The organism is Methylobacterium sp. D48H, from assembly GCF_053345715.1.
In genome coordinates this window covers 55,093-109,297 of sequence record NZ_JBKFAP010000004.1, presented here as the reverse complement: position 1 = coordinate 109,297, position 54,205 = coordinate 55,093, and the positions used below count along the sequence as shown (strand labels likewise).

Annotated in this window: 58 protein-coding genes and 1 pseudogene (2 of these 59 running past the window's edge); 32 read left to right on the top strand and 27 right to left on the bottom strand. The window is 72.0% G+C overall.

Annotated elements, in window-relative coordinates; all coding sequences use genetic code 11:
• Positions 1 to 460 carry the final stretch of a hydantoinase/carbamoylase family amidase gene (locus ACLBX8_RS10890; RefSeq protein WP_447715091.1) on the top strand. It extends 836 nt beyond the left edge of the window, so only the last 460 of its 1,296 coding nucleotides appear in the window; its start codon lies beyond the left edge, outside the window; the stop codon is at positions 458 to 460.
• On the opposite strand, the gene ACLBX8_RS10885 is transcribed toward ACLBX8_RS10890, so the two are convergent.
• The gene (locus ACLBX8_RS10885) at positions 435 to 1,127 is read right to left on the bottom strand and encodes a winged helix-turn-helix transcriptional regulator (protein WP_447715090.1); all 693 of its coding nucleotides are present in this window, start codon (positions 1,125 to 1,127) and stop codon (positions 435 to 437) included. The two genes, ACLBX8_RS10890 and ACLBX8_RS10885, sit on opposite strands and share 26 nt — an antisense overlap.
• A gap of 99 nt (positions 1,128 to 1,226) precedes the next feature.
• Between ACLBX8_RS10885 and ACLBX8_RS10880 the strand changes: the two genes are divergently transcribed.
• From ACLBX8_RS10880 to ACLBX8_RS10860, 5 genes are all read left to right on the top strand, one after another.
• Positions 1,227 to 2,018, top strand: coding sequence for a VOC family protein (locus ACLBX8_RS10880; protein WP_447699305.1), 792 nt, complete (start codon positions 1,227 to 1,229; stop codon positions 2,016 to 2,018).
• Positions 2,019 to 2,031: 13 nt separating this feature from the next.
• Positions 2,032 to 2,532 (top strand): VOC family protein, encoded by a 501-nt coding sequence (locus tag ACLBX8_RS10875; RefSeq protein WP_447699306.1) that lies wholly within the window; start codon positions 2,032 to 2,034, stop codon positions 2,530 to 2,532.
• The gene (locus ACLBX8_RS10870; protein WP_100251714.1) at positions 2,525 to 3,190 is read left to right on the top strand and encodes a dihydrofolate reductase family protein; all 666 of its coding nucleotides are present in this window, start codon (positions 2,525 to 2,527) and stop codon (positions 3,188 to 3,190) included. The genes ACLBX8_RS10875 and ACLBX8_RS10870 overlap by 8 nt, the downstream gene beginning before the upstream one ends.
• Positions 3,191 to 3,468: 278 nt before the next feature.
• Complete coding sequence (locus tag ACLBX8_RS10865; protein ID WP_447699307.1) at positions 3,469 to 4,005, top strand: glyoxalase superfamily protein; 537 nt, start codon at positions 3,469 to 3,471, stop codon at positions 4,003 to 4,005.
• 52 nt (positions 4,006 to 4,057) lie between these two features.
• The gene (locus tag ACLBX8_RS10860) at positions 4,058 to 4,396 is read left to right on the top strand and encodes an MmcQ/YjbR family DNA-binding protein (protein WP_447699308.1); all 339 of its coding nucleotides are present in this window, start codon (positions 4,058 to 4,060) and stop codon (positions 4,394 to 4,396) included.
• A gap of 49 nt (positions 4,397 to 4,445) precedes the next feature.
• On the opposite strand, the gene ACLBX8_RS10855 is transcribed toward ACLBX8_RS10860, so the two are convergent.
• From ACLBX8_RS10855 to ACLBX8_RS10845, 3 genes are all read right to left on the bottom strand, one after another.
• On the bottom strand, positions 4,446 to 4,925 hold the full coding sequence (locus tag ACLBX8_RS10855) for a YidB family protein (protein ID WP_447699309.1): 480 nt from the start codon (positions 4,923 to 4,925) through the stop codon (positions 4,446 to 4,448).
• Positions 4,926 to 5,051: 126 nt separating this feature from the next.
• Complete coding sequence (locus ACLBX8_RS10850) at positions 5,052 to 5,441, bottom strand: nuclear transport factor 2 family protein (protein ID WP_447699310.1); 390 nt, start codon at positions 5,439 to 5,441, stop codon at positions 5,052 to 5,054.
• A gap of 173 nt (positions 5,442 to 5,614) precedes the next feature.
• Complete coding sequence (locus tag ACLBX8_RS10845) at positions 5,615 to 6,631, bottom strand: LLM class flavin-dependent oxidoreductase (RefSeq protein WP_447715089.1); 1,017 nt, start codon at positions 6,629 to 6,631, stop codon at positions 5,615 to 5,617.
• Between the two features lie 261 nt (positions 6,632 to 6,892).
• On the opposite strand from ACLBX8_RS10845, the gene ACLBX8_RS10840 reads away from it, so the two are divergent.
• Positions 6,893 to 8,179 carry a hydantoinase/carbamoylase family amidase gene (locus tag ACLBX8_RS10840; protein WP_447715088.1) on the top strand — a complete coding sequence of 429 codons (1,287 nt, stop codon included), beginning with the start codon at positions 6,893 to 6,895 and terminating at the stop codon, positions 8,177 to 8,179.
• Between the two features lie 192 nt (positions 8,180 to 8,371).
• Here the strand turns inward: ACLBX8_RS10840 and ACLBX8_RS10835 are convergent, their stop codons facing one another.
• From ACLBX8_RS10835 to ACLBX8_RS10825, 3 genes are all read right to left on the bottom strand, one after another.
• On the bottom strand, positions 8,372 to 8,803 hold the full coding sequence (locus ACLBX8_RS10835; RefSeq protein ID WP_447715087.1) for a hypothetical protein: 432 nt from the start codon (positions 8,801 to 8,803) through the stop codon (positions 8,372 to 8,374).
• Between the two features lie 141 nt (positions 8,804 to 8,944).
• Positions 8,945 to 9,148 carry a hypothetical protein gene (locus tag ACLBX8_RS10830; protein ID WP_447715086.1) on the bottom strand — a complete coding sequence of 68 codons (204 nt, stop codon included), beginning with the start codon at positions 9,146 to 9,148 and terminating at the stop codon, positions 8,945 to 8,947.
• Positions 9,149 to 9,220: 72 nt separating this feature from the next.
• Positions 9,221 to 9,382 carry a glycosyltransferase gene (locus ACLBX8_RS10825; RefSeq protein WP_447715130.1) on the bottom strand — a complete coding sequence of 54 codons (162 nt, stop codon included), beginning with the start codon at positions 9,380 to 9,382 and terminating at the stop codon, positions 9,221 to 9,223.
• Between ACLBX8_RS10825 and ACLBX8_RS10820 the strand changes: the two genes are divergently transcribed.
• On the top strand, positions 9,308 to 9,979 hold the full coding sequence (locus ACLBX8_RS10820; protein ID WP_447715085.1) for an acyltransferase family protein: 672 nt from the start codon (positions 9,308 to 9,310) through the stop codon (positions 9,977 to 9,979). The genes ACLBX8_RS10825 and ACLBX8_RS10820 overlap by 75 nt on opposite strands.
• Before the next feature lie 3 nt (positions 9,980 to 9,982).
• Positions 9,983 to 10,600, top strand: coding sequence for an acyltransferase family protein (locus ACLBX8_RS10815; protein WP_447715129.1), 618 nt, complete (start codon positions 9,983 to 9,985; stop codon positions 10,598 to 10,600).
• 121 nt (positions 10,601 to 10,721) lie between these two features.
• On the opposite strand, the gene ACLBX8_RS10810 is transcribed toward ACLBX8_RS10815, so the two are convergent.
• From ACLBX8_RS10810 to ACLBX8_RS10790, 5 genes are all read right to left on the bottom strand, one after another.
• The gene (locus ACLBX8_RS10810) at positions 10,722 to 11,888 is read right to left on the bottom strand and encodes a M24 family metallopeptidase (RefSeq protein ID WP_447715084.1); all 1,167 of its coding nucleotides are present in this window, start codon (positions 11,886 to 11,888) and stop codon (positions 10,722 to 10,724) included.
• Between the two features lie 48 nt (positions 11,889 to 11,936).
• Positions 11,937 to 12,617 carry a GntR family transcriptional regulator gene (locus tag ACLBX8_RS10805; protein WP_447715083.1) on the bottom strand — a complete coding sequence of 227 codons (681 nt, stop codon included), beginning with the start codon at positions 12,615 to 12,617 and terminating at the stop codon, positions 11,937 to 11,939.
• A 67-nt stretch (positions 12,618 to 12,684) separates the two neighbouring features.
• Positions 12,685 to 13,494, bottom strand: a complete 810-nt coding sequence (locus ACLBX8_RS10800; RefSeq protein WP_447715082.1) for a transporter substrate-binding domain-containing protein — start codon at positions 13,492 to 13,494, stop codon at positions 12,685 to 12,687.
• Positions 13,495 to 13,560: 66 nt separating this feature from the next.
• The gene (locus ACLBX8_RS10795) at positions 13,561 to 14,244 is read right to left on the bottom strand and encodes an amino acid ABC transporter permease (RefSeq protein ID WP_447715081.1); all 684 of its coding nucleotides are present in this window, start codon (positions 14,242 to 14,244) and stop codon (positions 13,561 to 13,563) included.
• Positions 14,245 to 14,278: 34 nt separating this feature from the next.
• Positions 14,279 to 15,085, bottom strand: a complete 807-nt coding sequence (locus tag ACLBX8_RS10790; RefSeq protein ID WP_447715080.1) for an amino acid ABC transporter ATP-binding protein — start codon at positions 15,083 to 15,085, stop codon at positions 14,279 to 14,281.
• Between the two features lie 323 nt (positions 15,086 to 15,408).
• Here ACLBX8_RS10790 and ACLBX8_RS10785 point away from each other — a divergent pair, with 323 nt between their 5' ends.
• The 5 genes from ACLBX8_RS10785 to ACLBX8_RS10765 are packed head-to-tail and all read left to right on the top strand — an operon-like array spanning position 15,409 to position 19,682.
• Complete coding sequence (locus ACLBX8_RS10785; RefSeq protein ID WP_447715079.1) at positions 15,409 to 16,665, top strand: Zn-dependent hydrolase; 1,257 nt, start codon at positions 15,409 to 15,411, stop codon at positions 16,663 to 16,665.
• Positions 16,666 to 16,691: 26 nt separating this feature from the next.
• On the top strand, positions 16,692 to 17,465 hold the full coding sequence (locus ACLBX8_RS10780) for a LamB/YcsF family protein (RefSeq protein ID WP_091978608.1): 774 nt from the start codon (positions 16,692 to 16,694) through the stop codon (positions 17,463 to 17,465).
• Entirely contained in the window at positions 17,458 to 18,192 is a 735-nt protein-coding gene (gene pxpB, locus ACLBX8_RS10775; RefSeq protein WP_447699318.1) for a 5-oxoprolinase subunit PxpB, read from the top strand. Before ACLBX8_RS10780 ends, pxpB begins: the two co-directional genes overlap by 8 nt.
• Entirely contained in the window at positions 18,185 to 19,219 is a 1,035-nt protein-coding gene (locus ACLBX8_RS10770) for a 5-oxoprolinase subunit C family protein (RefSeq protein WP_447699319.1), read from the top strand. Before pxpB ends, ACLBX8_RS10770 begins: the two co-directional genes overlap by 8 nt.
• Positions 19,220 to 19,268: 49 nt before the next feature.
• Positions 19,269 to 19,682 (top strand): VOC family protein, encoded by a 414-nt coding sequence (locus tag ACLBX8_RS10765; protein ID WP_020094484.1) that lies wholly within the window; start codon positions 19,269 to 19,271, stop codon positions 19,680 to 19,682.
• Between the two features lie 49 nt (positions 19,683 to 19,731).
• On the opposite strand, the gene ACLBX8_RS10760 is transcribed toward ACLBX8_RS10765, so the two are convergent.
• From ACLBX8_RS10760 to ACLBX8_RS10715, 10 genes are all read right to left on the bottom strand, one after another.
• Complete coding sequence (locus tag ACLBX8_RS10760; protein WP_447699320.1) at positions 19,732 to 21,327, bottom strand: ABC transporter substrate-binding protein; 1,596 nt, start codon at positions 21,325 to 21,327, stop codon at positions 19,732 to 19,734.
• 130 nt (positions 21,328 to 21,457) lie between these two features.
• Complete coding sequence (locus ACLBX8_RS10755; RefSeq protein WP_447682258.1) at positions 21,458 to 22,981, bottom strand: class I adenylate-forming enzyme family protein; 1,524 nt, start codon at positions 22,979 to 22,981, stop codon at positions 21,458 to 21,460.
• Positions 22,978 to 23,790, bottom strand: a complete 813-nt coding sequence (locus ACLBX8_RS10750) for a VOC family protein (RefSeq protein ID WP_447699321.1) — start codon at positions 23,788 to 23,790, stop codon at positions 22,978 to 22,980. The genes ACLBX8_RS10755 and ACLBX8_RS10750 overlap by 4 nt, the downstream gene beginning before the upstream one ends.
• Positions 23,787 to 24,206 carry a PaaI family thioesterase gene (locus tag ACLBX8_RS10745; protein WP_447699322.1) on the bottom strand — a complete coding sequence of 140 codons (420 nt, stop codon included), beginning with the start codon at positions 24,204 to 24,206 and terminating at the stop codon, positions 23,787 to 23,789. The genes ACLBX8_RS10750 and ACLBX8_RS10745 overlap by 4 nt, the downstream gene beginning before the upstream one ends.
• A 26-nt stretch (positions 24,207 to 24,232) precedes the next feature.
• Positions 24,233 to 25,249, bottom strand: a complete 1,017-nt coding sequence (locus ACLBX8_RS10740) for a zinc-binding dehydrogenase (RefSeq protein ID WP_447699323.1) — start codon at positions 25,247 to 25,249, stop codon at positions 24,233 to 24,235.
• Between the two features lie 31 nt (positions 25,250 to 25,280).
• Positions 25,281 to 26,261, bottom strand: coding sequence for an ABC transporter substrate-binding protein (locus ACLBX8_RS10735; protein WP_447699324.1), 981 nt, complete (start codon positions 26,259 to 26,261; stop codon positions 25,281 to 25,283).
• A 64-nt stretch (positions 26,262 to 26,325) separates the two neighbouring features.
• Positions 26,326 to 27,141, bottom strand: coding sequence for an ABC transporter permease (locus ACLBX8_RS10730; protein WP_020094477.1), 816 nt, complete (start codon positions 27,139 to 27,141; stop codon positions 26,326 to 26,328).
• Entirely contained in the window at positions 27,132 to 27,902 is a 771-nt protein-coding gene (locus tag ACLBX8_RS10725) for an ABC transporter ATP-binding protein (RefSeq protein WP_447699325.1), read from the bottom strand. The genes ACLBX8_RS10730 and ACLBX8_RS10725 overlap by 10 nt, the downstream gene beginning before the upstream one ends.
• Positions 27,899 to 28,663: a GntR family transcriptional regulator gene (locus ACLBX8_RS10720; protein ID WP_447699326.1), complete on the bottom strand. Its 765-nt coding sequence runs from the start codon at positions 28,661 to 28,663 to the stop codon at positions 27,899 to 27,901. The genes ACLBX8_RS10725 and ACLBX8_RS10720 overlap by 4 nt, the downstream gene beginning before the upstream one ends.
• A 365-nt stretch (positions 28,664 to 29,028) precedes the next feature.
• Positions 29,029 to 29,592, bottom strand: a complete 564-nt coding sequence (locus ACLBX8_RS10715) for a MarR family winged helix-turn-helix transcriptional regulator (protein ID WP_447699327.1) — start codon at positions 29,590 to 29,592, stop codon at positions 29,029 to 29,031.
• A gap of 121 nt (positions 29,593 to 29,713) precedes the next feature.
• Here ACLBX8_RS10715 and ACLBX8_RS10710 point away from each other — a divergent pair, with 121 nt between their 5' ends.
• From ACLBX8_RS10710 to ACLBX8_RS10650, 13 genes are all read left to right on the top strand, one after another.
• Positions 29,714 to 30,997, top strand: a complete 1,284-nt coding sequence (locus ACLBX8_RS10710; protein WP_447699328.1) for an amidohydrolase/deacetylase family metallohydrolase — start codon at positions 29,714 to 29,716, stop codon at positions 30,995 to 30,997.
• 10 nt (positions 30,998 to 31,007) lie between these two features.
• Positions 31,008 to 31,877: an alpha/beta hydrolase gene (locus tag ACLBX8_RS10705; RefSeq protein ID WP_447699329.1), complete on the top strand. Its 870-nt coding sequence runs from the start codon at positions 31,008 to 31,010 to the stop codon at positions 31,875 to 31,877.
• Positions 31,874 to 34,228, top strand: coding sequence for a xanthine dehydrogenase family protein molybdopterin-binding subunit (locus tag ACLBX8_RS10700; protein ID WP_447715078.1), 2,355 nt, complete (start codon positions 31,874 to 31,876; stop codon positions 34,226 to 34,228). Before ACLBX8_RS10705 ends, ACLBX8_RS10700 begins: the two co-directional genes overlap by 4 nt.
• Positions 34,225 to 35,097, top strand: coding sequence for an FAD binding domain-containing protein (locus tag ACLBX8_RS10695; protein WP_447715077.1), 873 nt, complete (start codon positions 34,225 to 34,227; stop codon positions 35,095 to 35,097). The genes ACLBX8_RS10700 and ACLBX8_RS10695 overlap by 4 nt, the downstream gene beginning before the upstream one ends.
• On the top strand, positions 35,094 to 36,299 hold the full coding sequence (locus tag ACLBX8_RS10690; protein ID WP_447699332.1) for a xanthine dehydrogenase family Fe-S subunit: 1,206 nt from the start codon (positions 35,094 to 35,096) through the stop codon (positions 36,297 to 36,299). Before ACLBX8_RS10695 ends, ACLBX8_RS10690 begins: the two co-directional genes overlap by 4 nt.
• A gap of 34 nt (positions 36,300 to 36,333) precedes the next feature.
• Positions 36,334 to 37,482, top strand: coding sequence for an ABC transporter substrate-binding protein (locus ACLBX8_RS10685; protein ID WP_447699333.1), 1,149 nt, complete (start codon positions 36,334 to 36,336; stop codon positions 37,480 to 37,482).
• 82 nt (positions 37,483 to 37,564) lie between these two features.
• Positions 37,565 to 38,437, top strand: coding sequence for a branched-chain amino acid ABC transporter permease (locus tag ACLBX8_RS10680; protein WP_103985106.1), 873 nt, complete (start codon positions 37,565 to 37,567; stop codon positions 38,435 to 38,437).
• On the top strand, positions 38,434 to 39,468 hold the full coding sequence (locus ACLBX8_RS10675; protein ID WP_447699334.1) for a branched-chain amino acid ABC transporter permease: 1,035 nt from the start codon (positions 38,434 to 38,436) through the stop codon (positions 39,466 to 39,468). The genes ACLBX8_RS10680 and ACLBX8_RS10675 overlap by 4 nt, the downstream gene beginning before the upstream one ends.
• Positions 39,465 to 40,283 (top strand): ABC transporter ATP-binding protein, encoded by an 819-nt coding sequence (locus tag ACLBX8_RS10670; protein ID WP_447699335.1) that lies wholly within the window; start codon positions 39,465 to 39,467, stop codon positions 40,281 to 40,283. Before ACLBX8_RS10675 ends, ACLBX8_RS10670 begins: the two co-directional genes overlap by 4 nt.
• Positions 40,276 to 40,980, top strand: a complete 705-nt coding sequence (locus ACLBX8_RS10665; RefSeq protein WP_132368740.1) for an ABC transporter ATP-binding protein — start codon at positions 40,276 to 40,278, stop codon at positions 40,978 to 40,980. The genes ACLBX8_RS10670 and ACLBX8_RS10665 overlap by 8 nt, the downstream gene beginning before the upstream one ends.
• Positions 40,973 to 41,371 carry a Rieske (2Fe-2S) protein gene (locus tag ACLBX8_RS10660; RefSeq protein ID WP_056527071.1) on the top strand — a complete coding sequence of 133 codons (399 nt, stop codon included), beginning with the start codon at positions 40,973 to 40,975 and terminating at the stop codon, positions 41,369 to 41,371. Before ACLBX8_RS10665 ends, ACLBX8_RS10660 begins: the two co-directional genes overlap by 8 nt.
• A 680-nt stretch (positions 41,372 to 42,051) precedes the next feature.
• Complete coding sequence (locus ACLBX8_RS10655) at positions 42,052 to 42,648, top strand: response regulator (protein WP_056527077.1); 597 nt, start codon at positions 42,052 to 42,054, stop codon at positions 42,646 to 42,648.
• Complete coding sequence (locus ACLBX8_RS10650; RefSeq protein ID WP_447715076.1) at positions 42,645 to 44,486, top strand: ATP-binding response regulator; 1,842 nt, start codon at positions 42,645 to 42,647, stop codon at positions 44,484 to 44,486. The genes ACLBX8_RS10655 and ACLBX8_RS10650 overlap by 4 nt, the downstream gene beginning before the upstream one ends.
• 81 nt (positions 44,487 to 44,567) lie before the next feature.
• On the opposite strand, the gene ACLBX8_RS10645 is transcribed toward ACLBX8_RS10650, so the two are convergent.
• Positions 44,568 to 45,011 carry a PACE efflux transporter gene (locus ACLBX8_RS10645; RefSeq protein ID WP_020094459.1) on the bottom strand — a complete coding sequence of 148 codons (444 nt, stop codon included), beginning with the start codon at positions 45,009 to 45,011 and terminating at the stop codon, positions 44,568 to 44,570.
• 89 nt (positions 45,012 to 45,100) lie between these two features.
• Between ACLBX8_RS10645 and ACLBX8_RS10640 the strand changes: the two genes are divergently transcribed.
• Both ACLBX8_RS10640 and ACLBX8_RS10635 read left to right on the top strand, forming a co-directional pair.
• Entirely contained in the window at positions 45,101 to 46,000 is a 900-nt protein-coding gene (locus ACLBX8_RS10640; RefSeq protein ID WP_447715075.1) for a LysR family transcriptional regulator, read from the top strand.
• A gap of 167 nt (positions 46,001 to 46,167) precedes the next feature.
• Entirely contained in the window at positions 46,168 to 47,070 is a 903-nt protein-coding gene (locus ACLBX8_RS10635) for a LysR family transcriptional regulator (protein WP_447699337.1), read from the top strand.
• Positions 47,071 to 47,251: 181 nt separating this feature from the next.
• On the opposite strand, the gene ACLBX8_RS10630 is transcribed toward ACLBX8_RS10635, so the two are convergent.
• From ACLBX8_RS10630 to ACLBX8_RS10615, 4 genes are all read right to left on the bottom strand, one after another.
• Positions 47,252 to 47,944: a helix-turn-helix domain-containing protein gene (locus tag ACLBX8_RS10630; protein WP_447715074.1), complete on the bottom strand. Its 693-nt coding sequence runs from the start codon at positions 47,942 to 47,944 to the stop codon at positions 47,252 to 47,254.
• A 156-nt stretch (positions 47,945 to 48,100) separates the two neighbouring features.
• Entirely contained in the window at positions 48,101 to 48,439 is a 339-nt protein-coding gene (locus ACLBX8_RS10625) for an SPW repeat domain-containing protein (RefSeq protein WP_447682237.1), read from the bottom strand.
• Positions 48,440 to 48,550: 111 nt separating this feature from the next.
• Positions 48,551 to 48,781 carry a hypothetical protein gene (locus ACLBX8_RS10620; RefSeq protein WP_447715073.1) on the bottom strand — a complete coding sequence of 77 codons (231 nt, stop codon included), beginning with the start codon at positions 48,779 to 48,781 and terminating at the stop codon, positions 48,551 to 48,553.
• A gap of 2 nt (positions 48,782 to 48,783) precedes the next feature.
• Entirely contained in the window at positions 48,784 to 50,457 is a 1,674-nt protein-coding gene (locus ACLBX8_RS10615) for a methyl-accepting chemotaxis protein (protein ID WP_447715072.1), read from the bottom strand.
• Positions 50,458 to 50,866: 409 nt separating this feature from the next.
• Between ACLBX8_RS10615 and ACLBX8_RS10610 the strand changes: the two genes are divergently transcribed.
• The 3 genes and pseudogenes from ACLBX8_RS10610 to ACLBX8_RS10600 form a co-directional block, all read left to right on the top strand.
• Positions 50,867 to 51,289: a response regulator transcription factor gene (locus ACLBX8_RS10610; RefSeq protein ID WP_447699340.1), complete on the top strand. Its 423-nt coding sequence runs from the start codon at positions 50,867 to 50,869 to the stop codon at positions 51,287 to 51,289.
• A gap of 249 nt (positions 51,290 to 51,538) precedes the next feature.
• Positions 51,539 to 52,669 (top strand): annotated as a pseudogene (gene puuE / locus ACLBX8_RS10605) (allantoinase PuuE); the annotation flags it as partial.
• 211 nt (positions 52,670 to 52,880) lie between these two features.
• On the top strand, positions 52,881 to 54,205 hold the 5' portion of the coding sequence (locus ACLBX8_RS10600) for an NCS1 family nucleobase:cation symporter-1 (RefSeq protein WP_020094451.1). The gene runs 172 nt beyond the window's last position; 1,325 of the gene's 1,497 nt are visible here — the first part of the coding sequence; the start codon lies at positions 52,881 to 52,883; its stop codon lies beyond the right edge, outside the window.

The following is a 54,205-nucleotide window of genomic DNA, read 5'->3' as shown; positions in this document are numbered from 1 at the left end:
CGCGGGGTCGGCGACACTGGGCGTCCGCGTCGATTCCGCCGACGACGGCGCGCGGCGCGCGGCCGTGGCGGAACTCGCCGCGGCCCTCGAGGCGGTCGCGGCGCGGCGCTGGCTGGGGATCACCGTCGAGCGCAGCGTCGATCCCGATGCCACCCGGTGCGATCCCGGTCTGGTCCGCCTGTTCGAGGAGGCCGTCGAGGCCGCGGGACACCGCGCCGTGCGGCTGGCGCAGGGCGTGACCACCGACGCGTCCCACATGGCCCTGCTCGGACCGATCGGCCTCGCGCTGATCCGCTGTCGGGGCGGCGTCGGCTGGGGGGCGGCGGGGACCGTCGACCCGGCCGACGTCGCGGTCGGCCTCGACGTGCTCGCCGGCGTTGTCGGCGCGCTCGCGGGCGGCGCGCCCTCCCCGCGCGAGCCGCGGGACGGGCACCTCAGCCCGCCTTGGCCGGCAGGGTGAAGAGGTCGATGAAGGACCGCGCCAGGTCGGCGGGGCCCGCGACGGCGAGCGTCCCGCCGGCGCCGTCCCGGTCCAGTGGCGCCTTGCCGTAGACCGTGCGGCGCATCGCCATCGTGTCGCCGGTGAAGGCGAGGTCGGGCGCCTCGGCGACGCCCCGCCGCACGTGGATCCCGCCGCCGGCCACCGTCGCGACGAAGTCCTCGCCGGGGAAGTGGAAAGCGACCGTCGCCGACAGCGCCGACGCCCGCCCGCGGTCGACCAGGGCCTCGAGCGACATCATGGCCGACGCCCCCGACATGAACAGGCTCGGATCGTGCCGCGGCGAGCGGGCGGCCCAGCGGCCCAGATCGCGCATCAGCGGCGCGGCCTCGCGGCCCCAGTCGGTGAGATCGTAGACCTGCACGTTGGCCGGCGACGGCAGCCGGTAGCGCAGGGCGATGCCCGCCGCTCCCAGGCTCTCCAGCCGCTGCGTCAGCACGTTCGCGCTGATCCCCGGGAGGTTCGCCCGGATCTCGCCGAAGCGCCGGGGGCCGTAGACCAGCTCGCGCATGATCAGCAGCGACCAGCGCTCGCCGATGAACTCCAGCGCGAGGGCCGTGCCGCAGGCGTCGTCGTACAGGCGCTCGCGGGGCCGGGATGAACGCGCGGTTATTATTTCTGACTGCATGGTTGCTTTGTGTAACCGAGAATGCGAGCCTGGGCAAAGCGGGGCCGGAGGGGGCGCCGCGCGGCGGCCGCAGCGCCGATTGTCACGGAGGAGCGCCCGATGCCACCCGCCGAGGGGACACCCATCTGGTTCGAGCTGAACGCGTCCGACCCGGACGCCGCGCAGGCCTTCTACGAGGCGGTCGCGGGCTGGCGCGTCGCGCCGTCGCCGATGCCCGAGCACGGCGGCTACCGGATCGCGGAGGCCGACGGGGCGCCCGTGGCCGGGATCCGGCGGCCGATGCCCGAGGCCCCCGGCCTCCCCGGCTGGGTGGTCTACCTCGCGACCTCGGACGTCGACGCCCTGGCTTCCCGCGCGGTCGATCTCGGCGGCGCGGTCCGGTTCGGGCCCGTCGACATCCCCCATGTCGGCCGCTTCGCCATGGTGAGCGACCCGCAGGGCGTGATCTTCGCCGCGATGGATCCGGCCCGTCCCGGCGCGAGCCGGGCCTTCGGGCCGGTGCCGCTCGTGACGGAGCGGACGCGCGGCCACGGCGTCTGGATCGAACTCGCCACCCCCGATCCCGCGGCGGCCCTCGCCTTCTACGGGGCGCTGTTCGGCTGGGAGAAGCTCGGTGCCATGCCGATGGGCGACTTGGGCGAGTACGCCTTCATCGGGCGGGGCGACCTGCGCCCCGGCGCGGTGATGTCGAGCGCGGCCACCGGCGCGCCGGCCCGCTGGAACTGGTACATCCACGTCGCCGACATCGACGCCGCGCTCGCGACCGTCCGGGCGGCGGGCGGCACGGTCCTCCAGGGGCCCGACCCGATCCCCGGCGGCAGCTACGCGGCCAACATCGCCGATCCGGCGGGCCACCAGCTCGGCCTCGCCGGCCCGCGGCAAGCCACCTGAGGAGCGTCCGGCCATGACGAGCGACAAGCTGACGACCTGCCTGTGGTTCGACCGCGGCGAGGCCCGCAAGGCCGCGGACTTCTACGCCGCGACCTTCCCCGGCAGCCATGTCGGCGCGCCCATGAACGCCCCCTCGGATTTCCCCGGCGGGTCCGCGGGCGACGAACTCACGGTCGCGTTCACCGTCCTCGGCCGGCCATTCGTCGGCCTGAACGGCGGCCCGGCCTTCCGGGCCAACCAAGCGGTCAGCTTCATGGTGCTGACCGACGATCAGGCGGAGACCGACCGCTACTGGGACGCCGTCGTGGGCCACGGCGGCGCGGAGAGCGCATGCGGCTGGTGCACGGACCGCTGGGGCTTCTCCTGGCAGATCACGCCGCGCGCGCTCCTGCACGCCAACAGCCACCCCGACCGGGCCGCGGCCCGGCGCGCGTTCGAGGCCATGATGACCATGCGCAAGATCGACATCGCCCGGATCGAGGCTGCCCTCCGCGGGGACTCCGCCCATGCGTAAGATCACCGGCTCCCTCTTCCAGTCCCTCGATGGCGTGATCCAGGCACCGGGCGGTCCGGAGGAGGATCAGACCGGCTTCGCGCACGGCGGCTGGACTTTCCCGTACTTCGACGCGTCGCTCGCCGGGCCGATGGGCAAGCTGCTCGGCGGCGATTACGAGCTGCTGCTCGGCCGGCGCACCTACGAGATCTTCGCCGCCTACTGGCCGCACAACGCCGAGCAGCCGATCGGCGCGACCTTCAATGCGATCCGCAAGCATGTCGTCACCGGAAGCGACGCCGCGCTCGACTGGAACAACAGCCGGCGCCTCGCCGGCGACCCCGTCGCGGCGGTCACCCGCCTCAAGGAGAGCGAGGGCCCCGACCTCCTCATCCAGGGCAGCAGCAGGCTCTATCCGGCGCTGCTTCCGGCGGGCCTCATCGACCGGCTCGTCCTGATCACATTCCCGGTCATGCTCGGCCGCGGCAAGCGCTGGTACGCGGACGACCCGGCGGCGGCCCGCACCTGGACGCTGGTCGAGCAGAGCCACTCGCCGAAGGGCGTCCACGTCGCGGTGTTGGCGCGGGACGGGGCGGTCCAGACCGGCAGTTTCGCCAGCAAACCACCCAGCGCGGACGAGATCGCGCTCCGCGAGCGCCAGGCGGCGGGTCGCTGGTAGACCGCCGCCTGCGCCAGCGATCGGCTGGCCGCGCGCGGCACGGGGTCGTGACCCGTCGGAAGCCGGCAGGTCCCGTGTCAGCCCTCCCCTCCCTTCACCCCTCTTGGCGGCCGCGCCGCGGCCGGGGTAGCCTGCCGCCAGGCCGATGCGGCCTGCCGCTCGCCCCGGAACCGGGATGGTGAACGCATCGCGGACGACCCACCCCCACCGTGTCCCTGACCGGCGCCGGGTCGGCAACGCGGGCACCGACGGACCGACGCCGGCCTGGGGAGAGGACCATGACGACCGTCGATCAGGCCAAGACCATGGCCAAGCGGCTGCGCGCCGCGCTGGCAGCCCGCGACCTCGCCGTCCCGCACGCGGCCGCCCTCGAACTCGTCGCCGCCGGGCTGGGCTACGACGACTGGAACACCGCCTGCGCCGGCCTGGACCGGGTCGCGGATGACGGCCCCCGCTTCCTGGAGGCGGTGCCGGTTCTGCGCATCTTCGACGAGGCCAAGGCGCGCGCGTTCTACTGCGGCTTTCTCGGCTTCACGCCGGGGTTCGAGCACCGGTTCGAGCCGGGTCTGCCGCTCTACATGGAGGTCGCCCGCGCCGGATTGCGGCTGCACCTGACCGAGCACCACGGCGACGCCACCCCCGGCTCGACCGTGTTCGTGCCGATGCGCGGCATCCGGGCCTATCACCGGGCGCTCACCGACCAGCGCTACGGCTATGCCCGGCCCGGCATCGAGCAGGCGCCCTGGGGCGAGGTGCTGGAGGTGGCGGACCCGTTCGGGAACCGGTTGCGATTCTGCGAGCGCCGGACCGGGTGACCGGTCGGGCGGGCGGTCCGATCCGCCGCCGACCTAGGAGAGGAGGGCCGCGATGGGCGTCGATATCGCGCGCGTGAAGGCGCTCATCGCGACGTTGGAGGCGGTGACCTCCGCCCCCCACTTCCACAGGACGGCCTTCCGGACGCCGCGCAAGACCTTCGCGACGCTGGACGAGGTGGGCCACGACATCAACCTGATGTTCGACCCGGACCTGCGCGACTTCTTCTGCGAGCAGGTGCCGGCGGCTTTCAGCCCCGTTCCGGGTGGCTGGGGGCGGATGGGCGCGACGCGGTGCGACCTCGCGATCGTCGACGAGACGACCCTGATGTCGGCCCTGACGGCGGCCCATCGGCTCGCCGCGCCGAAGCCGCGCACGCCCCGACGACCGTGACGGTCCCGACCCCCCAAGGTCGGGCCGGGATCCGTCCGCCGGCCTGACCTCAGGCCGGGATCCGTCCGTCGGGCGTGTAGCGGTCGACGGCCCGGGGGAGCTCGCGGGACAGCCGGGAGAGCAGCTCATCGCGGGACAGTCCCGTCCGCTGGGTGAGAGCCGCGAGGACGTCGGGTCCGATCGCCTGTTCCAGGTGGTGCGGCGCGATTTCCTGGTTCGGTCCCGGGTTGACCCAGGACTGTGCGGCCGTCCCGTGACCGGCCTGCTGGAAACGGTCCAGCATCTCGCCGAGTCCGCTGTGCAGGAACCCGCCGGGAGCCTCGCCGCGCCGGTCGCCCAGGAGGCCGCCGAGGAGACCGCCCAGGCCGGCACCGGAGGCGCCGTTGGAGACGCCGGCCGGACCGCCGGGGCCCGCGGGCGCGGTCTGACCGGCGCCGCCCAGCAGCTCCGCGAGCCTGTCGCGGTTCTGGTAGCCTGCCAGGGCGAGGAGGCCCAGGAGCGCCGTCATCGAAGGGTAGCCATCACTCATGGTTCGTCTCCCGCTGCGGGCAGCGGGCCCGCGCCCGTTCGCCACGCGACGCCAACCAACGCGCACGGACCCGGTTGCGATGCGGGCGGCCCCGCCGAGGCCGGCGCGGCCGCATCGCGAACGGCTCTAGCCCGCCGCGGCACCGACGGGGTTGTCGACGCCGATCGGGTAGGTGCCGTGCCCCGCCCGCACGCGGCCATCCTCGAAGACGAGCACCTCGCTGACGCTCACACCCTTCTGGTTGCGATACTGGATCACCAGCGTGTCGATGCCCGCGAAGACCTGCTCCACCGCGAAGTGGAGGTCCGGGATCTGCCGCAGGGCCTCCGTCCAGTAGGCGCGCAGCGCATCCTTGCCCCGCACCGTTCCGCCCGAAGCGGGGACGATCCGCGCGGCACCCGGCGAGGTGAACACGGCGTCGTCGTGGAAATGGGCCAGCACCCGCTCGACATCGTGCGCGTTCCAGGCGGCGCACCACGCGTCGGCGAACGCGTTCCAGTCCAACGGGTGCGACATCCCGGTGATCCCCTTACAAGTGCCGGACTCGGGCGCGCCGGCACCGCGTGCCGGGCCGACGGGAGGCTACCGCACGCTCGCGGCGATGGGTAGGCCGGCGGGCCGGGCCCCGGGACAGGGCCGGCCGAGGGGCTGCATGCCCTCGGCGCCGGCGAACCCGGCCGGAGGTCGGCTCAGCGCCACCCGAGCGCGGGGGCCACGTGCGAGAGCAGGCTCTCGATGAGGTGGGCGTTGTAGGCGACGCCCAGCTGGTTCGGGACCGTCAGCAGCAGGGTGTCGGCCTCCGCGATCGCCGCGTCGGCGCGCAGCTCGTCGACCAGCCGGTCCGGCTCCGCGGCGTAGGAGCGGCCGAACACCGCGCGCATGTTGTCGATGATGCCGACCTGGTCGCTGCTCGTGCCGCGCCCGAAATAGGCGCGGTCGAGGTCGTTCACGAGCGCGAAGATCGAGCGCGAGACCGAGACCCGCGGCGCGCGGGCGTGTCCCGCATCCTGCCACGCCTGCCGGTAGCGGCGGATCTGCCTGGCCTGCTGGACGTGGAACGGCTCGCCGGTCTCGTCCGCCTTCAGGGTCGAGCTCTGCAGGTTCATGCCCTGCTGCGCCGCCCAGATCGCGGTCGCGTCGGAGGCCGATCCCCACCAGATGCGGTCCCGCAACCCCTCGGAATGCGGCTCCAGGCGCAGGAGTCCCGGCGGGTTGGCGAACATCGGCCGCGGGTTGGGCTCGGCGAACCCCGTTCCCTTCAGGAGGTCGAGGAAGACCTCGGTGTGCCGGCGCCCCATATCGGCGTCCGTCTCGCCCTCGGCCGGGGCGAAGCCGAAGTGCCGCCAGCCGTCGATGACCTGCTCGGGCGAGCCGCGGCTGAGCCCGAGCTGCAGGCGTCCGCCCGCGATGAGGTCCGCCGCGCCGGCATTCTCGACCATGGAGAACGGGTTCTCGTAGCGCATGTCGATGACGCCGGTGCCGATCTCGATGCGCTTCGTCCGGGCGCCGACCGCCGCCAGCAGCGGGAAGGGCGAGGCGAGCTGGCGCGCGAAATGGTGGACCCGGAAATACGCGCCGTCCGCCCCGAGCTCCTCCGCGGCGACCGCGAGGTCGATCGACTGGAGGAGTGTGTCGGCCGCACTGCGCGTCGCCGACCCGCCGGTCGGCGACCAGTGCCCGAAGGACAGGAACCCGATCGTCTTCATCTGCAGAACCTCCGCCCGCCTGCCGGGACCGGCGATAGCCGCCGGAATCCGGCCGGGCAACGATCCCGCGCCGCGGGGCTGACCCGCGGGGCTGACCCGCGCGGCTGGCCGCGCGCCCGGCGATCCGGCAGACTCGGTCCCGGTGACCGGTCCCGGTGACCGGGCTCGGTGACCGGGCCCGGTGATCCGGCGGGCCGGCACGAAAGTGGCAGGGGCACCGGCGGGCCCGTCCCGGGGACCGGCGCTCGGGGAAGCGTAGCGATGGACCGCGTGTCCGCCATCTCAGTAGCTGTGCGCGCGCAGCGCGGCCGGGTCGAGGCCCTGTTCGCGGAGTTGGCCCGGTGCGGCCGGACGGAGCCCGGGTTCACCCGGCCCTCCTACAGCCCGGAGGAGACCGCGGCGCACGCGGCGGTGGCGCGCTGCGCCTCCGATCTCGGCCTCGCGATCGCCCGGGACGCCGCCGCCAACACCGCCATGACGCTGCCGGGGCGGGACCGAACCCTGCCGCCGATCCTGATCGGCTCCCACCTCGACACCGTGGCCCAGGGCGGCAACTTCGACGGCGCCGTCGGCGTGGTGGCCGGGCTCGCCGCCGTCGCGGCCATCCGCCAACTCGGCCTGGAGCCGGAGCGGGACATCTCCGTCCTGGGCATCCGCGCCGAGGAGAGCGTCTGGTTCCAGGTCTCGTATATCGGGAGCCGCGCGGCGCTCGGAGCCCTGCCGGACGGGGCGCTCGACGCGGCCCGGATCGACACGGGCCTCAGCCTCGCCGACCACATCGCCCGGGAGGGTGGCGACCCGGACGCGCTCGCCCGCGGCCCGGCGGCCTTCGACGCAGCCGCGATCCACGCTTTCCTGGAGGTGCATATCGAGCAGGCGCCGAGCCTCGAGGAGGCCGGGATCCCGGTCGGACTGTGCACCGGGATCCCCGGCAACGTCCGCTATCCTGACGTCCGCATCGCCGGCCGCTACGACCATGTCGGGACGCCGCGCCGCTTCCGGCGCGACGCGGCCATGGCCGGGGCCGAGATCGCCCTGGCGCTGGACCGGGTCTGGGCGGAGCGCGAGGCGGCCGGGTGCGCGATGGCCGTCACCTTCGGCCGGTTCCACACCGACGCCGCGGCGCACGGCCTGACCACGGTCCCGGGCGAGTTCCGGTTCAGCCTCGACATGCGGGCCTACGCGGCCGCGGTGCTGGCGGAACTGGAGGCGGCGTTCCTGGCAGCGGTGGCGGAGGTGTCCGACCGCCGCGGCGTGACGGTGACGCTGGGTCCGCGCGCCGAGGCGGGCGTCGGCGCCGTCGCGCCGCGGATCCGCGACGGGTTCGCGGCGGCCGCGGACGCCCTCGGCATCGCGACGCGGCCCCTCGGCAGCCCGGCCTCCCACGACGCCGCCGCCTTCGCGAAGGCCGGCGTGCCGATGGCGATGCTGCTCGTGCGCAACGCCAACGGCAGCCACAATCCCCGCGAGGCCATGGCGATCGACGACCTGCTCGACGCGGTGGCGATCCTCACCGCGTGGCTCGTGGCGGAGACCTGCGGCGCCTGACCGGATGCGCGTCGACCGGCGAAGCGCTCGTCGGGTCCGCCGCCGCACCGACAGGTCCGAGGCTCCGCAGGACGTTCGCGGAGCGCCGGGAGGCGCCGCGCTGTACGCGGCGGGCCGTCCGATGCGGGCCCAGTCGTCTGGCCGGGCCGGCGATGAGGCCCGCCAGACCTGCCGCACGGTCGGCGCGGGCCGTCAGCGTCGGACCAGCGTGAACGTGAGATCCTTGTCGATCGACCGCCAACGGATGTTGCCGTCGTGGACGGCCCGGTAGGTCCCGGAGGTCACTACAGCGCAGAGGCGCTTGAGTGCCTCGAGGCGCGAGGCCGACCTGTAGACGGCTTCCCGCTCGTCGAGCTGGTGCAGCGCGCGCTGCAGGAAACCGACCGCGCGGTCCCGATCGAAGAGCGGGAAGGCCCCCGTGCTCGCGTCCGGCAGACGTGTGACGATCCGGATCATCGCGGCGGTCGCGTCCCGGTAGGGATCCGATCCGCCGGCCGCGCTCCTGGGCCTGGGATGCCGCACGCGCGTCCCGTCGCCGAACAGGTTGTTGCCGTGCTGGCGGTAGCGGACGAGCGGGACATCGATCTCCACCTCTTGCCCGACGACTTGCGCGAGGAACGTCACCCACCGATCGTGCGCGATCATCGCGCTCGGCACGATGAAATCGATGAAGCGGTCTTCGATATCCCATAGGTCGAGGAGATCGCGGCGGAAGACGATCGAGAAGCCGAAGAACGTCAGCCAGGGATCTTAGCTCAGCGGCGGCTACACGCCATCGCGCTGGATCCCCTGCGAGAATAACCGGAGCGCGCGGTTGCCCGCGTCGACGCTCAGGGCCGTATGGGCGATCATGGACACGGCGCGATCATCGATGTGGCGCGAGCAAAGCTCGATCTTCCTCGGGTCCCAGATGTCGTCCTGATCGCAGAAGGCCACGAGATGCCCGCGTGCGTGCAGCGCTTCGCACAAGAATCTGTCCCGAAAGCCAAGTGCGGGCGATTTCTGAAATATTTGAATTGGAATTTTGCTTGAGGTCGCAAATTACTGAACAATCTCAAGGGTATTATCGGTCGAGTTGTGGTCTGAGACGATGATTTTCAGCGGGCGCACGATTTGCGCGACGAGGCTGTGCACCTGCTCGCGGTGGAGCGCGGAACCATTATGTGTTGCAATGACGACCGATATACCGTGTTCGTATCGCATCATGCCCATTCGGATCGGAGAGCAAAGCAGTATCGCCAAGTGATGAGGATAATATTGCCACCACTGTGGCTGCGCCTTCGAGCCTGCGCGACGGCAGAGAATGCGCTCCCGGGCTCGACCGCGCCATCCCACGATGACGAAGTTGAACATTGCGCGGCTCTGGACGGCACACGCGGTCTGTCCGCTCTCTGCGTGCTCCTCTTTCATACCGGGCACTGGCTTGATGTGCCGTGGCTTGCCGTCAATGGAGGACTTTCTGTCGATACGTTCTTCACGTTGAGCGGCTTCGTCCTTGCCCGCGCTTACAGGGATCGAAGGGATCGGCTCTCCAACATGGACTTCCTTTTGCAGCGTCTCGTCCGGTTGATGCCCGTCATCGCGCTCTCGCTCCTCATCAGCGCGCCGTATGTCGCGCTGCGAGATTCCATGACGTCCGGCGCCGCCTACGCCAGCCAGATCGTCGTCGCCGTCCTTCTCGGGCTCCTCAACATCCCCTACTTCCATGCCCCGCCGCCGATCGGCGGTCCTCAGGTCTTTCCATTAAACGGCCCACAGGTCTCGTTGTTCTTCGAGATCATGGCCAGCGCGTTCTGGTGATCGATCCGACGTCTCAACCCGGTTTACGCGTCGGCACCTCTCTACATCGTGTCCGCTTGCTTCGGCCTAACTGTCGAAATCGGAGGCGATCAGACGGATAACTTCATCCTCGGATTCGGCCACGTCGGGTCGTCCTTCTTCGTCGGTGTCTTCTGCTACCAGATCAAGGATCTGCTCGCTCGGCGGGCCAACCTGACGCCGGTCTTCTACGTCCTGCTCGTCGTGATGGTGATCATCTTCACCCTGCCGTACGAACTGAACCACACGCAGCGGATGCTCTGGAAGCTGCTGCTGGCCCCCCTGCTCGTCATCGGCGGATCGTCCATCACCCTGGCGGACCCGCTGAAGGACCTCTCGATCCTCGGCGGAGACCTATCGTATCCGATCTACGCCCTGCATTTTCCGATCTTCTCGTGGATCCACGGCCTGTACCAGAAGCTGAGCGGCGGGAAGTCGGCCGCGATCGAGGCCGCAACGCTCTTCGCAGCGACGTTGATCTTGAGCTACCTGGCGCTGCGCCTATACGACCGGCCGATACGCGCCTATCTCACGCGCCTTCTCAAGGGCGTCCCGGAAGCCGATCATCCCCCGGATCGATCGCCGGTGTCGAGAGCGGCCTGATGGCCTCTGAAGAGGATCATCGTGGCTGCGGCGCAGGGCGCGGCGTGGCGGAAGCGCCGGTCACCTCCGGCGTGATCCAACGCGCACCGCGTCCCTGCAGGCCGCGGTGATCCGCGACGCCTCACCGCACCGACAGGGTGCGCGGCAGGTCGGACAGGGGCTCGACCCCGCCGGCGGTGACGATGACGGTCTCCGAGGCGCCGACCGTCCAGGCGCCGTAGCGGCGCAGGGTGGCCGGCAGGTGGAAGACCATGCCGGGCTCGATCGGCCGGTCCTGTCCGGTGAACAGCGAGAGCAGGGCACCCTCTCCCCAGTCCGGCGCGAAGGCGACGCCCATCGAGTAGCCGATCCGCTTGCGGAAGGCTGGGCCGTAGCCCGCCGCGTCGATCACGGCCTGCGCCGCCGCGTGCGGGGCGGCGCAGGGATGGCCGGGGCGGATCGCGCCGAGCGCCGCGTCGAGGGCGCGCAGGGCGCAGTCCATCATCCGCTGCGCCTCGGCCGGCGGCGGGCCGATCCAGACGCTGCGCATCAGCGCCGCGTGGTAGCGGGCGTGGCTGCCAGCGAGCTCGAGGAAGACCGCGTCGCCCGGCTCCAGCCGGCGCCGCCGCCACGTCATGTGCGGCAGACCGCTGCGCGGGCCCGACGCGACCAGCGGCTCCATCGCCACGGCCTCGGACCCGGCGGCCGTCGCGGCTGCCAGCATGGCGGCGGCGACGGCGTTCTCGTCGGTGCCCGCCGCGCAGGCGTCGAGCCCCGCGGCGAGCCCGGCCTGCGCGTACCGGGCGGCGGCCCGGATCGCCGCGAGCTCGGCCGCCGACTTCACCGCCCGCAGGGGGGCGAGGAGGCCGGAGCCATCGGGCAGCGGGACGCTTCCGAGGGCGGCGTCGATCCGCGCCGCGAGCGCCGGCGCGACGAACCAGCCGTCCCGCTCCAGGGCCGGCCGGGCGAGCCCGCGCCCGCGCACGAGCGTTGCCAGAGCCTCGGCCGGGTCGGCGCCGTCCGGGTAGGCCTGGATGTCGTCGAGCCACGTGTTGGCGGCCGCGCCCGGCAATTCGAGCTGCCGGACCAGGAGGGCCGGGGCGCCCTCCGCCGGCACGAGCAGGGCCTGGAAGGCGAAGTAACCCGCCGTCTGGCGGCCGGTCAGCCAGTAGATCGTCTCCGGGCCGGTCACCACGAGGGCGTCGTGGCCGGCACCCGCGATGGCGGCCCGGGCCGCCGCCTGCCGGGCGGCGAACTCCGCCTCCGGGAAGGCCGCCTCGCGGCCGCGCAGCTCCGTGAACTCGTGCATCGCGCCGCCCTCGTCCCAGACTTCGCTCAGACTTCGCTCAGACTTCGCTCAGACTTCGCTCAGGCGCCGGATGATGCCCTGCTTGAAATTCTCGAGATGGGCCGCGATCGCGTCCGCCGCCGCCGCCGCGTCCTTGGCCCGCAGGGCGGCGACCACCGCGAGGTGCTCGCGATGGACCGCCTCGAACCGCTCGGGCATCCGGCTCAGGTTGAACATCTGCGTCTTGAGCCGCAGGTCCTTGATCGTCTTGGCGAGGGTCGCGTTCTGGCTGTGCTCCGCGATCAGGTCGTGGAAGCGCCGGTCGACCTCCCAGTTGCCCGGCGCGTCCGGGTCGCCCACCGCCAAGAGCGACTCCATCTGACGCTGCAGGTCCGCCAGCACCGCGTCGGCGATGCGGCCGGTGGCCAGCGCGACGCTCTCCCGCTCCAGCAGGCGGCGGACATGCAGGATCTCGATCAGCTCGCGCAGGGAGAATTCCTTGACCACGAGCATCCCGCCGGGTTGCCGCTCGATCAGCCCCTCGGTCTCCAGCCGCGACATCGCCTCGCGGGTCGGGGTCCTGGAGATGTCGAGCATCTCGGCGAGGCGGCGCTCGTGCAGCACGGTGCCGGCCGGAAGGTCGCGGCGGACGAGCATGTCGAGCAGGCGGTCGTAGGCCATCTGGCCGAGGCTCTGCTCGCGCCGTGCACTGAGCGCCGTCGTGTACGACGCGGCGTCGAGGGTCTTCATGGTGTCCTCCCGGAGCGGCCGGCTCAGCCGCTCCCCATTCTTGTTCTCGCGCGTCCGCCGTGCCCGCTCACATGGCGGGCGTGCGGATCGGCTCCTTCGGGGCCGGATCATAGCCGATCAGCGGGGTGACGAGCTTGGCGTAGGTACCGTCCGCGACCATCTCGCCGAGCGCCTTGTTGACGGCGGCGTGCAGGTTCGGCTTGCCCTTCTTGATGGCGAAGCCCTTCTGGACCGTGCTCAGCGGGGTCTCGATCATCACCAGGGGCAGCTTGCGCGCCTTGATGGCGTAGTTGCCGGCCACCGCGTCGTTGATCACCGCGTCGATGTTGCCGCCGACGAGGTCCTGCATGGCGTCCGCGGCCGTCTTGTAGCTCTTCAGGGTGGCGCCGTTCTCCTCGGCGAGCTTGCCGAAGGTCGAGGCCGAGAGGGCGCCGACGTTGCGGCCCTTGAGATCCGCCGGCCCCTTGATGCCGGTATCCTTGCGGGTGACGATCCGCGCGCCGGATTCGAGCCACCCGTCCGCGAAGGCGACCTGCTTCTGCCGGGCGGGGGTGATGTCCATCGACTCGCTGGTGATGTCGTACTGATCGGCTATCAGGCCCACCAGCAGGGCGTCGAACTTGATGTTGACCGGGCTGTACTCGAGCCCGAGCCGGCGGCAGACCTCGCGCATGACCCGGACCTCCAGCCCGTCGAGCTCGCCGCTCGGCGTGCGCATGCTGAAGGGCGCGAAGGTGCTGTCCGTCGCCACGATCAGCTTGCCGGGCTCGATCAGCTCCAGCTTGCCCTCGGCCGCGCGGGTCGCGGGGGCGGCGAGGAGGCCTGCGCCGAGGCTGGCGCAGAGGGCGGCGAGGGCGAGGACGTGGCGGCGGTTCATGGCGGTCTCCGGTCTCGAGGCGGGGCGGGAAGGATCGGCCGCGGCCCGTCCCGCGGCGGGGGTGGCTCAGGACAGGCGGGCGTAGCGCCGCTCGAAATAGGCCGAGAGCTGCGACAGGATCGACGTGAGGCCGAGGTAGATCAGCGCCGCCGCGATGTAGAAATCGAACGGCCGGAAGGTCGTGGCGATCATGAGCTGCGCGTAGAGCGTCAGCTCCACCACCGTGATCGTCGACAGCAGCGAGGTATTCTTCACCGCCGAGATCGCCTCGTTGGTCAACGACGGCAGGATCATGCGGAAGACCTGCGGCAGGACGATGCGCACCATCATGATCCGCGGGTTCATGCCGAGCGCCAGCGCCGACTCGATCTGGCCCCTCGGGATCGCCGCGAGGCCGGCCCGGATGGTCTCGGCCACGTAGGCGCCGCTGCTGACGCCCAGCGCGATGATGCCGGCGGTCACGGGCGAGAGCTTCACCCCGATCTGCGGCATGCCGAAATACACGATGAAGACCTGCACGAGGGTCGGCGTGCCGCGGATGAACCAGACGTAGAAGCTCGCCAGCGCCCGGAAGGGCGCGAAGGACGAGCGCTTGCCCAGCGCCCCGAGCAGGCCGCAGGCCCAGCTCACCAGGATGCTCGCCACCGTGACGCCGAGCACCACTAGGGTCGCCGAGAGGAAGCCGGGGCCGTAGGTGACGACCTCGTCCGAGAGGGTGAGCCACCAATCCTGCAACGCCGCGACGCTCATCGCTGTCCCTTCTCCCCGGTGATGGGCCGGCGGCTCACGCCGTCTGTCCCGGCGCGGCGGGCTGGTGCAGGACGCGCCGGAGGAACTGGCGCAGCCGCTCGCTCCGGGGCGCGCCGATGATGGCGTCGGGCGGCCCGTCCTCGGCGATCACGCCGCCGTCGAAGAACAGGGTGCGGGTGCCGACATCCCGGGCGAAGGCCATCTCGTGGGTGACGAGCAGCATCGTCATCCCGTCCGCCGCGAGGGAGCCCATCAGCGCCAGCACCTCGCCAACCAGTTCTGGGTCGAGGGCCGAGGTCACCTCGTCGAACAGCATCACCTTGGGCGCCATCGCCAGGGCGCGCACGATCGCCACGCGCTGCTGCTGCCCGCCCGAGAGCTTCGACGGGTAGGCGTGCCGCTTCTCGTAGAGGCCGATGCGCTGGAGCAGCGCCTCCGCCTCCGCGACGGCCTGCCGGCGCGGCATCCGCCGCACCCGGATCGGCGCCTCGATGACGTTCTCCAGCACGGTCATGTGCGGCCAGAGATTGTAGCTCTGGAAGACCATGCCGATCCGCGCCCGCAACTCGCAGAGCTGCTGCGGCGTCGGCTGGCGGCGGGCGCCCTGCTCGTAGTCGAAGGCGAAGCGCTCGAAATCCATGAAGCCGGAGGTCGGCGTCTCCATGAGGTTCAGGCAGCGCAGGAACGTGCTCTTGCCCGAGCCGCTCGCACCGATGATCGACACGACCTCGCCCTCGTGGATGTCGAGGGAGATGCCCTTCAGGACCTCGTTGGTGCCGTAGCTCTTGTGCAGCTTCCTGATCTTCAGGAGCGGGGGCGCGGCCGTCTCGGTCTGAGCCATCGTTAAACCTGATGTTTTGCAGTCGATTCGCGGATCTATGCTTAGATCCGCACGAAGATCGCATTATGTTGCTGTTTTATCGTTCATAAAATCTCTCAATATAGAGATTTAATTTTCCATCCGCCGACGTTTTACATTGCCAAATCGGATGGGATGCCTTAGCAGAACCGGTATACCGCCGGCATTCAAGCGGTATTTTTGAGCATGGCTGCCTCCGACATGGTCATCGAACTTCCGGATCCCGGTATTCCCTTCGCGACTGCGCCGGGCGCGTGCCTCATTGTTCAGCCGATGGACCGGGTCGGACCCGCGCGGCAGCCGGCATGACCCGGCTCGCGATCGATCCGGATCTCTGCGCGGGCCTGTTCGCCGAGCTCCTGAGCTTCAGCGAGGACGCGCCGGGCGTGACGCGGGCGGCCTACGGCGTCGGCGAGGAGCGCGCCCACGCCCTGATGCGAGCCACCGGGCTGGCACTCGGGCTCGCCGCCGAGACCGACGCGGCCGGCAACCTGTTCCTGACGATGGCGGGCCGCGACCCGGCACTGGCGCCCTGGATGGTCGGCTCTCACGTCGACACGGTGCCCCACGGGGGCAATTTCGACGGGGCGGCGGGCGTGATCGGCGGCCTCGCGGCCGTGGAGGCCCTGCGCCGGGCTGGGATCGTGCCGGCGCGTCCCGTGACGGTGGCGGTGTTCCGGGCCGAGGAGAGCGTGTGGTTCCCGGCCTCCTACGTCGGCAGCCGGGCCGCGCTCGGCCTGCTGCCGCCGGAGGTGCTCGACCTGCCCCGCGCCGATACCGACCGGAGCCTGCGCGACCACATGGCCGAACTCGGCCTGCGGCCGGGGGCGGTGGCGCGGGGCGAGCGGCTCCTCGATCCGGCGCGGATCCACGGCTTCGTCGAGATGCACATCGAGCAGGGCCCGGCGCTGGAGGCGGCCGGGCTCCCCGTGGGCTTCGTCACGGCGATCAGCGGCAGCTTCCGCTACCGCAAGGCGGCCTGCTTCGGCCGCTACGGCCATTCCGGCGCCGTGGCGCGGGGCGAGCGCAGCGACGCCGTCTTCGCCCTCGCCGACCTGATCACCGGCCTGGACGCGCTCTGGGGCAGGCTGGAGGCGGAGGGCTGCCCGGCCACGATCACGCTGGGCGAGGTCGCCACCGACCCGGTTCAGCACGCCTTCGCCAAGATCCCCGGCGAAGTCCGCTTCTGCCTCGACGTTCGCAGCACCGAGCCGGCCGTTCTCGACCGGGTCGAGGCGGCGCTCGCCGAGCATATCGCCGCCATCGAGGCCGCCCGCTCGGTACGCTTCGTGCTGGGCGAGCGCACCGGCAGCACGCCGGCGCGGATGAGCGCCGCGCTGGTCGAGGCCCTGTCAGGCCACGCGCGCCGGCTCGGGACGCCGTTCCGCACGATGGCGAGCGGGGCGGGGCACGACACCGCGACGCTGGCCGGCCAGGGCGTGCCGAGCACGATGATCTTCATCCGCAACCAGAACGGCAGCCACAACCCGGACGAGGCGATGCGGATCGCGGATCTGTGCGCCGCCGCCACCCTGGTGGCCCACCTGGTCGCCGAAGCCTGACCCCGCGCGAGAGAAGGGATGCACCGATGATCGTCGATCTGAACTGCGACATGGGCGAGGGCTTCGGCGTCTACCGTCTGGGCGACGACGCCGAGATGCTGACCGTGGCGACCTCGGCCAACATCGCCTGCGGCTTCCACGCCGGCGACCCGCTGGTGATGCACGAGACCCTGAGCCGCGCCGCCGCGAACGGCGTGCAGGCCGGCGCCCATCCGAGCTTCCTCGACCTCTGGGGCTTCGGCCGGCGGCCGATCCACGGCGAGCGCCCCGCCGACATCGAGAAGGCGGTGCTCTACCAGGTCGGCGCGCTGCTGGCGCTGGCGCAGGATGCCGGCTGCCCGGTGCGCCACGTGAAGACCCACGGGGCCATGGGCAACATGGCCAACGAGGATGCCGACCTCGCTCTGGCGGTGGCCCGGGCGATCCGCACCCTCGACCGCGACCTGATCTTCGTGGTCATGCCGGGCCTGGAGACCGAGCGGGCCGGCGAGAAGCTCGGGCTGCCGATCGCGCGCGAGATCTACGCCGACCGCGCCTACGCGGATGACGGCACCCTGGTCTCGCGCAAGCTCCCCGGCGCCGTGCTGCACGATCCCGATTCCGTCTCGGAGCGCGTGGCGCGGATGCTGGAGGACGGGGCGATCACCTGCCTGTCCGGGCGGCGCATCCCGACGCGGATCGACACGGTCTGCGTCCACGGCGACACGCCCGGCGCGGTCGCCATGGCGCGCCGCCTGCGGGCAGAGTGCGCCGCCAAGGGCATCGCCCTGCGCCCGATGGCCGAGGTGCTCGGTGTCTGAGCCCGGCTACCGCCTCCTCGATAGCGGCGACCGGGCGCTCACGGTGGAGCTCGGCCGCGCGGTCGATCCCGCGATCAACACGCGGGTCATCGCCCTCGACGCGGCGCTCCGCGGCGCCGGGCGCCCGGGCCTCCTGGAGACCGTGCCGACCTACCGCTCGCTCCTCGTCCTCTACGATCCGGACCTGCTGCCCCGGGCCGACCTCGCCGCGCTGATCGCCGCGCACTGGCCGCCGCCGGACGGGGCGGCGGGCTCGCTGCGCCGCTGGCGGGTGCCGGTCCATTACGGCGGCGCGCACGGCGCCGACCTCGACGACCTCGCCGCCGGGGCCGGGCTCAGCCCGGAGGCGGTGATCGCCCTTCATTCCGGCCGCGACTACCGCGTCTACATGATCGGGTTCGCCCCCGGCTTCGCCTATCTGGGCGGCCTCGATCCCCGGCTCCACGCGAGCCGGCGCACCGATCCGCGGCCCGAGACGCCCGCCGGCAGCGTCTCGATCGGCGGGAACCAGACCGGCGTCTCGCCGCCCCTGGAGCTGCCGAGCGGCTGGCAGCTCATCGGCCGCACGCCCGCGCGCTCCTACGATCCGGGCCGGGCCGAGCCGTTCCTGTTCGCGGCCGGCGACCTGATCCGGTTCGAGCCGATCGACCGCGCCGCCTTCGACGCCCTCAGCGAGGCCGCCCGCGCCGGCGAGACCGTCGCGACCCTGGAGCGGATCGATGCCTGAGGGCCTTCGCGTCATCGCCCCCGGCGTGGCCTCGACCCTGCAGGATGCCGGGCGGCCGGGCTACCTGCGCTACGGCATCTCGGGGTCCGGCGCGATGGATCCCGACCTGCTGGCCCTGGCCAACGGCCTCGTCGGCAACCCGCTCGACGCCGCGGTGATCGAGATGGCGATGGTCGGTCCGACCCTCGCCTGCGAGACGGATATCTGCCGCGTCGCCCTCGCCGGCGCGCCCTTCGCGATAAGCCTGAACGGCCGCGCCCTCGACCCGTTCACCGCCCACGACCTGCGGCGGGGCGACCGGCTCGTCCTGGGCGGACCGCGGCAGGGCCTGCGCGCCTGCCTCGCGGTCGCCGGGGGCTTCGCCGTCGCGCCGATGCTGGGCAGCGTGGCGACGCACACCCGCACCCGCCTCGGCGGCCTCGACGGCCAACCCCTGGCCGCGGGCGACCTGCTGCCCCTCGCGGCGCCCGCGCCCCGCGACCGCCCGCTGACCCTGCCGCCGGCCCACCGGCCGACCTTCGGCGGGCCGATCCGGGTGGTGCTCGGGCCGCAGGCCGACGGCTTCACCGCGGACGGCCTGCGGACCTTCCTCTCCGAAGCCTACACCCTCACGGCGCGGGCGGACCGGATGGGCTGCCACCTCGACGGGCCGCCGATCGCCCACGCGGACGGCTTCAATATCGTCTCGGACGGGATCGTGAACGGCTCGATCCAGGTGCCCGGACACGGGCGCCCGCTGATCCTGCTGGCCGACCGCCACACCACCGGCGGCTACCCAAAGATCGCCACCGTGATCTCGGCGGATCTCGGCCGCCTCGCGCAGGTGCGGCCGGGGGAGACGATCCGGTTCGCGGCCGTCGCTGTCGCGGAGGCCCAGGCCATCGCCCGCGCCGCGCGAAGCGCTCTGGCCGCGCGGCTGACGGCGCTGGTGCCGGCCGGCGGCGGCGATCTCGACAGCGCGTTCCTGCTGTCCTGCAACCTCGTCGGCGGCGTCGTCTCGGCGCGTGCCCTCGATCCGGCGCCCTGACGGCGCCGCAACCCCCTCTCAACCGAGCCCAGCAAGCAAGAGACCGTCGATGCTCACGCCGTTCCACCTCGCCTACCACGTCACCGACCTCGACGCGGCGCGCCGCTTCTACGGGGGCGTCCTCGGCTGCCAGGAGGGCCGCAGCACCGAGACCTGGGTCGATTTCGACTTCTTCGGCCATCAGCTGTCGCTGCACCTGGGCGAGCCCTTCGCCACCACCCGGAGCGGGAAGGTCGGCGACCACACGGTGATGATGCCGCATCTGGGCGTGGTGCTGCCGCTCGACGCCTGGGAGGCGCTCGCCGGCCGCGTCGAGGCGGCCGGCATCGCCTTCGACATCCCGCCGGTCGTCCGCTTCGCCGGCGAGCCCGGCGAGCAGCGCACGATGTTCTTCTTCGACCCGAGCGGCAATCCGATCGAGGTCAAGGGTTTCCGGGATCTGGCCGGCGTCTTCGCGCACTGAGTCGTGCGCCCGTCGCCGACGGCGACGGGCGGCCCGGACGCGCCGCCCGTCAGGCGCGGCGGGCGTTCCAGAAGACGAACTGGCCGTCGACCACGTCCCGGAGGTCGCGCCGGAAGGCCGTCCGGTAGAAGTACTGGCCGGTCGGCAGGTACGGCACGTCGCGCATCGCCAGGGTCTGCATCCGGGCCGCGATCGCCTGGCGCGCGGCCTGGTCCGGCGCCTCGATCCAGGCCTCGCGCAGGCTCTCCAGCTCCGGCAGGTCCGGCCAGCCGAAGAAGCCCTTCGGGCCGCCGCAGCGCAGGACCTGCTCCACGACCGGGTTCGCCATGTCGAGGCCGGTCCAGGTCGTGGTGAAGATGTTCCAGCCGCCCTGGTCGGGGGGCGCCTTGCTGGCGCGGCGGGTGACCAGCGTGCCCCAGTCGGACACGACGTACTGCACGTTCATCCCGAGGCGCTGGAGCAGGTCGTGCATGATCTCGCCGAGGGCGCCGAGCACGGGGTTCTCGCTCGTCGACATGAGCACGACGCGCTCGCCCTTGTAGCCGGCCGCCACGAGGTCGCGCTTGGCCTTGGCGAGATCGCGCGGCCGGGTGAGCACGTCGAGCCCGGCATCAGTGGCCATCGCGGTCCCCGGCGTGAACAGGCCGACATCCTTGCGCCACAGCTTGGGATCGTCGCCGGCGGCCGCCGCCATGAAGTCTGCTTGGGACAGGGCCTCGAGGACCACGCGCCGGACCGCGGGCTTGTCGAAGGGCGGGTGGAGATGATTCATCACGCCGGTGCCGAGATTGCCGAGCGGCGAGGCGAGCTGCGTGGCGATCTGCGGGTGCGCTTGAAGCGTCGGCACGAGATCGCTGATCGGGTTCTCCCACCAGTCGACCTCGCCGTTCTGGAGGGCGGCCGCCGCGGTGCCGGGATCCGGCATGACCTGCCACTCGACCCGCTCGAAATGGACCCGCTTCGGCCCCGCCACCCAGGAGACCGGGCCGTTCTCCCGGGGCCGGTAGTCCGGGTTGCGGTCGTAGACCACGCGGGCGCCGACGAGCCGCTCCTTGGTGTTGAACCGGAACGGCCCGGAGCCGATCAGCTCGGGGATCTGCTGGGCCGGGTCGGTGGCGGCGAGGCGCTCGGGCATGATGACGAGGACCGGCGGACCGAGCTTCGCCAGCGTCTCGAGCATCAGCCCGTAGGGCCGCTTCAGGCGAATGACGAAGGTGCGGTCGTCCGGCGCCTCCAGGGCGTCCGTGCGCGCCATCAGGGCCTGCCCGAGGCTGTCGCGCTGCGCCCAGCGCCGGATCGACGCGACGCAGTCGCGGCCCCGCACCGGCTCGCCGTCGTGGAATCTCAGGCCCTCGCGCAGCCGGAAGGTCCAGCGCCGCCCGTCCTCCTCGACCGTGTGGCCCTCGACCATCTGCGGCTGCGGCGTGAACTGCGCGTCGAGGCCGTAGAGCTGGTCGAACACCATCAACGCGTGGTTGCGCGTGACGTAGGCCGTGGTCGTCACCGGATCGACGATGGTGAGGTCGGATTGCGGCACGAAGCGCAGGACGCTCGCCCGGCCGCCCTGGGCGAGGGCCGGGCGGGCCGGCAGGAAGGGCGCGGCGGCCGCGGCGGCGGCACCGCCCAGGAAGGTTCGTCGCAGCATGGGGTCACTCCTGGCGTTCCGGGTCAGGCGGACGGGGACGGGAGCGCCGGTCGGCCTTCCGTGCGAGGCCAATTTCTGCGGGCGCAGTCCGCGGGAGCACAACCTGCAAGGGCCGTTCCGCCCCGGCCGGTCACGGGGTGCGGACGGCCTCTTCGGCCCGCCGGCGCAGGGCCGCGCGGTCGATCTTGCCGGTCGAGGCGAGCGGCAGCGCCTCGACGAACCAGACCCGACGCGGGTGCTGGTAGGCCGGCGCGTGTTCGAGCGCGTAATCCTTGAGAGCGGCCTCGTCGACGGTGGCGGCGGGCCGGCGGACCACGAAGGCGACCGGCTTGGTGCCCTTGATGGCGTCGTCCACCGGCACCACGCAGGCCTGGAGCACCGCGGGGTGGCGCTCCAGCACCAGCTCGACCTCGCCCGGAAAGATGTTCTCGCCGCCGGAGACGAACATGTCGTCGGTCCGCCCGAGGAAGTAGAAGAACCCGTCCGCGTCGCGGCGGAAGACGTCGCCGGTGTCGTAGAACCCGTCCGCGGTGATCGGGACGGGCACGTCTGGCCGGTTGTGGTAGCCGAGCATGATCGCGGGGCTGCGCATCTGCAGGATCCCGGTCTCCGGGGCGTCCGGTCCGACGAGGCGCACCGCCACCTGGGGATGCGGCGCGCCGACCGACGCGACCGGCGTCGGCAGGCCGTCCGGATGGTCGCCGAACACGACCGGGCCGCCCTCGGTGGTCCCGTAGGCGTTGAGGATGCGGGCGTTCGGCAGGAGGGCGCGGATCTGCCGGGCGAGGGTGTCGTTGACCGGCGCCGAGCCCATCCGGACCGTCCGCACGTCGGTGAGGTCGGCTTCCGCGAGGAGATCCGGCTCCCGCAGCATCATGGCGATCATCGGCGGCACGGCGGTGAGCCACGTGCAGCGGTACCGGTCGATCGCCGCGATGTAGGCCCGCGCCTCGAATTGCGGCAGCAGCACCATCGTGGCGCCGGCCGCGCAGACGAGGAGCGCCAGGGCGAGCGCGTTCATGTGGTAGAGCGGCGCCGCCACGAGCAGCCGGTCGTCGCGCAGGTCCGTCTCCGCGGCGCGGGTCCGCGCCACCCAGAGGTGGCTGGCATGGCTCAGCCGCACGCCCTTCGGCCGGCCCGTCGAGCCGGACGTGTAGAGGAACAGGGCCGCCTCGTCGGGCTCGGGCACGACCGGCACGAACGGACCGGGGTCGAGCCAGGCCGCGAAGCCCTCCGGCCCGTCATCGTCGAACCCGGCGATCCGGATATCGGGGCCGAGATCGGCCAGCAGCGCCCGGCGCGGGCCGTCGCAGAGCACGAGCCGCGCCCCGCAATCGGCGAGCACGGCGGCGATCGTGGCCGGCGGGAACTTGTGATTGACCGGGACCGGGACCACGCCGGCGCGCATCGCCCCGAGCAGCGCCGCGATCGTGTCGGGCCGGTTGGCCGCGAGGATCGCGACCCGCGCGCCGCGGGCGATCCCGCCGCGCAGCAGGCCGCGGGCGAAGGCGTCGGCCCGGGCGTCGAGGCCGGCGCGGGTCATCACCGCGGGCTCGCCATCCGGGCCGACGCCGATGATCCGCGGCCTGTCCGGCGGGCCGGACCGGTCGACGAGGTCGCCGAGATTGGTCGGAGCCGTGGCCGCGCGCGTCATGGGGCCGCCCTGCACACGAGACGGAGGTCGAAGGCCGGCAGCGTCAGCGTGGCCGCGTCCGGCCCGTGCCGAACCCAGGCCGCCTCCGGGAGCGCGCCCGCGCGGGCTTCGAGGGCGTCGAGGTCGCGGAAGCGCAACGCCAGGGCGGAGAAGCGGGCGGCCGGCCCCGGCACGATCGCCACCCGCGTCTCGCCGAGCCGGAGGGTCCGGACGCCGCCCGCGGCCTCGGCCGGGGCGCCGCTCGCGCTCGCGTAGAGGGCGGCGTCGGCCTCCGGCGCCGGGCTCTCGATCGTCAGTGCGTCGAGCCCCGAGAACCCGTTCGGATGGTCGAGCCATTCGGGGCGCCAGACGAGATCCGGGGTCAGGTGCTCGCAATGGTAGAGGCGCCCCGCCGGGAACCTTTCGACCGGCACCCGCACCGTGCGGAACCGGGCCGTTTCCTCGCGGCCGTCGACGGTCACGGGGCGCGTGAAGGCGACGGGCGGCCCGGCCGCGAGCCCCGCCGCGGCGAGGCGGGCATGCGTCGCGTCGGCGTCCCGGCTCGCCACGACGAGCCCGTTCAGGCCGAACGGGCTGTCCAGAACGTCCTGCCGCTGCGGACCCGTCTCGGGCAGGCCGACGAGTTCGAGGTAGGGTCCGGCCGTCATCATCAGGTGGTTGACGGAGCCCAGCGAGTGGTGGCCGCGCGGCGTCAACCGGAAGCCGAGGGCGGCGAACAGGTCCGCCGCCTCGTCCATCCGCCGCAGCACGTTGATCACGACGTGGTCGAGGGCCCCGTCCGCCGGGGCGCCGGGGGCCGGCCCCGTCATTTCGGCGGCGCCGTCATGTAGACGCCGCGGCCGCTCGCGAGCAGGCGCCCCTCCTGGTCGAGGATCTGCGCCTCGGCCACCGAGAGCTGGTTGCCGAACTTCACCACCGTGCCGCGGCAGGTGAGATCGCCCTGCATCGCGGCCCGGTGGTAGTCGACCCGCAGGTCCACGGTGGGGACGCCCCGGCCGGTCTTGGAGACCAGCGCCCAGTCGGCGGTGAGGTCGACCAGCGTCGCCAGGATGCCGCCGTGCACGTAGCCGCGCTCGGCGTTGACGACCCATTCCGGCCGCCACGTCGCCTTCAGCTCGATCGTCCCATCGCCGACGGCGACGATGGAGAGGCCGAGCCACTGGTGGAACGGGCCGCGCAGCAGCAGCGCCTCGACCTGCTCCTTGGTGAGGGGGGTGTCGGACATGGCTTGGGGGATCTCCTCGGGCGGTGTCAGGGGGTGACGACGATCTTGCCCATGACCTCGCGGTCGCGGATCATCCGCAGGCCCTCGGCGGCCTCCTCGAGGGGCAGGAGCTTGTCGATGGTCGGCTTCAGCGTGCCGGCCTGGATCATGTCCATCAGGGCCGACAGGTTGTCGTCGTAGAAGCTGTTCGAGCCGATCACCTTGAGCTCGAAGCTCCAGATGTAGCGGAGATCCTCCTTGGGATCGTGCCCCGCGGTGGCCCCGCAGACCAGCAGCGTGCCGCCGCGCTTCAGGCACTTGAGCGAGGGCACCCAGGTGTCGCCGCCGGTGAAGTTGATCACCACGTCGACCCCGCCCTCGTAGGTCCGGCGCTGCGGCTTGCCGTACTGCTGGATCGCCCACTTGGAGAAGTCGGTCTCGCGGTAGTTGACGACGTGGTCGGCCCCGAGGGCCGTCAGCGCCGCCATCTTCTCCGCGCTGCCCGCGCAGGCGATCACCTCGGCGCCGAGCTGCTTGGCCAGCATCACGCAGCCGGTGCCGACGCCGCCGCTGGCGCCGAGGATCAGGACCTTGTCGCCGGCCTTCACGGTGTTGTGGGTGATCAGCATGCGGTGGGCCGTGCCGTAGGCCACCGGCAGGGACGCCGCGTCCGCGTAGCTCACGTCCGGCGGCATCGCGATGAGCTGGCTCGTCGAGACCCGGCAGTACTCGGCCATGCCGCCGTCGAGCATCTCGCCCATCAGGCCCTTGGCCTTGTTGAGCGGGTTGACCAGCACCCGGTCGCCGACGCGCCACTCCGCGACGCCCGCGCCGAGCTCGACGACCTGCCCGGCCATGTCGAGGCCGATCACCACCGGCATCGGCACCTTGATGCCGGGCATGCCCTTCACGGTGAACACGTCGTGGTAGTTGAACGAGGACGCGCCGACGCGGATCAGGACCTCGCCCGGGCCGGGGGACGGCTTCGGGTAGTCGTTCACCACCTTCAGCGTGTCGATGTCGCCGTGCGCCTCCAGCACGAGCGCCTTCATGGTCTGAGCCATCGTGAAATCCCTCTTCTGCAGGTCGGAAAGGCTACGGGATCGTCTTCGACCGCTCGTAGGGGCCGGGAACCAGGGCCGTGTCCGGCAGGCTGCCCTGAACGGCGCCGACCGCCTTGAAGACGTCGAATTCCCGCTTCAGCGAGGCGATGTCGGCGGGCTCCAGGCTGACCGTGTAGATGCCGTCCCAGAGGCCCGCGTAGGCCGCGGCGTCGGCGTCGCTCAGGTTCGCGGCCGCCTTCAGGATCTTGGCCACGCCGGGCTTGTCGGCCTTTCCGAAGGCGTAGGCCTTGCGCATCGCGGCCACGACCTTGGCGGGCGCGTCCGGATTCTGCGTCATCCAGGCATTGCGCATCAGGCCGACGCCGAGGACCGGCGGCGCGTCCTGCTTGGTGAGGCGCCTCCACTCCTCCCGGAAGGTGCCGAGCCGGCGCAGCTTCACGTCCGGCAGGAGCGCGAGGGTCACGGTGCGCAGCGCCGCGGCGTCGATGTCCTTCTGGACGAGGAATTGCGCCAGCCGGGAATCGTTGCCGGGGACGGCCTGGTAATCCGAGGGCTTGAGGCCGTGATTGGTCTCCAAGATCGCCGCCGCGATGGCGGCGGTGCCGCTGCCCGCGGGCGAGGTGCCGATCTTCCTGCCCCTGAGGTCGGCCATCGCCTTGATCGGCGAGTCCTCCGGAACGACGAAGTCGAGGTCGGCCACCTGGGTCGCGAGGACGATGCTCATCGGCAGGCCGTCGGCGGTCACGCTCAGCGCCGTCCCGGCGCTCGCCGCGATCGCGAAATCGATCGCCCCGGCGGCCATGGCCTTGGTCGGCGCGTTCACGTCCGGGAACTTGACGTACTCGGCCGTCAGGCCCTCCTTCTCCATGAACTTGCCGGCCTCCAGCACGGCGCCGAAGCCGAGGCTGATGCCCGAGCTCCAGTAGCCGATGCGCACCGTCTCGGCGCGCGCGAGGCCGGGCAGGCCGACCGCGCAGAGCGCGGCGACGGCGAGGGCGCGGATTCGTTTCAAGGCGTTCTCCAGGAGCTGCGATGGGGGGACGTGCGGCGGGCGTGTCCCCGGCTGGCGCCGGCCGTCACGGCTGCGCCACCTTCTTCCAGGCGAACAGGCGCTGCTCGGCCGGCTTCAGGACGAGCGTCTCGAGCCCGATCATCAGGGCGACGAGGGTGAGGGTCCAGGCGAAGACCTGGTCGGTCTGGACGAGGTCGGCCGCCTGCCGCAGGCGGTAGCCGATGCCGCTGCTCGCCCCGAGCGATTCCGCCACGAGGACGACCCGCGCCCCGAAGCCGATGGCGAGGCGCGCGCCCGCGAAGAAGGCGGGCAGGATCGTCGGCAGGTAGATCTTGGTCAGCACCTTGCGGCGCGGCATCCGGAAGGTGCGGGCGAGCTCGAGATGCTCGGCGCTGACCGTGCGCGTGCCCTGCCAGACGTTGGTCAGGATCAGCGGCATCGCGGTCATGAACACCACGAAGATCGTGGTCCAGTTCGAGAGGCCGAACCAGATCAGCGCGAAGATCGCCCAGATCGCGGAGGAGACGGTGTTGGTCACCGTCAGCACCGGCTCGAAGAAGCGCCCGAGGCGCGGGCTCGCGCCGAGCAGCAGGCCGAGCGGCAGCCCCACGAGGGCCGCGAAGGCGAGGCCGGCGCCGATCCGGCCCAGCGTGATGCCGAGATCGGCGGCGAAGCTCGGCGTGGCGACGAGGCCGAGCCACGTGTGCCAGACCCGCGCGGGGCTCGGCAGGACGAAGCTCGGCGCGTGCAGCGATCCGAGCTGCCACGCGGCCAGCGCCAGGGCGAGCAGGGCGAGCCGCTGGAGCAGCACGCCCGCCCGGCGGCCGGCACCGGACGTCCGCGTCCGCCGGATCAGGCGCGGCGGGGTCTTCACGAGCATCGCGCGCTCGCGGCGGAGAGGCTGATGCGCAGGCGCCGAACCTCCTCGGCGACCTCCGTCGAGAGCGGGTCGCGGGGGTACGGCAGATCGATCGCCCGGAGGGTGCCGATCCGGCCCGGCCGCGGGTGCAGGACAACCACCTGGCTCGCCAGCACCACCGCCTCCTCGACGTCGTGCGTGACGAAGACCAGGGTCATCGCCCGCAGGCCGGCGATGCGCAGCAGCTCCGCGTGCATCTGCGCGCGGATCTCGGGATCGAGCTTCGAGAACGGCTCGTCGAGGAGCAGGATCTTGGGCTCGGTCACGAGGCTGCGCGCGAGCGCCACCCGGCTGCGCATGCCCCCCGACAATTCGTGCGGGTAGGCGTCGCGGAAGGCCTCCAGCCCGACGAGCCGCAGGGTCTCGTCGACCCGCCGGGCCCGCTCCGCCCGGCCCATGCGTCCGGCCTCGAGGCCGAAGGCGACGTTCTGGGCGGCCGTGCGCCAGGGCAGCAGCCGGTCCTCCTGGAACATGTAGGTCATGGCCCGCCAGTCGCGGAAGGCGTGCGACGGGATGCCGTTCAGGAGGACGGCGCCCTGATCGGGCTCGACCAGCCCGGCGATCATGTTGAGGAGGGTGCTCTTTCCGCAGCCCGACGCGCCCAGGATCGCGACGATCGCGTGCTGCGGGATCGCGATGTCGACGGTGTCGAGGACGTGGAGCGGCCCGCCCTCGCGCCGGTCGAACCACTTGCTGACGTGGTCGAGCTCGACGGCGTTCACGGCTCGCCCCCGTCGACTCGGGCCGGCCGCACCGGCGCCACCACCGCGGTGTCGCGCAGGCTGGCGATGACCTTCTCCAGGGTCATGTCGCGGAACGTCTCGACGTGGCGGCGGGCCACCAGGGCGGCGCTGTCGGCGTCACCCGCCACGAGGTGCTCGATCATCGCGGTGTGGTCGTTCTCGATGTTCGGCCGCACCCCCTGCACGCCGAAGCCGAGGGCGACGAGGCGGGTCATCTCGTCGAGGAGGCCCGACAGCGTCCGGTACAGGCGCCCGTTCCCCGAAGCCGCGGCGATCGCGAGGTGGAAGCCCCGGTTGGCCTCCAGGAAGAAGTCGATCTGGTTGCCCATCTCCACCGTGATCTTGCGGCGGCAGACCTGCTCCAGGCGCTCCAGATGCGCCCGGTTCACGCGGCCGGCGGCGCCCCGCGCCGCGAGGGGCTCAAGCTCCATCCGGAGGGCGAAGACCTCGTCGACATCCTTCACGGTCACCGGGCTGACCCGGTAGCCGTGCCGCGGCATCGAGCTGACGAAGCCTTCCTGGGCCAGGCGCTGGAGCGCGATCCGGCAGCTCGCCTTGCCGATCTCGAACCGCTCCATCACCTCGGCCTCGGTGAAGCGCGTGCCGGGCAGGAGGCGGCAGGCGACGATCTCGCGGCGCATCAGGTCGTAGGCCTGGTTGCCCTTGCGCGTGGCGTCGGGGACGGCGAGCACCGTCGTGGTCGGGCGAGCGGGCCGGGACCTGTCATCGCGGGTCGTCATCGCACCTCGCTGTTCGGGCATTGAGGCTCCCACAGCATGCTGTGAGCTGCCCACCACACGCAGGACATGTGCCAACCCCGCGCCGGCCCGCCTGCGCGCGGCGCGCATCGGCAGGCGGAACGATGGTCGGGTGCCGGCATTCGTCGCGCGGTGGGAAGCTCAGATGCGACGCGTGATCAGCTCAGCGCGCGCTGTAGGCATTCCATGCCGTATTTATGCGCAACGTCTCCGCGTTCTGTAAATGGAATGCGCGTCCAATTTTCGCGAAGATGTTGGAAGAAAGAGCTTTTCGCGGCGCTCAGACGCAGAACGATCTGTGTTTTCTTTGAGCAGTGAGGCGTGCTGCCGGCCGCGTCGGCGACGCCCTACAGGATGTCGGGCTGGCCGCGCCGGTGCTCGTGCCCCGCGATGACGCGGCGCAGGAGCCGGGTCAGGGTGTCCTGCTCCGCCGGAGTGAGGGCCTCGACGGTCGCGGCGTGCGCCGCCCGCGCCGCCGGCTCCATCGCGCCGTGGAGCGCGGCGCCCTCGTCCGTCAGCCGGCAGACCTGCGCGCGGCGGTCGAGGGGCGAGGTCGTGCGGCTCACCAGACCGCGGGCCGCGAGGCGCTTCAGGGCGCCGGTCGTCGTCGTCCGATCGAGGGCGACCGCGCTCGCGAGCGTCGTCTGATCGGCCTCCCCCAGATCGCGCAGCAGCGAGAGCAGGCTGTACTGGAGCGGGGTGACGCGGAACGCGGCACAGCGTTCTGCGAAGAGGCTGACGTGGATCTGGTGCATGCGGCGGGCGAGGAAGCCTGGGCGCTCGGCCAGGGGCCAGTGCCGCGCCTCCGCCGCCGCGTCCGTTGCCGCGTCCGTTGCCGCGCTCGCCGCCCCCGCGGCGACCCCCGCCTCTGCCGACCCCGCCGCGAACCCGGCGTCCGGGACCTCATCCATCGTCCGCCTCCGCAGAACGGTTCCAGCCTTGGCACGCGGTGTGCAACGCCGGAATACGAAGCATGCTTCGCTTTTGGCAAGGGCGAGGCCGGCGCGCGCCGGCCGGGACCACGAGGTCGACATGGACAATCGCCGCTATGATCTGGTTCTGCGGGGTGGGCGGGTCATCTGCCCGGCCTCCGGCATCGACGGCATCCGCGACGTGGCGGTGCGGGACGGGCGCATCGCCGCCGTGGCGGAGACGATTTTGCCCTCGGCCGCCGCCGAGGTGGTCGACGTCTCGGGCAAGCTCGTCCTGCCCGGCATGATCGACACCCACGCCCACGTCTACCAGTACGTCACCGGCCGGTTCGGCCTGAACCCCGACATGGTCGGCGTGCGCTCGGGCGTGACCACGGTGGTGGACCAGGGCGGGCCGTCCTGCATGACCCTGCCGGGCTTCCGCCACTTCATCGCCGAGCGCTCGGAGACGCAGGTGCTCGCCTTCCTGTCGGCCTATCTCGTCGGCGGCCTGGAGGGGCATTTCTACCCGAACCTCTACAGCCCGGACGGCGTCGACATCGACGCCACCGTGAAGTCGGCCACCGAGAACCGCGACCTCGTGCGCGGCATCAAGGGCCACGCCGAGATCGGCGGCTTCGCCCGCTGGGGCATCAAGGTGATGGAGATGGCCGCCGAGATCAGCCGGCGCGCCGACCTGCCGCTCTACGTGCATTTCGGCCAGCTCTGGGGCCTGCCGGAATCGGGCGCCAACGGCGAGGATGCCGACACCATCGTCGAGCGGGTGATCCCGCTGCTGCGGCCCGGCGACGTGCTGGCCCATCCCTTCACCCGCCACCCGGGCGGCTTCATCAACGAGCAGGGCGAGGTCCACCACATCATCCGCCGGGCCATGGAGGCCGGGCTGAAGGTCGATGTCGGCCACGGCAGCCACTTCTCCTACCGCGTGGCCCGCGCGTCCCTGCCGGCCGGCGTGATCCCCTACACGCTCGGCGCCGACATGCACGGCTACAACACCGAGGTGCCCGAGGTGACGAAGCCCGCCGGCACCCCGGACGAGCACCACGACGACGAGAACCATCCCTTCCTCGGCCAAGCCCGGTTCAGCCTGACCCAGGCGATGAGCTCGATGATGGCGCTCGGCATCCCGCTGGAGGACGTGGTGCCGATGGTGACGTCGCACCCGGCCGAGATGCTGCGCATGGGCGACCGGATCGGCGCCCTCAAGGTCGGCTACGCGGCCGACGTCTCGGTGCTGCACGACGATCGCGGCCGCTTCCTGCTGCGCGACAACGAGGACACGCGGGTGATCGCCGACCGCCTGCTGCGCCCGGCCTTCTGCCTGCGCGCGGGGAAGCGCTTCGAGGCCGACTCGCCGATCCTGCCCCAGGCGATCGCGGCCTGAGGTGGCGCCGGTGAACGCCTTCGTCCTCGACGACCCGACACCGCCGGACCCGCGCCGCCGCTGGGACAGCCTGGACTTCGCGGCCCGGGGCGCCTGCTACGACAACAACGCGGGCGTGCCCGACAGCGCCGCGCAGGTCGCGGCCCGCAACGCGGCCTCCGCGGCCTACCGCGCGGCGCACCCGGCCGGGCTCGACATCCCCTACGCCGCCGGCGCGCGCACCGGCTTCGACCTCTACCCGGCGGCGGAGACGGGGGCGCCCTGCCTCGTCTTCGTCCACGGCGGCTACTGGCAGCGCAACGCCCGAGCCGACTTCGCCTGCTTCGCGGAAGGGCTGAACGCCGCCGGCTGGTCGGTGGCGATGCCGGGCTACACCCTGGCACCCGAGGCGAGCCTCACCGGGATCGTCGCCGAGATCGGGGCCGCCCTCGACTGGCTCGCCGCGCACGGGACGGCGCGCGGGATCGGCGGCCCGATCGTCCTCGCCGGCTGGTCCGCGGGGGCGCAGCTCGCCGCGCTCCATCTCGGGCATCCCGCCGTGTCCGCGGTCCTGGCGATCTCCGGCGTCTACGACCTCGCGCCGATCCGCGAGACCTACCTGAACGAGAAGCTCGGGCTGACCGAGGACGAGATCGGGACGCTGTCGCCCCTGCGCCTGCCCGTCGTGCCCAAGCCCATGACGGTCGCCTACGGCAGCCGGGAGCTGCCCGCCCTCGTCCGCGACGCGCGCAACCTCCACGCCCTGCGCGGCGCCGCCCACGCGCCGGGCGCCCTGCTGCCGGTCCCGGGCGCCGACCACTTCTCGATCCTCGACGAATTCCGCCGGCCCGACGGCCTTCTGGTCCGCGCCGCCCAGGATGTTTTCGGAGGCGCCCGATGAGCCGCGAGGGCGTCGGGGCCCCCCTGCCCCGCAAGGAGGACGACCGCCTGATGCGCGGGCGCGGCCAGTATGTCGGCGACCTCCGGCTGCCGGGGATGCAGGACGTCGCCTTCGTGCGCAGCCCGCTCGCCCATGCCCGGATCCGCGCCATCCACGTGCCGAAGGCCCATCGCGACCGCGTCTTCACCGCCGCCGACCTCGACGGCGTGCTGCCGATCCGGGCGGTCTCGGGGCTGCCCGGCTTCAAGGTGTCCGAGCAGCCGGTGCTCGCCACCGGCAAGGTCCGGCAGGTCGGCGAATTGGTGGCGCTGTGCGTCGCCCCGACCCGCGCGGAGGCCGAGGACATCGCCGACGCCGTCGTCCTCGACCTGGAGGAGCTGCCCGCCATCCACGACATGCTGGCCGCGCGCGCGCCGGGCTCCGCCCTGGTCCACGAGCACTGGGGCGACAACGTCTTCCTGGAGACCCTGGTCGATGTCGGCATCGAGGGCGCCCTCGACGCGCCGATCAAGGTGAGCCGCACCATCTCGACGGGCCGCCAGTGCATGGCGCCGATCGAGGGCCGCGGCACCGTGGTGAGCCTCGATCACCGCCTCGACCAGCTCGTCGTCCACACCGCGAGCCAGATGCCGCACATCGTGCGCAACGGCCTCTCCGAATGCCTCGGGATCGAGCAGGGCCGCATCCGCATCGTCTCGCCGGATGTCGGCGGCGGCTTCGGCTACAAGGCGATCCTGCTCGCCGAGGACGTGGCGCTCGCCTGGCTCGCGCTCCGCTGCGGCCATCCGGTCCGCTGGCTGGAGGACCGCCGCGAGCACCTGACCGCCAACGCCAATTGCCGCGAGCACCATTACCGCATCACCGCCTACGCGGAGCTGGACGGGACCCTGCGCGGCATCGACTGCGAGGCCACCGTCGATTCCGGCGCCTACTCGGCCTACCCGTTCTCGGCCTGCCTGGAGGCCGCGCAGGTCGCCAGCATCCTGCCGGGGCCCTACGATTTCCCGGCCTATCGCTGCCGGACATGGTCGGTGGCGACCAACAAGTGCCCGATCCTGCCCTACCGGGGCGTCGCGCGCACCGGCGTCTGCTTCGCCCTGGAACTGGTGCTCGACGCCGTCGCCCGCGCGGCGGGGGTCGCGCCCGAGACCGTGCGCGAGAAGAACCTCGTGCGGCCCGGGCAGATGCCGTTCGAGAACATCACGAAGAAGCACTTCGACAGCGGCGACTACCCGGAGGCGCTCGCCCGGGCGCTGAAGGCCGTCGACGTGGACGCGATCCGCGCCCGCCAGCGTGAGGGCGAGCCGGACGGGCGCCGGATCGGCCTCGGCCTCGCGATCTACTGCGAGCAGGCCGCGCACGGCACCTCGGTCTATTCCGGCTGGGGCATCCCGATGGTGCCCGGCCACGAGCAGGCCAGCGCCCGCCTGACCCCGGACGGCGGCCTGGAATTGCGGATCGGCGCCCATTCCCACGGCCAGGGCCTGGAGACGACGCTGGCCCAGGTCGCCCACGAGATCCTGGGCGTCCCGGTGGCGCGCACCCGCCTCGTCCACGGCGACACCGCCATGACCCCCTACTCGACGGGCTCCTGGGGCTCCCGCGTCATGGTGATGGCGGGCGGCGCGGTGGCGGCGGCCTGCGAGGCGTTGCGCGACCGCGCCGTGCGGATCGGCGCCCACCTGCTCCAGGCGCGGCCCGAGGAATGCCGGTTCGAAGGTGGCCACGTCGTCGGCCCCACGGGCGATGTCCCGCTCGAGGTGATCGCCCGCACCTGGTACCGCCGCCCGCAGGACCTCGCGCCCGACACCGATCCCGGCGGGCTCGAGGTCACCGCCGGCTACAAGCCGGTGCGCGATTCCGGCACCTTCTCGTACGCGGCGCACGCGGCCGTGGTGGCGGTCGATCCCGATCTCGGGGCGGTGGAGATCCTCGACTACGTCATCGTCGAGGACGGCGGCACGCTGGTGAACCCCCTCGTGGTCGACGGCCAGATCTACGGCGGCCTCGCGCAGGGGATCGGCACGGCCCTGTTCGAGGAGATGCGCTTCGACGGCCGCGGCCAGCCGCTGGCCTCAACCCTCGCCGACTACCTCCTGCCCGGCGCCGCCGACGTGCCGATGGCGCGCATCGACCACATGGAGACGCCCTCGCCCTACACGCGCTTCGGCCAGAAGGGCATCGGCGAGGGCGGCGCCATCGCGCCCCCGGCGGCGCTCGCCAATGCCATCAACGATGCGCTGGCGCCGCTCGGCGTCGAGATGCTGCATTCCCCCGTCACACCCCGGCGGATCGTGGAGGCGGTGCTCGCCACCCGCGCCCCCGCCGAGACCGCGCGGGAGGCCGCATGAAGCCCGCCGCCTTCGCCTGGGAGCGCCCCGACAGCCTGCCCGCGCTGCTGGCGCGCCTTGCCGAGGCCCACGCGGGCGTGAAGCTGATCGCGGGGGGCCAGTCCCTCGGACCGATGCTGAACCTGCGCCTCGTCGAGCCCACCCTCATCCTCGACATCACCGGCGTGCCCGAGCTCCGGACCGCGCGGGTCGAGGGCGACACGCTCGTGCTCGGGGCCTGCGTGACCCATGCGGACATCGAGGACGGGCGCGTCCCGGATCTCACCGGCGGCGCGCTGCGGCGGGTCGCGGCCGCGATCGCCTACCGGCCGGTGCGCAACCGCGGCACGGTCGGCGGCAGCCTCGTCCACGCAGACCCGGCCGCCGACTGGGTCACCGCCCTGACGGCCCTCGGCGCCGAGGTCGAGATCGCGGGCCGGAACGGCCGCCGCACCCTTCCAGTGGAGCGCTTCGTCACCGGCGCCCTCGAAGTGGCCCTCGGCGCGGGCGAGATCCTGGTCGCGGTGCGCGTCCCGGCGCTGCCGGCGGGCGCGGCCTGGGGCTACGTCAAGCACTGCGCGAAGATCGGCGAGTTCGCCCACGCCATCGGGGCCGTGCGCCTCGAGCCCGGCGCGGGCCGGGGCCGGGCCGTGATCGGCGCGGTCGCGGGGCCGCCCGTGCTCCTGGCCGATGCCCGCCCGCTCTTCGGCGGCCGCATCGGCGCCGACTTCGCCGCGCGCTTCGACCCCCGGGCCGCCGACCAGGCCCTGCGGGAGGCCGGCATGGCCGACGCGGTCGAGCGGCACATCCACGTCACCGTCCTGAGCCGCGCGGTGGCCGCAGCGGCCGCGCCCGATCCCCGCTCCAACACCCTTCCGGAGGCCGCATGAGCGCCGCGCTGGCCGAACCCGGGACGTCCCGCATGGCCCTGGCGCTGACGGTGAACGGCCGCGCCGTGCGGGTCGCGGCCGAGCCGCGCAGCCACCTCGGCGACGTGCTGCGCGACGGGCTCGACCTCACCGGCACGCATCTGGGCTGCGAGCACGGCGTCTGCGGCGCCTGCACGGTCCTGCTCGACGGCGAGCCGGCCCGTGCCTGCCTCACCTACGCGGGGGCCTGCGCGGGCGCCGCGGTCACGACGATCGAGGGCCTCGACGCGGACGCGATCGCGGGCGAGTTGCGGGCCGCCTTCAACCGCGAGCACGCGCTCCAGTGCGGCTACTGCACGCCCGGGATGCTGGTGGCCGCCCGCGACCTGGTCCTGCGGCTGCCCGAGGCCGACGAGCGGCGGATCCGCGTCGGCCTGTCGGGCAATCTCTGCCGCTGCACCGGCTATGCCGGCATCGTCCGGGCGGTGATGGCGGTGATCGCGGACCGGCGCGGGCGCGGCATCCCCCCCGAGACCGGCGCGGCGCGGCCGCTCGGCCCGGTCGGCGCCCGGATCGGCGCTGGGGTCGGCGCGTCAGGGCTCGCGCCCCCGCCGGCGGATCGGCCCGCCCCGGCTTCGCCCGCCGCGGTGGCGGATCTGTCCGACGCGTTTGCGCCGGCCCACGGCTTCACGCAGGTCCTCGACGTCGCCCACCCGCCGGAGGCCGTCTTCGCCCTGCTGGGCGACCTCGCGGCGGTCGCCGCCTGCCTGCCGGGCGCGGTGCTGACGGCGCGGCCCACCCCCGACACGGTCGAGGGCGGTCTGCAGGTGCGGATCGGGCCGATCGCCGCGACGTTCCGCGGCCGCGCCCGCCTCGCGCGGGACGAGGCCGCCCGGACCGGCGCGGTCCACGGGGCCGGCACCGACGCGGGCGGCCGCTCGGCGACCGAGGGCCGGATCCGCTACCGGGTCGAGGCCGGGCCGACGCCCGGCACCGCCCGGGTCGACCTCGACGTCGGCTACACCCTGACCGGGCCGCTCGCGCAGTTCGGCCGGCCCGGCCTCGTGCGCGACCTCGCCGGCCGCATCGCCGCGGAGTTCACCCGCAACCTCGATGCCCGGCTCTCGGGCGTCGCGGCGCCGGCGCCCGCCGGCCTCAACCCGCTCCGCCTGCTCCTCGGCCTCGCCCGCGCGCGCCTCGCGGCGTGGTTCGGCCGCGCCTGATCCCCTCCCGCCTCAATCCACCGGAGACACGCGAATGCCCAGCAGGTTCACCCTCACGACCGCGATCCTGCTGGCGCTGACGGCCACCGGCGCACGGGCGGAGGCGATCCGCATCGGCGTCAACGAGCCGCTGACCGGGCCGTTCGCGGCCTCGGGCACCTACGTGGTCAACGGCGCCAAGATCGCCGCCGACGAGATCAACGCCAAGGGCGGCGTCCTCGGGAAGAAGCTCGAACTCGTGATCGAGGACAACAAGAGCAACCCGACCGAGGCCGCCGCGGTCGCCGAGAAGCTGATCACCAGCGACAAGACCCCGGTGATGATGGGCGCCTGGGGCTCCAGCCTGACGCTCGCCGTGATGCCCAAGCTCACGGATTACGAGACGCCGATGCTGGTCGAGACCTCCTCGTCCGGCAAGATCACGACCTCCGGCAACCCTTACGTGTTCCGGATCTCGCCGCCCTCGTCGCTGGAGGCCGAGACCTTCGCGCCGATGGTGTCTCGCCTCGGGCTGAAGAAGGTCGACTTCCTTGTCCTCAACAACGATTTCGGCCGCGGCGCCGCGACCGATTTCGGCAAGATGCTCAAGGACAAGGGCGTCACGGTCGGCCTCGTCGAGACGATGGACCAGGGCGCGCAGGACATGAGCGCCCAGCTCGCCAAGCTGAAGGCGTCGGATTCCGACACGATCATGATCACGAGCTCGGTCGATCAGCTCGTGCTGCTGTTCAAGCAGATGGCGGCGCTCGGCCTGAAGAAGCGGGTCATCACCACCGGCGGATCCCAGAACCCGGACCAGATCATCGCCCAGGCCGGCGCGGCCGCCGACGGCACGATGCACCTGACGACCTTCCTGCCCTGGTCGCCCGACAAGACGCCGGACCCGAAGGCCACCGAGGCCTTCATCGCCGCGTGGAAGAAGCGCGGCTTCGAGTTCGCCGGCGTCACCGAGAGTTTTCGCGGGTACGACGGCATCCGCGCGATCGCCCACGCCATCGAGAAGGCGGGCTCGGCCGATCCGGCCGCGATCACCAAGGCGTTCTGGTCGGTCGACTTCGTCGGGCTCAACGGGCCGATCCGCTTCGCCAAGGCCGGCCCCGCCGGGAAGGAGAGCGGGCAGAGCAAGCCCGACGTCTACCTCATCGAGATCAAAGACGGGAAAGTGATCGTGCCGGCGCTGTGAGCGCCTCCGGACCGGCGGCCCGACGCCGGTCCTCTCGCCCATCCACCGGCCCCGGGCCGGGGCGCACCCTCGGAGGCCGCCCGTGAACGAACTGATCCAGCACCTCGTCAACGCCCTCATCCTCGGCGGCACCTACGCGCTGCTGGGGATCGGCCTGACGCTGATCTTCGGGATCATGAACGTCGTGAACTTCACCCACGGCGCGCTCTACACGGTCGGCGCCTACGTCATGTACCTCGCGGTCGCCGCGCTGGGACTGAACTTCTTCCTGGCGCTGCCGGTGGCGATCCTCGGCGGGCTCCTGCTCGGGGCCGCGATCGAGTTGCTGCTGCTGCGCCCGTTCCGGGGCTCGGACATCGACACCACCATGCTGGTGATGATCGGCGCCGGCATCGTCCTGCAATCGGGCACGCTCTGGACCTTCGGCGGCGTCGCCAAGGCGATCCCCGCGCCCTTTCCCGAGGCGCCGCTCCAGGTCGGCCCGGTCTCGGTGTCGTGGCTGCGGCTGTTCGTGCTCGGGGCGGCGCTGACGCTGATCGCCCTCACCTACGCGCTGATCAACCGGACCAAGCTCGGTCTCGCCATGCGCGCCGCGTTCCAGGATTCCGACACGGCGGCGCTGATGGGCGTCGACGTCCGCCGGATCTACACCGCGACCTTCGCGCTCGGCTCGTCGCTCGCCGCGGCCGCCGGCGCGCTCCTCGGTCCGGTCTACGTGGTGTTCCCGCAGATGGGCGGCCTTGCCGAGCTCAAGGCCTTCGCCATCGTCATCCTGGGCGGGCTCGGCAACGTCACCGGCGCGGCGATCGGCGGCTTCATCCTGGCGCTCGCCGAGGAGCTGGGCGCCGGCTACGTCTCCTCCGGCTACCGGGACGCGATGGGCTTCCTGATCATCATCGCGGTCCTGCTCTGCAGGCCGACCGGGTTGTTCGCCAAGGCGGAGCGCATCGGATGAACCGGCTCCTCCCCCTCGCCCTGCTCGCCGGCCTCGTCGCCCTGCCCCTGGGGCTCGGCGCCAACCCCTACCTCCTCAACGCGCTGATCGTGACCGGCATCCTGACGATCGGCGCCATGAGCCTGAACCTGCTCCTCGGCTTCACCGGGCAGCTCAGCCTCGGCCACATCGCGTTCTTCGGGATCGGCGCCTACGTCAGCGCGCTGACCAGCCTCGGCTTCGACGTGGATCTCGGGTTCGGCATCCGCGCGGTCCACGAGCCCTGGCCGGCGGCGGTCGGGTTCCTGCTGGCGACGGTCGCGGCGGGCGGCTGCGGCTACCTGATCGGGCGGCTCTCCTTCCGGGTGCGGGGCGCCTACTTCGTGATCGTGACGATCTCCTTCGCCGAGGTCGTGCGGCTCGTGGCGCTCAACTGGGTGGAGCTGACGCAGGGGCCGCTCGCGCTGACCAATATCCCGGCCATCACCCTCGGCCTGCCGGGCCTGGGGATGTGGACGCTCAAGACCAAGCTCCAGAACTACTACCTCGTGCTGGCCGTGGGCACGCTCTGCTACGCCGTGATCGCCCGCCTGGTCGGCGGGCGCTTCGGCCGGGCGATGCGGGGTCTCAAGGAGAACGAGCCGCTGGCGCTCTCGGTCGGCATCAACGCCACCCGCACGCTGACGGTGGCGGCAGTGATCTCGGCCGCCTTGGCCGGCGCGGCCGGCAGCCTCTACGCCCACTACCTGCGGATCATCGATCCCGACGTGTTCCTGTTCGCCACCACGGTCACCATGGTCATCATGGTGGTGGCGGGCGGCAAGGGCACCCTGCTGGGCCCGGTCGTCGGCGGCCTGATCTTCGGCCTGCTGCCGGTGGCGCTCCGCCCGGTCATGGCGCCGGAGGCGCAGTGGATCGTCTACGGCCTCGTGCTGATCGTGATCCTGTTCGTGATGCCGCGGGGGATCGTGCCGGGACTGGCGGCGCTGCTGGGACGCCGCCCGGCCCCGGCCGCGCCCGTCCTCGAGGCCAATCCGGCGGTGCAGCGATGAGCGCGATCCTCTCCGTCGAGCATGTCGGCGTCCGCTTCGGGGGCCTCGTCGCCATCGCGGACCTGCATTTCGACGTCCACGCGGGCGAGATCGTCAGCCTGATCGGCCCGAACGGGGCCGGCAAGACGACGGCCTTCAACGTGATGACGGGCTTCCTCAAGCCCAGCCAGGGCGCGGTCCGCTTCCGCGGCACGTCCCTGAAGGGCCTGCCGCCGCACGCGATCACGCGGCTCGGCCTCGCCCGCACCTTCCAGCGCACCAGCGTCTTCCCGGACGACACGGTGTTCGACAACGTGATGATCGGCCTGCACCAGATGGGCGCCGCGGCTGGCCGCGCGCCCGTTCTGGACGCGCTCCTCGGCCGCGCGGGGGCCGGCGAGAGGCAGCTGCGCGCCCGGGCCGCGGCGCTCCTCGACTGGGTCGGGCTCGCCGGACGGGCGCAGGAGAAGGCCGGCGCCCTCGCCTACGGGGAGCAGCGCCTCGTCGGCGTGGCGCTGGCGCTCGCCACCGAGCCCGCCATGCTGCTCCTCGACGAGCCGGTCTCAGGGATGAACGCTTCCGAGACGCGGGTCTTCGTGCGCCTGATCAGGCAGATCCGGGAGCGCGGCGTCACCATCCTGCTCGTCGAGCACGACATGCCGATGGTGATGGAGGTCTCCGACCGCATCGTCGTCCTCAACTACGGGCGCCTGATCGCCGAGGGGCCGCCAGACCGGATCCGCAGCGACCCGGCGGTGATCGAGGCCTATCTCGGCCAGGGCAGCGCCGCCCGGCAGGCCGCCGCGGCTGCCGTGCAGGAGGCGGTCCATGCTTGAGATCCGCGACCTCGTCTGCGGCTACGGCCACGTCACGGCGCTGAAGGGGCTCACGATCGACGTGCGCGAGGGTCAACTCGTGGCCCTCGTCGGCGCCAACGGCGCCGGCAAGTCCACGACGCTCCGGGCGATCTCCGGCCTCGTCCCGCCGCGCTCCGGCGCGATCCGGTTCGCCGGCCGGGACATCGCGGGGGCGGAGCCCCGCCGGATCCTGGCGGCGGGTATCGCCCATTGCCCGGAGGGCCGGCGCGTCTTCCCGCAGATGACGGTCGCCGAGAACCTCGCCATGGGCGCCTACCTGCGCCGCGACCGGGCGGCGGTCGCGGCGGACTTGGCGCGCATCTACGGGGAGTTCCCGCGCCTCGCGGAGCGGCGCGACCAGGCGGCCGGCACGCTGTCGGGCGGCGAGCAGCAGATGCTGGCGATCGGCCGCGCGCTGATGGGGCGCCCGAAGCTCGTGCTGTTCGACGAGCCCTCCCTGGGGCTCGCCCCCAACATCGTCGAGCGGATGTTCGCGGTGATCGGCGCGATCCGCGACGCCGGCACGACCGTGCTCCTCGTCGAGCAGAACGCCTTCGCGGCTCTCGAACTCTGCGACTACGCCTACCTCCTCGAAGCCGGCCGCATCGTCCTCGAGGGGCGCGGGCAGGACCTCATCGCCGATCCCCACGTTCGGGACGCCTATCTCGGTGGCTGAGCGGGATCTGCCGGGGCGGATCCGCCTCGGCCCGGTCGACCTTCTCGGCGACCGGGACCTGCTCCCCGTCACCGCGGGCGGCCGCCGCCTGCTCCTCGTCCGGGACGGGGCCCGGATCGTGGCCGCCGAGCGCGCCTGCCCGCACGAGGGGGCCGACCTCGCCCTCGGACGCTGCGTCGCGGGCCGGCTGCACTGCCCCCGGCACCAGGCCTCGTTCGACCTCCGGGACGGTGCCGTCTCGCCGGGCTGGTCGTTCCGGGCCCTGCGCCTGTCCGCGGTCGAGGCGGCGCCGGACGGGCTCTGGCTCAGGACCGGATCCGGCCTTCTCGCGCCGGACACCGCGCCGCCGGGCGGCCGCGGATTCCCGGCCGGCCCGGAGATCCGACGGTAGAGCGACCGAGATCGGCCGATCCGTCTCGCTCTACGGCAGCGAGGTCGGGATCGCGGCGCTCACCGCCTGTCTCGTGCGGACGAACGGCCCGCACGCGCGCCTGCTCGCGCGGGGACGCATCGCGAGGACGGTCGCGGGTCCCTCCGGCCGCTGAGGATCGGCGCTGATCGCCCGTCCGAAGGTGTCGGCCCAGGACAGCCTCGTCACGTTGTCCGTCGTCACGTTGTCCGGGGTCGGAGCGGGCGGAGCTTCCCGGTCGGCCGCCCGGCCGCGCTTGCGGGCCGCGGCACCGATCCACCGCACGATCAGGGGACCCTTCGCGTCGAACGTCGGATCGGACGCGGTCCGGCCGATGCCTCGTCTCTGACGGCGATGAACCATGGACTTCCCTCGAGTCGACTTGGGAGGGCCGCGCGCGCGGTCCGACGGACGTCACCGCCCGCGATCACCGGACCGTCGCCGCGACGGCAGCGGTGTGAAGCGCGGGCCGCGCGGGATGGCGGACGCCCTCGCCCAGCATCCGATCCCGTCCGCGTGGTCTCCAGCTGCATGTCCGGGCGCGCGCGATCGGATTCCTCGACCCGTGGCTTAGCCGATCGGGATGGCTTCGTGGACCAGTCCACATGGACTGGTCCATGACCCGTGACGGCGCCTGTGCGGTTGCTCTAGACAGGATCCGCATGGCGCAGGAAGCAATCCTCATCATCGATGACCACGCGCTGTTCCGGTCCGGCATCGTCTCGATGCTGTCGACGGCGTTCGATGAGATCCCGGTTCTCGACAGCCCATCGCTGCACGAGGCGCTCGCCATCGTGGCCGTCGTCCCGACGATCGTCCTCCTCGACATCCAGTTGCCGGGCATCGGCGGGCTCGAGGGGATGGGCCTGCTCCAGCAACGCTGGCCGGCCGCCCGGATCGTCGTCGTGTCCGGCCTGGATCTGCCCGATACCGTCAGCACGGCGCTGGCGCAGGGCGCCTGCGCGTTCCTGTCCAAGACCGACCGCCCCGAGCGGATGATGACGGTCCTGCGCGAGATGCTCGCCCGGTCGTCCGCGGTCCCGCGGGTCGGGGGCGCCCTCTGCCCGACGCTCACGCCGCGGCAGGCCGAGGTGCTGACCCTCGTCGGGCGCGGATTGTCCAACAAGATGATCGGACGCAATCTCGGCCTGTCGGAACACACGGTCCGCGGCCACGTGCAGGGTCTGCTGTCGGTCCTGGGGGTGACCCGGCGCGCCGAGGCGGTGTTCAAGGCGCAGCAGTTCGGCCTGATCCGATGAGCCCGTCGCAGGAGGAGCGGATCGCGGCCGAGCAGCTGCGCCTCGTCCTGGACGGCGTCACGCAGTCGGTCGCCGTCGGTTTCCTCGTCTCGACGCTCATGCTGGCCGTGCTGTGGAGCCTGGTGCCCCACGCCGTCCTGCTGAGCTGGTACGGCGCGTTCCTCGTCGAGCGGTTCGGGGCGGCCGCCTACGCGCGTCGGGTCCGCGCCGCGATCGGCGAGCCCGACCGCGCCCGCCGGGTCGAGCGGGTCATCTTCCTGAGCAAGATCGTCGAGGGCGCGATCCTGGGATCGCTGATCTGGATCGCGCTGCCGCTCCAGGTCCCGGCGGTGAGCATCCTGACCATGTCGCTGCTGGGCGCGACCTGCAGCAACGGCGTCTCGCTCCTGGCGCCGCGGCGGCACCTCTACCTCGCCCTCGTCGTGCCCGTCGCCGTCCTGGCCGCGGGAACCCTCTGGTCGCTCGGCGGCGCGCCCTACCGCGCCCTGGCAATCTGCTCGATCCTCTTCGTGGTCGGGCAGTACGGTCAGGTCGTGCTCGCCAGCCGCCGCGTGCGGGAATCGATCGAGCTCCGCTTCGAGAACGCGGCCCTCGTGGAGCAGCTGCGCGCGGAGACCGCCGCGGCGCACCGGGCCCGCCGCGACGCCGAGCACGCCAACACCGCGAAGTCGCAGTTCCTCGCGGCGGCCAGCCACGACCTGCGCCAGCCGGTCCACGCCCAGGGCCTCTTCCTCCAGGCGCTGAGCCAGACGGATCTCGCCGCGCCGCAGCGGCGGATCCTGCAGAACGCCCAGACCGCGAACGTCGCGTCGACCGACATGCTCAACACGCTTCTGGACTTCTCGCGCCTGGAGGCCGGAGTCATCACGCCGCGGCCCCGCGCCTTCGAGCTCCAGCCGCTCCTCGACAAGATCGAGAACGAGCTGGCGCCGCTGGCCGACGCCAAGCGCCTGATCTATCGGACGCCCCAGACGGACCTGGCGATCGTCTCGGACCCGGCCCTGCTGGAGCTGGTCCTGCGCAATCTCGTCCTCAACGCCATCCGGTACACCGAGCGCGGCGGCGTCCTCATCGGCTGCCGGCGCCGGCGCGCGGGCGTGTCGATCGAAGTCTACGACACCGGGATCGGCATCCCGGTCGACAAGTGCGAGGACATCTTCCGGGAGTTCTACCAGCTCGGGAATCCGGAGCGCGATCGTCACAAAGGTCTGGGGCTGGGACTCGCGATCGCGCGCGGGATCGCCGCCTCGCTCGATCACCCGCTCTCCCTCTCGTCGAAGATGGGGAGCGGTAGCGTCTTCCGCATCCTCGTCCCCCGGACGCTCGATGCCGGGCGGGACGCGAGGCTCGACGACGCGCCCGCGGCCGCCAGCGCGGAGAGCGGCCGCCTGGTCGGCGCCCGCATCCTGATCGTCGACGACGATGCCATCGTCCGCGACGCGATGGTGGCGCTCCTCTCCGGCTGGGGTTGCCTGTGCTGGGCCTTCGAGGACCCGACCGACGTCACCGAACGGCCGCCGCAGGGGCCGCCGCCGGACGCGCTGATCTGCGACTACCGCCTGCGCAGGGGCCAGACCGGCGCCGAAGCCATCGCGACGCTGCGGCAGCATTGGGGACGGCCGATCCCGGCGATCCTCATCACCGGCGACACCGCGCCCGTCCGCATGCGGGAGGCCTTGGACAGCGGGGTCCCTCTGATTCACAAGCCGGTCCGGCCCGACCTTCTCCAGAAGGCGCTCGCCGCGCTGATCCCGCCGGGCCGGCCACCCGTCGGTCCCGTGGGCGCGGAGGTTCGGCGCGGACCGGAGACGACGGATCTCGTCCGCGCGGAGGGATAGCGGGCGCCTCACGCGGCGCCGCGGACCCTCGAACGCCCGCCGCGCCGCCGTCGCGGTCTCGCCGCGCGGCCGGCGCGAGCGTCAGCGGGACGGCTCGGCGGCAGCCTCGGTCCAGCTCGGGAGCGGGAAGGTTCGATCGTAGGCGAGATTGAACACGAAGGCGTAGGCCACGTAGAAGGCCGCGATCGCCAGATCCATGAAGAAGGCCTCCACGAGGCCGATGCCGAGATACCACGCGATCGGCGGCAGCAGGATCAGGAGCAGCCCCGCCTCGAACAGCACCGCGTGGGCGACCCGCAGGACGAGGCTCTTGCGCGTGTGCCCGGCGAGCCGCTGCATCGTCCGGTCGAAGCCGAGATTGTAGACGTAGTTCCAGCTCGTCGCGACGAGGGCGCTGCCGATTCCGATCACGCCCATGTCGGCGGCGTGCAGGCCGAAGGCCGCGGTCCCGAGCGGGACGATGAGGAGCAGCCCGATCACCTCGAACAGGATGGCGTGGCGAATGCGGTCGCGGGTGGTGCGCATGGTCTCGCTCTCGAGAGGCGGATTGGTCGGCCGCTCTCTATCTGCGATAAGGCGATCCACAAGTTAGGAAGTATCGGATAAACAGATAGATGGCGGTCTCGCTCGACCAGCTCCAGGCTTTCGTAGCGGCGGCCGAGGCCGGGTCGTTCTCGGGCGCGGCGCGGGTGCTGCGGAAGACGCAGTCGGCCGTCAGCACGCAGGTGGCCAACCTCGAGACGGATCTGGGGCTGGCGCTGTTCAGCCGCGCGGGCCGGAACCCCGTGCTGACCCCGGCGGGCGAGCGGCTGCTGCTGGAGGCGCGCGTGGTGCTCGACCGGCGGGAGCACCTGATCGGTGTGGCGAGCAGCCTGGAGCAGGGCGTCGAGAACCGGCTGGTGGTCGCCATCGACGAGCTCTACCCCGAGCACGCCCTCGGCGCCCTCTTCGCCAGCTTCGCCCAGCGCTTCCCCTTCGTGGAGCTCGAGCTGCTCTTCCCGCTGATGGAGGATGTCAGCCGCATGGTCCAGTCGGGCGCCGCCGACCTGGGCGTGATGTGGCGCCAGGAGGGGCTCCCGACGGAGCTCGGGTTCCGGACCATCGGCTGGGTGCCGCTCAAGCTGGTCTGCGGCCGCGATCACCCGCTCGCGAAGGAGCGGGTGGCGTGGGAGGAGCTGAAGCGCCACCGCCAGATCCTCGTGGCCGCCCGCGGCGACGGGGCGGAGAAGCGCCGTTTGCGGGTCGCCGCCGAGGTGTGGTGGGTGGAGAGCCACTGGGTCATCCTGGAGATGGTGAAGCACGGGATCGGCTGGGCCTTCGTCACCGACCACGTCATCGCCGCGTCCCTCACGGCGCCGTACCTCGTGACGCCCGACCTCCAGTTCGATGAGGGCGACTGGCCGATCGCCCTGGAACTGGTCTGGCACAAGCAGCGGCCCTGCGGCCCCGCCGCGGCCTGGCTCCGCGAGCGTTTCGCCGCGGAGCGCGTCGGGATCCACCCGGGCGGGACCTGAGCGCGGTGCGGGACGGACGCCTGCCGGGCCCCGCCTCGGCGACACGCCGCTGTCGACGGTCCTGACGGGCCGGCGAGATCCCGGTCGTCGAGGACGTCCACCCCGCGAGTCTAGACGCAAAAGACCTTCCGTGCTTCTATCCATTCGAAATTCCTATGGGTCGGCCCATGGAACTCCGGCATCTTCGCTACTTCGCCGCGGTGGCGGAGCATCTCAGCTTCACCGCCGCCGCCCAGAGCCTGGGCGTATCGCAGCCGCCGCTGAGCCAGCAGATCCGCGATCTCGAGGTGGAGATCGGCGTCAACCTGTTCGAGCGCTCGAGCCGGCGCGTCGTCCTGACCGCGGCGGGCGAGGATTTCCTCGGGAACGCGCGGGCGGTCCTCGCGCAGGTCGCCGATGCCGTCGACCGGGCGCGGACGATCGGCACCGGAACGGCCGGCATCCTCAACATCGGCATGACGAGTTCCGTCCTCGCGGGGCCGGCCGGTTGCCTGATCCGGGCCTTCGAGCAGCGCTTCCGGGCGGTGGACGTGCGCATCCACGAGATGGCGCCGGCCGACCAGATCGCGGCCCTCAAGGCGAACCGGACGGATCTCAGCTTCCTCCGCAGCCCCCCCGAGGATCCGGATCTCGTCGCCCACCTGGCGTGGCCGGAGCGGCTCTGCGTGGCCGTACCGCGCGAGCACGCCCTCGCCGCCGGTCGCAGTGTCGCGATCGACGTCTTCCGCAGCGAGCCGCTGATCTCGCTCGGCCTCGAGAGCTCGCGCTTCGCGGCGGATATCTACCAAGCCTGCATCGCGCGCGGGTTCACGCCGAGCATCTCGCAGCAGGTCCGCGAGGCCTCGTCGCTGATCAACCTGGTCGCGGCGGGCTTCGGTCTCGCCATCATCCCGGAATTCGTCGGCCGACCGAGGCATCCGGACGTCGTCGTCCTGCCGATCAAGCCGCCCTTCCTGTCGGCGGACGTCTACGCGCTGCATCATCAGCGCCGGAACCCGGTGATCGACAACTTTCTCGGGCTGATCCGCGAGGAGGCCCCGGGCTTGATCGCGCGCTTCCAGAGGCGGTGACGCCCTTCGTCTCCGCACCCGCTCGCCGGCGCCGTCCGCGACCGTCTCCGAGGGGGCGTCCTGCGCGCAGGCGCCATCCCGAAGGAACCCCGAAGCCACCCCAAAGCCACCCCGAAAGCCAACGCGAACCGCGCGACAGCCCGCAGCGGCGTTGCCGGTGGCGTCCCCGGCGGCGCCTGTCTCAATCCTCGACGAGACGGCGCAGCCGGGTCCGATGCAGGCACACCTGTCGGCCGCCGTCGCGTCGCAACGCCCCGTCCTCCTCCAGCTGCGAGAGGGTGCGCGATACGGTCTCGATGGTCAGGCCGAGGTAGTCGGCGATGTCGCGGCGGGTCATCGGCAGCGCGAAGGTGCCGGCGGCGCCGAGGCGGTCATCGACCTCCAGCAGGAAGGCGGCGACCCGCTCCTGGGCCGAGCGCCGTCCGAGCAGGAGCGCCAGGTCCTGGGCGTGTCGCAGGTCGCTCGTGGCCACGCTCCAGAGTCGGCAGGCGACCTCGGCCCGCCCGGTCGCGGCGCGCTCGACCTGTCGCCGCTTGAAGATCAGCACCTTGGTGCTGGTGAGGGCCTCGGCGGTCTGGCGATTGGTCTCGCCCTGCCCGAGCCCGAACAGGTCGCCGGGCAGGTGGAAGCCCGTGATCTGGCGGCGCCCGTCGCTCAGGACCCTGTGGGTGCGCACCGCGCCGCTGAGGACCTTGTAGACGAACTCGGCCTCCTCGCCCTCTCCGTAGATTTCCTCCTCGCGGGCGTAGGAGAACGGTGTCCCGACGACGTCGGGGCATCCCGCGAACAGGGTGCCCCCCTCGATCTCCGGGACGGGAGCGGGACGGGCTGCGGGCCCCTCCGGTGCTGTCCGTGCCGTGAACTCGGTGCTCATCGCTGCGCTCCTCGCCTGCGTCGGTCGGGACGAGATTGGCAGCGGGCGGGAGGCGGAGAAATTCCGGTCGGAGCCTTAAGGCGCGCCCCTTAAGGGCAATCCCGTAGTCGCGGGTGCCGGCCGGATGCCCGCGGCCGCGGCGGCGACGGGCGCGCCTCAGACGGAGCGCGCCTGGGGCGACACGAAGAGCCGCCACAGCGCGTACGCGGCCAGGGCGGCCACGGCGAGCCCGGTCAGGCCGTGCACCCACACGGGTGCCGTCGCGTCGGCGAAGCCGAGAACCCACGGCGCCACGGCCGCCCAGAGCCCGAGGGCGACGTTGAGGTATTCCTCCCAGGCGCAGGTCACGCCGAGGGCCAGGAGTGCGACCACGGTGATGGCGCCCCCGGTCACGAAGGCGTTGCGCGCGGCGGCCGTCTCGTAGCCCAGATCCAAGTACCAAGGTGCGAGGAGGAGCACGACGCCGAGGAGCATGTTGAGCGCGTTCGGGACCATGTCCGCCGTTCGGTTCTCGATCGTTCTCACCGGATCCCCGTGCGGACTGACGGCATCGGCGGCCCGATGTCCGGGCGCCCGAGCCCTGAGCGACAGACGACCTGCCATCTCTCACGGGCCGAGCATCCGGTATCCGTGCGGCCGGTCATTGATCTGGCTCAAGTCGATCGCGGCCTTGCCCGCGTGTCGGGATCCGGCAAGCTTGGCGTGATCGCGGATTTGCTGCGCGCTGCGGGTGGTGGACTCGATTCCCGAGATTGTCGTCGCCGACGGGACGCGCGCGTCGGCGAGATCCGCGTCCCCCCGTCGGACCGGGCGGACGCGGATCTCGGGCGTGGCCACCCTCAGGCGGCGCGGACGGTGGCGAGGAAGCGGGCGACCTCGGCGCCGAGATGCTCGGATTGCCGCGACAGCTCCGAGGCCGCCGACAGGACCTGCGAGGCCGCAGCCCCCGTCTCCTCCGAGGCCTGCGCCACGCCGGCGATGTTGCCCGTCACTTCGTTCGTCCCCGCCGAGGCCTGGGCCACGTTGCGCACGATCTCCTGGGTCGCCGCGCCCTGCTCCTCGACGGCGGCCGCGATCGAGGTCGCCACATTGTCGATCTCCCGGATCCGGCCGGTGATCCCGCCGATCGCCGTCACCGCCTGCGCGGTCACACCCTGGACCTCGCCGATCTGGCGCGCGATCTCCTCGGTCGCCTTGGCGGTCTGCTCGGCCAGCGCCTTCACCTCGGAGGCCACCACCGCGAAGCCCCGCCCGGCCGCGCCGGCGCGGGCCGCCTCGATCGTGGCGTTCAGCGCCAGCAGGTTGGTCTGGCCGGCGATGCCGGAGATCATCCCGACCATGTCGCCGATCCGCGCGGCGTTCTGGCTGAGCGCCTGGACGAGGTGGGCGGTCTGGTCGGCCTCGCCGACCGCGGCCTGGGCGAGGTGGGCCGAGCCGGTCACCTGCCGGCCGATCTCCTGGACGGAGGAGCCGAGCTCCTCGGCGGCGGCAGCCACCGTGTTGACGTTGGTCGACGCCTCCTCGGCGGCCGCGGCCACGGTGGTCGACTGGGATGCGGTCTCCTGGGCGGTGGCGGTCATCTGCTGGGCGGTGGCCTGGAGCTCGGTGGCCGAGGACGAGACCAAGCCGACGATGCCGCCGACGGCGCGCTCGAAGCCGTCGGCGAGCTCGACCATGGTGCGCTTGCGCTCGGCGGCGGCGGCCGCGTCGGCGCGACGCCGGACCTCGGCCTCCTCGGCGGCCTTGCGGGCGACCATGGCCTTGATGCCCTCGACGGCCTGGCCGACGGCCCCGATCTCGTCGCCGCGGGCGGCCTCGCGGATCTCGGCGTCGACCGCGCCCTTGGCCATCCGCTGCAGGACGCCCACGAGGCTGCCCAGCGGGCGCGTGATCTGTACGACGATCACGTACACGCCGTAGGCGATGCTGAGCGCGGCGAGCGCGAGCGCGGCCAGGAGCGCGAGGCGCGACCAGCCGGCAATCGTCTCCGAGCGCCGGAACTCCGCCTCGGCTTCCCGGACCTGCAACGCGGTCAGCTTGCTCAGCGTGGCGTTGGTGGCCTGCATGCTCTTCAGCAGGTCCGTGTGGGTGGCCTCGAAATCCGAGGCCGCGCCGGCGGCGACGCGCTTGAGGATCTCGGCCGCGATCACGTCGTTCCGATCGACGCGCACCTGCAGCTCCTTGGCGAGGGCCTCCTCCTCCGGGGTCAGGTAGGTCGCCAGATAGGCCGACCACTCCTTGTGGAGCTTCGACAGATCGCGCTCGATCTTGTCCTTGGCCTCTGCCGGCTCGATCTGCTTGCCGCGCAGCTGGCGCGAGGCGTCGAGCAGGTCGTCATAGGCGTCGCGAATGATGCTGAACTGCCGGAGACAGACGACGCGATCATCGAAGACGGTCTTCAGGCTCTGATGGCTCCAGTGGAGCGAGAGATTTCCGAGCGCCGCCGTGGCGAGCAGCACCAAGCCGAGTCCGCCGAGCAGCGAGACGAGTCGCAGTTTGATGGTCATTTTCATGAGGCGGATGTCCAGGCGACGGAACCCAGGGCTGCGAACGCGTCAGCCAGGCTGAGCAGTCATGATCGGGTTGCGTAAAATATAAGCAAACTGATTAAGATTTATTCCAAAGAGGTTTCTGTCGCGGGGTCTGTCATTCGGCCTCCGGATCGCGATATCGTGCGCGCAGAGACGGTTGTTCAACTTCAAGATGAGGAATCGGAGCTGAATCAATCGAAAAGGGCCTCCGGTGCGGACCGGAGCGTCACCGCCCGACGTGTCGGATCGCCGCACAGCGAGCGGCACGCGCAGGGCGGGATCGACCGGGGCAGGAACGTCGCCGGTCTCGGGATGGCGGCAGCACGGACGCGGTCCCGGTCTTGAGGCAGGTCAAGGTCGGCCGCCGCGAACCGCCCCTAAGCTCGGCACCATGACCTCACTGGACGCCACGCTCCCGGCGAACGCCACGCTGCCCGCCGCGTCGAGCCTCATCTACGTCGTGGACGATGACCCGGCCATCCTGCACTCGACCCGCTTCCTCTTGGAGAGCGAGGGCCACCGGGTGGAGACCTTCGCCGACGGACGCGCGCTGCTGGCCGCCTTCCCCGGCCCGCACCCGACCTTCGTCCTGCTGGACCACGTCATGCCGGGGATGGACGGGCTCGCGGTGTGGGGCCGGCTGCGGGACCTCGCTGCCGGCGTGCCCGTGATCCTGATCACCGGCCACCCCGATCCGGGCATCCGGAGCCGCGCCCGCGCCGCCGGCATACCCCTGGTCGAGAAGCCGCTGGCGTTCGACGCCCTGATGGGCATGCTCGCCGCCGGCCCGATCCCCGCCAGCCGCGCCCGTTAGGGTCCGCGGTGCCCGCTCGGGACGACCGACCGTCGGCCCGCCGACGCGGCGGCGGGTGTGGTCGTCGACCGGGCACGGGCAGGCTCCGCCGGATCGACGACAGGCCGGTGGCGGTCCGCCCGACGGCGCTCCGACACTCAGATCAATGATCGCACCATCTAAACGTGCAACCTATCAATCAAGCTGAACAAGATATTGGACCAACGGTCGGCCGTGCGTCTATCTCGCGTCGGAACGAGGGATCACGCCATGTTCGACCTCGACCAGGACTATCCCCGCGACATGGTCGGATACGGCCGGCATCGACCGGACCCGGCCTGGCCCGGGGGCAAGCGCGTCGCCGTCCAGTGCGTCATCAACTACGAGGAGGGCGGCGAGAACTGCATCCTCCACGGTGACGCGGCGTCCGAGGCCTTCCTCTCCGAGATCGTCGGGGCCCTGCCCTGGCCGGGGAAGCGCCACGCCAACATGGAGTCGATCTACGAGTACGGCGCCCGCGCCGGCTTCTGGCGCCTCTGGCGCGCGTTCACGCGCCGCAACCTCCCGGTCACGGTCTTCGGCGTAGCCTCGGCGATGCAGCGCAACCCCGAGGCCGTCGCCGCGATGGTCGAGTCCGGCTGGGAGATCGCCAGCCACGGCCTGCGCTGGATCGACTACCGCGACCACAGCCCGGAGGCCGAGCGCGCCGACATCGACGCCGCCGTCGCGCTGCAGGCATCGCTGACGGGCAGCAGGCCCCTCGGCCTGTACCAGGGGCGCACCTCCGCGAACACGCTCGCCATCGGCGCCGCCGAGGGCGGATTCCTGTACCTCGCCGATTCCTACGCCGACGATCTGCCCTACTGGCTGCGGATCGGGGGGCGTCAGCAGCTCGTCGTCCCCTACACCCTCGACGCCAACGACATGCGGTTCGCCACCGCCCAGGGCTTCAACAACGGCGACCAGTTCTTCGGCTACCTCAAGGACACGTTCGACGTCCTGTACCGCGAGGGCGAGGCGGGACGGGGCGGCATCATGTCGGTGGGGCTGCACTGTCGCCTGGTCGGGCGTCCGGGGCGGATGGCCGCGCTGGAGCGGTTCCTCGACTACGTGGGCGATCACCCCGACGCCTGGGTGACCACGCGGCTGGACATCGCCCGTCACTGGATCGCGGCCCACCCGCCGCGCGGCGGCTACCGGCCGACCCGCATGGGCCGCGCCCTGTTCGGCGCGGTCTTCGGCCCGGTCTGCGCCGGGCTGGCCGACGCGTCGTCCGCGGCGGGCGTGGCGATGGCGGAGCGGGTCCACGCGGCCGGACTCCCCGCGGAGGCGGACGACCCGTCCGGCCTGGCCCGGCTCCTCGCGGAGGCCGCGGGCGCCCCGGCCGACGCGGGCAGCCTCCGGACCCGCCTCGCGGCGGTCGTCGCGGGATAGAAAAGTCGACGTCGCGACCGGGACTTGGAGGTCCGAACTCGGTCGTGATCTGTATTCAGGTCGTGTTTTCAGAACTCAGGAGACGGAGAGTTCCAGGTTTTGCATGGCGGTCCCAGCGGGTCGTCAGCGTCACGGAAAAAGCCCGGCAACAGGGCTGCGCCAGTCAGGGAGAAACGCCATGTACGCACAGGTTGAGGCCGCCGGCATCAGCACGGCCGTGTCGGACGAACGGGAAGCCGTCGTCATCAAGCCGAGCTACGATCCGGATCTCGTGAACAAGGATCTGGCCCCGCTGCGCAAGCAGACCTGGGGCACCTACAACATCTTCGCCTTCTGGATGTCTGACGTCCACAGCGTCGGCGGATACGTGACCGCCGGCTCCCTGTTCTCGCTGGGCCTCGTGAGCTGGCAGGTGCTGATCGCCCTGCTCGTCGGCATCGTGATCGTCCAGATCTTCTGCAACCTCGTCGCCAAGCCGAGCCAGCAGACCGGCACGCCCTATCCGGTGATCTGCCGCGCTTCCTTCGGGGTCAAGGGCGCCAACATCCCGGCGATCATCCGCGGGTTGATCGCGGTCGCGTGGTACGGCATCCAGACCTACCTCGCCTCGGCGGCGCTGACGGTGGTGGCGCTCCGCTTCTACCCCGAACTCGCCGTCTACGCCGACGTCAAGCAGTACGGCTTCGCCGGCCTGTCGGGTCTGGGCTGGGCCGCCTTCATGACGCTCTGGGTCCTGCAGGCGCTGGTCTTCTGGCGCGGCATGGAGGCGATCCGCGTGTTCATCGACTGGGCGGGGCCGGCGGTCTACGTGGTGATGATCGCGCTCGCCGCGTACCTCGTCGCCAAGGCCGGGATCGGCGAGATCGGGCTGACCCTGGGCACCGTGAAGTATACCGGCTGGGACGCCCTGCCGGTGATGATCAACGCCGTCGCCCTCGTGGTCTCCTACTTCTCCGGGCCGATGCTGAACTTCGGCGACTTCTCGCGCTACGGCGCGAGCTTCGAGGCGGTGAGGAAGGGTAACTTCTGGGGTCTCCCGGTGAACTTCCTCGGGTTCTCGCTCCTGACGGTCGTCACCGCCTCGGCGACGGTTCCGGTCTTCGGCCACCTGATCACCGACCCGGTGGAGACGGTGAGCCGCATCGACAGCACCTTCGCGGTCGTGCTCGGCGCCTTCACCTTCATGACCGCGACCATCGGGATCAACATCGTCGCGAACTTCGTCTCGCCCGCGTTCGACTTCTCGAACGTGTCGCCGCGGCGGATCTCGTGGCGCATGGGCGGGATGATCGCGGCCGTCGGCTCGATCTTCATCACGCCCTGGAACCTCTACAACAATCCCGCTGTGATCCACTACACGCTCGACGTCCTCGGCGCGTTCATCGGCCCGCTGTTCGGGATCCTGATCGCCGACTTCTACTTCGTGAAGAAGCAGAAGGTGGTCCTCGACGACCTCTACACGATGAGCCCCGCCGGGACGTACTGGTACAGTGGCGGATACAA

Bases quoted from the DNA above. Each gene is read 5' to 3' on its own strand.
- ACLBX8_RS10805 (WP_447715083.1), bottom strand. From the start codon at position 12,617: ATGAAGACCCTCGACGCCGCGTCGTACACGACGGCGCTCAGTGCACGG.
- ACLBX8_RS10790 (WP_447715080.1), bottom strand. From the start codon at position 15,085: ATGGCTCAGACCGAGACGGCCGCGCCCCCGCTCCTGAAGATCAGGAAG.
- ACLBX8_RS10845 (WP_447715089.1), bottom strand. From the start codon at position 6,631: ATGAAGACGATCGGGTTCCTGTCCTTCGGGCACTGGTCGCCGACCGGC.
- ACLBX8_RS10855 (WP_447699309.1), bottom strand. From the start codon at position 4,925: ATGAGTGATGGCTACCCTTCGATGACGGCGCTCCTGGGCCTCCTCGCC.
- ACLBX8_RS10665 (WP_132368740.1), top strand. From the start codon at position 40,276: ATGCTTGAGATCCGCGACCTCGTCTGCGGCTACGGCCACGTCACGGCG.
- ACLBX8_RS10840 (WP_447715088.1), top strand. From the start codon at position 6,893: ATGGACCGCGTGTCCGCCATCTCAGTAGCTGTGCGCGCGCAGCGCGGC.
- ACLBX8_RS10650 (WP_447715076.1), top strand. From the start codon at position 42,645: ATGAGCCCGTCGCAGGAGGAGCGGATCGCGGCCGAGCAGCTGCGCCTC.
- ACLBX8_RS10615 (WP_447715072.1), bottom strand. From the start codon at position 50,457: ATGAAAATGACCATCAAACTGCGACTCGTCTCGCTGCTCGGCGGACTC.
- ACLBX8_RS10800 (WP_447715082.1), bottom strand. From the start codon at position 13,494: ATGAACCGCCGCCACGTCCTCGCCCTCGCCGCCCTCTGCGCCAGCCTC.
- ACLBX8_RS10625 (WP_447682237.1), bottom strand. From the start codon at position 48,439: ATGGTCCCGAACGCGCTCAACATGCTCCTCGGCGTCGTGCTCCTCCTC.
- ACLBX8_RS10825 (WP_447715130.1), bottom strand. From the start codon at position 9,382: ATGCGATACGAACACGGTATATCGGTCGTCATTGCAACACATAATGGT.
- ACLBX8_RS10750 (WP_447699321.1), bottom strand. From the start codon at position 23,790: ATGACGGGGCCGGCCCCCGGCGCCCCGGCGGACGGGGCCCTCGACCAC.
- ACLBX8_RS10700 (WP_447715078.1), top strand. From the start codon at position 31,874: ATGAGCCGCGAGGGCGTCGGGGCCCCCCTGCCCCGCAAGGAGGACGAC.
- ACLBX8_RS10770 (WP_447699319.1), top strand. From the start codon at position 18,185: ATGCCTGAGGGCCTTCGCGTCATCGCCCCCGGCGTGGCCTCGACCCTG.
- ACLBX8_RS10670 (WP_447699335.1), top strand. From the start codon at position 39,465: ATGAGCGCGATCCTCTCCGTCGAGCATGTCGGCGTCCGCTTCGGGGGC.
- ACLBX8_RS10710 (WP_447699328.1), top strand. From the start codon at position 29,714: ATGGACAATCGCCGCTATGATCTGGTTCTGCGGGGTGGGCGGGTCATC.
- ACLBX8_RS10635 (WP_447699337.1), top strand. From the start codon at position 46,168: ATGGAACTCCGGCATCTTCGCTACTTCGCCGCGGTGGCGGAGCATCTC.
- ACLBX8_RS10795 (WP_447715081.1), bottom strand. From the start codon at position 14,244: ATGAGCGTCGCGGCGTTGCAGGATTGGTGGCTCACCCTCTCGGACGAG.
- ACLBX8_RS10675 (WP_447699334.1), top strand. From the start codon at position 38,434: ATGAACCGGCTCCTCCCCCTCGCCCTGCTCGCCGGCCTCGTCGCCCTG.
- ACLBX8_RS10875 (WP_447699306.1), top strand. From the start codon at position 2,032: ATGACGAGCGACAAGCTGACGACCTGCCTGTGGTTCGACCGCGGCGAG.
- ACLBX8_RS10690 (WP_447699332.1), top strand. From the start codon at position 35,094: ATGAGCGCCGCGCTGGCCGAACCCGGGACGTCCCGCATGGCCCTGGCG.
- ACLBX8_RS10785 (WP_447715079.1), top strand. From the start codon at position 15,409: ATGACCCGGCTCGCGATCGATCCGGATCTCTGCGCGGGCCTGTTCGCC.
- ACLBX8_RS10740 (WP_447699323.1), bottom strand. From the start codon at position 25,249: ATGGCTCAGACCATGAAGGCGCTCGTGCTGGAGGCGCACGGCGACATC.
- ACLBX8_RS10730 (WP_020094477.1), bottom strand. From the start codon at position 27,141: ATGCTCGTGAAGACCCCGCCGCGCCTGATCCGGCGGACGCGGACGTCC.
- ACLBX8_RS10860 (WP_447699308.1), top strand. From the start codon at position 4,058: ATGGGCGTCGATATCGCGCGCGTGAAGGCGCTCATCGCGACGTTGGAG.
- ACLBX8_RS10720 (WP_447699326.1), bottom strand. From the start codon at position 28,663: ATGACGACCCGCGATGACAGGTCCCGGCCCGCTCGCCCGACCACGACG.
- ACLBX8_RS10880 (WP_447699305.1), top strand. From the start codon at position 1,227: ATGCCACCCGCCGAGGGGACACCCATCTGGTTCGAGCTGAACGCGTCC.
- ACLBX8_RS10610 (WP_447699340.1), top strand. From the start codon at position 50,867: ATGACCTCACTGGACGCCACGCTCCCGGCGAACGCCACGCTGCCCGCC.
- ACLBX8_RS10870 (WP_100251714.1), top strand. From the start codon at position 2,525: ATGCGTAAGATCACCGGCTCCCTCTTCCAGTCCCTCGATGGCGTGATC.
- ACLBX8_RS10755 (WP_447682258.1), bottom strand. From the start codon at position 22,981: ATGACGCGCGCGGCCACGGCTCCGACCAATCTCGGCGACCTCGTCGAC.
- ACLBX8_RS10685 (WP_447699333.1), top strand. From the start codon at position 36,334: ATGCCCAGCAGGTTCACCCTCACGACCGCGATCCTGCTGGCGCTGACG.
- ACLBX8_RS10850 (WP_447699310.1), bottom strand. From the start codon at position 5,441: ATGTCGCACCCGTTGGACTGGAACGCGTTCGCCGACGCGTGGTGCGCC.
- ACLBX8_RS10645 (WP_020094459.1), bottom strand. From the start codon at position 45,011: ATGCGCACCACCCGCGACCGCATTCGCCACGCCATCCTGTTCGAGGTG.
- ACLBX8_RS10630 (WP_447715074.1), bottom strand. From the start codon at position 47,944: ATGAGCACCGAGTTCACGGCACGGACAGCACCGGAGGGGCCCGCAGCC.
- ACLBX8_RS10765 (WP_020094484.1), top strand. From the start codon at position 19,269: ATGCTCACGCCGTTCCACCTCGCCTACCACGTCACCGACCTCGACGCG.
- ACLBX8_RS10865 (WP_447699307.1), top strand. From the start codon at position 3,469: ATGACGACCGTCGATCAGGCCAAGACCATGGCCAAGCGGCTGCGCGCC.
- ACLBX8_RS10885 (WP_447715090.1), bottom strand. From the start codon at position 1,127: ATGCAGTCAGAAATAATAACCGCGCGTTCATCCCGGCCCCGCGAGCGC.
- ACLBX8_RS10745 (WP_447699322.1), bottom strand. From the start codon at position 24,206: ATGTCCGACACCCCCCTCACCAAGGAGCAGGTCGAGGCGCTGCTGCTG.
- ACLBX8_RS10655 (WP_056527077.1), top strand. From the start codon at position 42,052: ATGGCGCAGGAAGCAATCCTCATCATCGATGACCACGCGCTGTTCCGG.
- ACLBX8_RS10695 (WP_447715077.1), top strand. From the start codon at position 34,225: ATGAAGCCCGCCGCCTTCGCCTGGGAGCGCCCCGACAGCCTGCCCGCG.
- ACLBX8_RS10640 (WP_447715075.1), top strand. From the start codon at position 45,101: ATGGCGGTCTCGCTCGACCAGCTCCAGGCTTTCGTAGCGGCGGCCGAG.
- ACLBX8_RS10715 (WP_447699327.1), bottom strand. From the start codon at position 29,592: ATGGATGAGGTCCCGGACGCCGGGTTCGCGGCGGGGTCGGCAGAGGCG.
- ACLBX8_RS10810 (WP_447715084.1), bottom strand. From the start codon at position 11,888: ATGCACGAGTTCACGGAGCTGCGCGGCCGCGAGGCGGCCTTCCCGGAG.
- ACLBX8_RS10760 (WP_447699320.1), bottom strand. From the start codon at position 21,327: ATGCTGCGACGAACCTTCCTGGGCGGTGCCGCCGCCGCGGCCGCCGCG.
- ACLBX8_RS10780 (WP_091978608.1), top strand. From the start codon at position 16,692: ATGATCGTCGATCTGAACTGCGACATGGGCGAGGGCTTCGGCGTCTAC.